Below are 56,143 nucleotides of genomic sequence, written 5' to 3'. Positions count from 1 at the left end.
CTGCGGGTGCTGCGCTATCCGCCGCTGACCGGCCAGGAGCCGGCCGGTTCGCTGCGGGCGGCAGCCCATGGCGATATCAACTTGCTGACGATTCTGCCGGCGGCGAATGAGCCGGGCCTGCAGGTGCAGGACAAGGACGGCGCATGGATCGATGTGCCATGCGACTTCGGCACGCTGGTGGTGAATATCGGCGACATGCTGCAAGAGGCTTCTGCCGGCTACTACCCCTCCACCCAGCACCGGGTGGTGAACCCGACTGGGGAAGGCGCGCGCAAGAGTCGCATCTCGCTGCCGCTGTTTCTGCATCCGCGCCCGGAGGTCGTGCTGTCTTCGCGTTATACGGCGCGGGCGTATCTGGCCGAGCGGCTGCGTGAGCTGGGTGTCAAAATCTGAGCGGTGTATCCCATTGGAGCCAAACATGCATGCCCAACCCGCACGCTGCCGCTGGTGCAGCACCGACCCGCTGTATCAGGCCTACCACGATCAGGAGTGGGGTCGTGCTCAACACGATGACCGTCATTTGTTCGAGATGCTGATTCTGGAGGGCGCGCAGGCCGGCTTGTCGTGGTTCACCATTCTCAAGCGGCGCGAAGGCTACCGGCGGGTGTTTCATGGCTTTGACCCGGCCAGGGTGGCGGCCATGAGCGATGAAGAGCTGGCCCTGGCGCTGCAGGACCCGGGCATCATCCGCAACCGGGCCAAGGTCAGCAGTACGCGTGACAATGCACGGGTGTTTCTGGCCCTGCAGCGCGAGCATGGTTCCTTTGACACCTGGCTGTGGAGCCATGTCGGCGGCCAGGTGCAAATCCAGCCGGCCGGACAGTTTCAGTCACTGGCCACCAGCCCGCTGTCGGACCAGATCAGCCGCGAACTCAAACGGGCCGGCATGCGCTTTGTCGGCTCGACCATCATCTATGCCTACCTTCAGGCCACCGGCGTGGTGAATGACCACGACCCGGGCTGTCAGCTCTACCCTCACCGCACCGACTGATAAACAAGGATAAAGGACGGGGTCAGGTCTTGTATTTTGCGCGGAATGCAAAATACAAGACCTGACCCCGTCCTATTGCGGCTTAGATCACCCCAGGATGCAGTATTCGCGGGCGATGGCGGCGCCGAGGCGGGCGTTGTTCAGTACCAGCTGGATGTTGGATGCCAGGCTGTTGCCGCCGGTCAGTTCGCACACGCGTGCCAGCAGGAACGGTGTGGATTCTTTGCCGCTGATGCCTTGCGTCTGTGCTTCGGCCAGCGCCTGTTCGATGGCGGCGTCGATCTTGTCGCTCGGCATGGCAAATTCATGCGGAATCGGGTTGGCGACCACCATGCCACCCTTGAGCTGCATGTCCCACTTGGCCTTCATGGCAGCAGCGATGTCACCCGGTGCATCCAGGCGATAGTCGACGCCGAAGGCGCTTTCACGGGTGAAGAAGGCTGGCAGTTTGTTGGTCTGATAGCCGATCACCGGCACACCATTGGTTTCCAGATATTCCAGCGTCAGGCCGAGGTCGAGGATGGACTTGGCTCCGGCGCAGACGACGGTGACCGGGGTTTGCGCCAGTTCCTGCAGGTCGGCCGAGATGTCGAAGCTCTGCTGGGCGCCGCGGTGCACGCCGCCGATGCCGCCGGTGGCAAAGACACGGATGCCGGCCATGGCGGCGACGATCATGGTCGAGGCCACGGTGGTGGCGCCGGTCTGGCGCGCGGCGACGATGAACGGAATGTCACGGCGGCTGACCTTGACCACTTCACGGCCGGATTTGCCCAGGTATTCGATTTCTTCCGGCGACAGGCCGGCCTTGAGGCGGCCGTCGATGATGGCGATGGTCGCCGGTACTGCACCGTGGGCGCGCACTTCAGCTTCGACGCGCAAGGCGGTTTCTACGTTCTGCGGGTACGGCATGCCGTGCGAGATGATGGTGGACTCGAGCGCCACCACCGGGCGATTGGCGGCCAGGGCAGCGGCAACTTCGGGATGGATGTCCAGGTAAGTGTGTTGCATGGTGTTTACTCCGTAGGCGTCAGGGTTCGGGACAGATGCTGGACGGCGGCCAGCGACAGGGTCGGGTTATTGGTGGCTGCGCAGCTCAGGGTCAGTGCGGCGCAGGCCTGGGCCAGTGGCAGGGTCTCGGCCAGTGTCAGTTCCTGCAGCCAGCCCCAGGCCAGACCGGCCATCAGGGCATCCCCGGCGCCGGTGGCGTTGACGATGTCGACGCTGGGCGCAGGGCTCCAGCCCTGCTGGCTGCCATTGCTGTAGTACACGCCCTCGCTGCCCATGCTGAGGATCAGCTGGCGTACCCCCTGGTCATGGAACCAGTGCGCCACAGCAGCTACGTCGGTGGCGCTGTCCAGCGGCAGGCCGGACAGGGTGGCGGCTTCCAGACGGTTGGGCTTGAGGGTATGGATCTGGCTCAGCCAGGGGCGGATGCGCTCGGCCTTGAAGGCAGAGACGGTATCGACGAAGACCGGAATGTCGCGCGCTTCGGCAAATAGCCAGGCCAGCGCCTCGGGGGTGAGGTTGGTATCGGCGACGATCAGCCCGGCATGGCGCACCAGTTCGCGCTGCGGCGCCAGGGTGGCGGCATCGAGGCGCTGCAGGATGTCCATATCGTTGATGGCGATGGACATGTCGCCGTCCGGGCCGTGGATCGACAGATAGGTCGAGGTGGCGGCATCGGGCAGCACCACGCACGGGCGCACGTCAACACCGGCGCGCTGAGTGGTTTCCAGCAGGGAGCGGCCATAGAGGTCGTCCCCTACGCAGCTGATCAGCCGGCAATCGGCGCCCAGACGGGCCAGGTTTTCGGCGATATTGCGCGCCACGCCCCCCGGGGAGCAGCTGACCTTGCCGGGATTGGAATCGGCCAGGCGCAGCGGTGCGGGGGTGCTGCCGCGGATGTCCATATTGGCGCCGCCGAGTAAAACGACGTAGCGCTGGCTGGACAGGATATATCCCTTGCCGAGGATATAGCCCTTCTGCATCAGGTTCATGATATGCCCCGCCACGGCGGAGCGACTGATACCCAGCTGGTCCGCCAGTTGCTGTTGCGGGATCAGCGGGTCTTGACGCAGCAGCGCCAGAATTTCCTGCTCTCGTTCGGTCATGGCAAACAATTGTCCGCTACTCAAACATTTGTTTGCATACTAAACAGCCAGCCCCCTGCGGTCAAGTCCCGGCACTGCGCTGGATCAAGAAACGTGATACTCAGGGCTCGATGATGTGCACCCCTGGCCAGCGCTGATCAAAGCGTTTGCTGGCCAGGCGGCGCCGGAAATCGGCCAGGCTGGCCCGGACCGGATTGTGGCGAATACGCAGGGCAAACAGATCCTCCAGGCCATGCGGGGCCAGCAGCTCGATATCATCCTGCGCAGTGAGGCGCACGGCGACGCAGGTGGCATACTCCGGCCAGCTGGCCACGGCCTCATGCATATTGCGCAGCGGCGGAACGGTCTTGCCGAAGGCTTGGGGATACCACAGATGCACCCTCGCCTGATTGCAGACTTCCCAGGGCAAGTCCGGGCAGAGTGTGCGCAGGCTGACCTGATAGCCGCGTTCAGTGTCGGCACTCAGGTCCCGCTCATCGAAATAGCAGACATCCATGTCGCCCGGCACGCGCCAGTCCGGCTGCCCGGTCAGCGCATCCCACACCAGCGAGCGCACGGCACCGGCCCCGATCCAGCCATCGGGCAGCGCCTGCTGGCGCAGCAGGGTCAGGGCCTGCATGAAGGTGGCGTTTTGGCGCACGATCGCGCGCAGTCGCTGGCAGTCTTCCATGGCGGATTCTCTGAAAAATGACTGAATCATATCAGACGCCGGACCGGCGCCGGCGCAGCCTGCGCCAGGCCAGCGCCAGCAATAACAGTTCGAGCAGAAACGACCAATGCAGCAGAAAGTTGAGCCACCAGGGCTGATAACGCGCGCTCACCGTGGCCAGGGCAAAGGGCCGGTCCAGCCAGGGTGCCAGCCACCAAATATCGCCCACCACGGAATCCAGCAGCAGGTGCAGCAGGCCGTTGAGGCTGAAAATCAGCAGCAGCATCGCGGCGACCGAGCGGCGCCAGTGCAGCCAGCGGCTGGCAAGGAGTAAAAGCAGCCCCCAACTCACCGGCCAGTGGCTGGGGTAGCGGTGATGGTGGACCCTGCCCTGATCGATCAGATAGCCGTACAGCAAATCCAGATCGGGGGCGATGGCACCAAACAGGCCGACACACAAAAAAAGTCGCCAGTTAAGCTGAGGACAGAGGTGGGCATACAGTCGAACAGTCAGCAGATAGCCAGCAGGCAAGTGGGCAATAAACATCGGCGCGGAACCTGAGCAGGAAAAGGCCGATTGTGGGTGGCCTCCCTGACACGGGGCAAGTCAGCGCGCCCGACATCATTTTTCCCGCTCTCCATGGCCCGACAGCAGACAGGCGAACAGCGCCGATTTCAGTTTGCACACGGAGATATCTCGTAACCATGCGGCAGTACGTCTTTCGTGTTTTCCACCCACTCCCCGAGCGCCGTTGTATCGGCGCTAATACTCTGGTAGAGCGCAGTCGACTGTTGCCCCGGCTCGTTCAGCTTGGCCTTGATGCTTTGAGCATCACCGCCGCAGCATGCCTGATACCGCTTGATCGCCAGTGCCTGCGCCATACACAGGCCAAGCGTACTGAACTCGTTTTGCGACAATGTATGTAACGCCACATCCTGACGATACGGTGTTTCCAGGGCTCCGTTCCTGCGGCAAAACTGTCGGATCGCTCGCATCGCCCGCAAATCCAGGCCATCAAAATCCACTGACTGGACAGCCTGCATCACTTTGGCCGGGCCGGCGACTTCCTTGCCGTCACTGGGTAAATTCGACTTGAATGTATGAATGGCCTGCTTGAAGGCGATCAGATGTTGCGCGACCACTTCCGGCTTGTGTCGCCCCAGTTGTTCTGCCAGAGCGCAGACATACCTGGGAATGTCTTGCGCCGTTTGAATGCCTTGTCGCTGGAGGTCATCCAGCAGGGCTTGGCTGTTTGGCGGGTCTGCCGGAGCAAGACAGGAAAACCATTTTTTCAGCGACGATTCAATGTGCATGGTAGATCGCTCAGACAGTCTTGATCGAAGCCATCAGTCTGATGGCTAACCGGATGACTTGCTGTGGCAAAACAACGGAAAGATATCGAAAAAAAACGCCGATCAGTGCTGATCGGCGTTTTTGTGTGACGCGAGCGGCGTCGTTCTGACTCAGGCAACCGGCACTTCCGCCAGGATGGCCTTGACCAGTTCCCAGCAGTAACCGACCGACTCGACTTCAACGCGTTCGCCCGGGGCGTGAGCGCCACGGATGTTCGGGCCGAAAGACACCATGTCCATTTGCGGGTACTTGGAACCGATGATGCCGCATTCCAGACCGGCGTGAATCACCTTGACGTTGGACTCGGCCTTGAAGTCACGTTTGTAGACTTCGCGGCACAGCGCCAGCAGCTTGGAGGACGGATTCGGCGCCCAGCCCGGATAGCCGCCTTCGGTGCTGATTTCAGCGTTGATCAACGAGAACAGGCTGATGATTTCGTTGGCCAGCATCATGGTGCCCGAGTTGTTCAGCGAGCGAACCATGAAGTTGGCGGTCATCTTGCCGTCATTGATGCGGATCACGCCAACGTTGTTGGAGGTTTCCACCACGCCGGTGACGCGGGCGCTCATGGCCTTGACGCCATGCGGCGAGGCATGCAGCGCGGACAGGATGGCCTTCTGGTCATCGGCGGCCAGCACGCTGTCGGCCTTGTCGTCGCTGCAACCCAGGGTCACGCCGTCGTCGATGCCGGCATATTCTTCACGCAGTACTTGCTGCATCGAATCCAGCAGGCCGGCAACCTTGCCCAGGTCGGCCTTGGGAACGGCCACGACGGCAAAGGCTTCGCGTGCCAGGGCGTTGCGGGCGGTACCGCCGGTGAAGCCGGCCAGGCACAGGTCGGTTTCACGACCCAGGTCGTTCATCACGCGCAGCAGGATCTTGTTGGCATTGCCGCGGCCGAGGTGAATGTCGGCACCGGAGTGGCCGCCGCGCAAGCCGGTCACGGCCAGACGCACAACCTGGTAGCCGGCCGGAACGGCGCGGGTGGCGTACTGACGTTCGACATTAACGTCGATGCCGCCGGCACACCCCATATAGAACTCACCCCATTCCTCGGTATCGAGGTTGAGCATGAACTTGCCCTTGAGCAGGCCGGTTTCCAGGCCAATGGCGCCGCCCATGCCTTGCTCTTCATCCAGGGTGAACAGGGCTTCGATCGGGCCGTGCTTGATGTCCTTGCTGACCAGGGCCGCCATGGCCAGTGCCACGCCGATGCCGTTGTCGGCGCCCAGGGTGGTGTTCTCAGCGATCAGCCAGCCATCCTTCAGTACCGGACGGATCGGATCCTTGAAGAAATCGTGTTCGGTGCCGGCATTGGCCTGACACACCATGTCCAGGTGGCCCTGCATGACCACGCCGACACGGTTTTCCATGCCCGGGGTAGCCGGCTTGCGGATGATCAGGTTACCCGCAGCGTCAATCACCGATTCCAGGCCATTGAGGTCAGCCCAGCCTTTGAGGTAATCGCGCAGTTGTTCTTCGTGCTTGGAAGGACGCGGAATGTCGCACAAGGTCTGGAAATGTTCCCAGACCGCTTTGGGTTCGAGTTCGGCAATAACCATTGCACTACTTCCTATGAGCTATTTGAGCGGATTGCAAATGGCGCCATGCTTGCAAGCAGTACGGTGAAAGCACTGCCGGGCGGTAAGGGACCAGCCAGCACGCGACGCATTCCCAGGGAGCGGGTCTCTCGCCACTCTCGTCGGGGAATGGCAGAACTTTACCACGATGGAATAGAAAATAATATAAAGCTTATTGACCCATCTCAACCGGCGACAAATCGTTGCGCTGTTCCTGCTGCAGGCGCCACATTTCTGCGTAGCGACCTGCTTTGGCCAGCAGTTCCCGATGGGTGCCCTGCTCGATCACTCGGCCGCCATCCAGCACCAGAATCTGGTCCGCATCGACGATGGTGGACAGTCGGTGGGCGATCATCAGCGTGGTGCGATTGGTGGCAATTTCCGTCAGCTCCTGCTGAATGGCCTTTTCGGTATGCGAGTCGAGCGCACTGGTGGCTTCGTCGAAAATCAGGATGGGCGGGTTTTTCAGCAGGGTGCGCGCAATGGCGACGCGCTGTTTTTCCCCGCCGGAGAGTTTGAGGCCGCGCTCACCGACCTGAGTGTCGTAGCCCTTGGGCAGGCTCATGACGAATTCGTGGATGCGGGCCGAACGCGCCGCCTCGATGACTTCTTCGCGGCTGGCGTCATGGCGGCCATAGGCGATGTTGTAGTAGATGCTGTCGTTAAACAGCACGGTGTCTTGCGGCACGATGCCGATGTGGGCACGCAGCGAATCCTGGGTCAGATCGCGGGTATCGACACCATTGAAGGTGATGCGTCCGGCAGTCGGGTCGTAGAAGCGGAACAGCAAACGCGCCAGAGTGGATTTGCCGGCGCCGCTGGCCCCGACGACCGCCAGCGTGTTGCCGGCGGGAATTTCGAAGCTGAGTTGATGCAGGATCTGCCGGTCGGCGTCATAACCGAAGTCGACCGCCTCGAAGCGCACGGCAATGTCACGTGAGGTCAGTACCCGGGCATCGGGCCGGTCGGTCACTTCGGCCTCGGAGGACAGAATGGTGAACATGCGTTCCATGTCCGCCAGCGAATGCTTCATTTCGCGATAGACGAAGCCGAGAAAATTCAGCGGCGCATACAACTGGGTGATGTAGGTGGCTACCAGCACCACGTCGCCGACGCTCATGGTGTGCTGCACGACGCCACGGGCCGCCATGCTCATCACCAGAGTGACACCGATGGCGATGATGGCGCCCTGCCCGGCATTGAGCAGGGACAGAGACACCTGGTTTTTGACGGCAGAAGCCTCCCAGTCGGCCAGGTTGCGGTCGTAGCGGCGCGATTCGTAGCCTTCGTTATTGAAGTATTTCACCGTCTCGAAATTGATCAGCGCGTCAATGGCCTTGGCATTGGCGCGCGAATCGAGGTCGTTCATGCTGCGGCGGAAAACGGTGCGCCACTCGGTCACCGACAGGGTAAAGACGATGTAGACGACGATGGTGCCGAGGGTGGCGACGGCAAACCAGCCCTGATAACGCGAGAGCAGAATGCCGGTCACCATGGCGATTTCCAGCAGGGTCGGCAGGATGTTGAACACCGTGAAATTGAGCAGGAAGCCGATGCCCCGGGTGCCGCGCTCGATGTCGCGGCTCATGCCGCCGGTCTGGCGCGACAGATGAAAGCGCAGCGACAGGCGGAACAGGTGTTCAAACACAGTGCGGGCGACCGTGCGTACCGTCCCCTGGATGACCTTGGCAAAGATGGCATCGCGCAGTTCCGCCAGCAGGCTGGACATCAGGCGGGCCAGACCATAGCCGGCCAGCGCCGCCACCGGCACGGCCAGCAGGGTGGCCGGCACCGACAGGGCATCGATGACATGCTTGAGGTACAGCGGGGTGGTGACGGTGGCCACCTTGGCCAGAATCAGGCAGGACAGTGCCAGCCCGAGGCGCCATTTGAACTGCAGCAGATAGGGAAACAGGGTACGCAGGGTCTGCCAGTCGTGCCGGTCGGTCGGCGCCGGGCCGCTATGTGTGAAACGCATGAAAAACCTTTGTTTCTGGATCAGTGCAAGACGCGATGGGCGACCAGTTGCATCTCCGGGACTTCCACCTCATGGCGCTGACCATCGTCACTCACCAGATGATAGCGGCCACGCATGCTGCCATAGGGCGTGCCGAGCGTGGTGCCGCTGCTGTATTCGTAGGTCTGGCCTGGTTCGATACGCGGCTGTTCGCCCACCACCCCCATGCCGCGCACCTCCTGCACCTGCTCGTTGGCATCGGTGATGATCCAGTGGCGGCTGATCAGCTGGGCGGCGACATTACCGGTATTGATGATGCGGATGTGGTAGCGGAACACATAGACATCGGTGGCCACATCCGACTGGTCTTCTGCGTAGACGGCTTCGGGCTGCACCTGAAATGCCAGTTGTTTGTCCGACATGGTCTCTCCTATTTTCTGATGCGGCATTTCGCCAGTTTACCCGCTATCCGGGGCAACCGGCATCGGCTTTACAGGGATTTCCTCATTATATTATGCGAACAAGGCGCATGCGGCGGGTTACAATAACGCCTTCCCGAACACTTTCTGCCCGAACGCCATGCAACCGACCTATCGCCTTGCACCCAGCCTGCTCTCCGCCGATTTCGCCCGTCTGGGCGAAGAAGTTCGTGACGTGATCGCCGCCGGCGCCGACATCATTCATTTTGACGTGATGGACAATCATTACGTCCCGAACCTGACCATGGGCCCGATGATCTGCGAGGCCATTCGACCGCACACGGAAGCGCCGATCGACGTACACCTGATGGTCAAGCCTGTCGATAGTCTGGTGCCGATGTTCGCCAAAGCCGGCGCCAACCTGATCACCTTCCATCCGGAAGCCTCCGAACATATCGACCGCACGCTGGGCATGATCCGTGACCAGGGCTGCAAGGCCGGCCTGGTATTCAACCCGGCCACCCCGCTGCACTATCTGGATCACGTCATGGACAAGATCGACATGGTGCTGATCATGTCGGTCAACCCGGGCTTTGGCGGTCAGTCCTTCATTCCGGAGAGCCTGAACAAGATCCGTGCCGCGCGTGCGCGCATCGATGCCTGGACCGCCGAGCACGGCGGCGAGATCTGGCTGGAAGTGGATGGCGGCGTCAAGGCCGACAATATTGCCCGCATCGCCCAGGCCGGGGCAGACACCTTTGTGGCCGGTTCGGCCATCTATAATGCGCCCGACTATCGTGCCGCCATCGATGCCATGCGTCGCGAACTGGCCGGAGTCGCCTGATGCGCGGCTATCTGCTCACCGGCTGCTCGCGCGGCCTCGGACTGGCGATGACCCGCCAGTTGCTGGCCGAGGGCGCGACGGTTGTCGGCATCGCCCGGCAGGCCCCGGCCGAGCCCCTGCCCGGCCATTTTGTCTTCGTGGCGGCGGATCTGAGCCAGCCGGACGAAGTGGCCGGCCTGATGCCGCGACTGCTGGCCGCGCTGGGCGACGGCCCGTTTTCCTCGCTCAGCCTGATCAACAATGCCGGCGTGGTCACCCCGATGGCCCTGGCCGGCCACTACCCGGCCCAGGCGGTGATTGATGCCTTCAACATCAACCTGCTGTCTGCGGTGTTGCTGACCAACGCCTTCCTGGCGTCGGCCGCGCGCCTGACCCAGGATCTGCGCGTACTGAACATCTCCTCCGGAGCGGCTGCGCACGCTTATCCGGGCTGGGGGATCTACGGTGCCAGCAAGGCGGGACTCGATCACTTCAGCCGCCATGCCGCACTGGAACAGGCGGCCCAGCCCAACGGGGCACGCGTGGTGTCGCTCTACCCCGGCGTGATCGATACCGAGATGCAGGCACGCATCCGCGCCAGCGACCCGCAGGATTTCCCGCAACGCGACCGTTTTGACGCCCTCAAGGCCGAGGGTGGCCTGAGCGGGCCGGCGCAGGCTGCTGCCCGCATCCTGCACTATCTGCATCATGCCGATTTCGGCCGCGAGCCGGTCATCGACATTCGTAACCTTTCTATCTCTGCTGACGCCTCATGAAACTTGAACACATCAAGGCCATTGCCTTCGATCTCGATGGCACCCTGGTCGACTCCCTGCCCGATCTGATCGCCGCCGCCAATGCCATGCGCGCCCATCTGGGCATGCCGGCCCTGCAGCATGACCGCATCCGCGAGCATGTGGGCGATGGTCTGGCCAGCCTGGTGCATCGGGCCATCACCGACGAACGCGATGCCCTGGCGCCGCACGAACAATGGGAAGAAGGCTTCCGCTTCTTTATCCAGTACTATCGCGCCCATCTGACGGTTGGCACCACCGTCTATCCCGGCGTCACCACCGGCCTGAGCCTGCTCAAGGCACTGCAGTTGCCGCTGGCCGTGGTCACCAACAAGTCGGAGCGCCTGGCTCAGCCGCTGCTGCAGGAACTCAGCCTGGCGGATGACTTCGCCCTGATCATCGGCGGTGATACGCTGCCGGAGAAAAAACCGTCCGCCCTGCCGCTGCTGCACACCAGCCAGTCTTTCGGCATTGCACCGGCAGAACTGCTCATGGTGGGCGATTCGGCCAATGACGTCCTGGCGGCGCGCAACGCCGGCTGCCCGGTGGCGCTGGTGCGCTACGGCTATGCCGACGCCGAAAAGCTCGGTGCCGACGTGGTGGTGGACTCACTGGAAGCGCTGTACGACATGATCAAGCCGGCCGTGCCGGCCATCTGACATGCCGTAACCGACGATTCGAACATCCGATCACCCGGCCCTCCCTGACGGAGGGCTTTTTCATACCCTCCCGGCACCATCATTCTGCGGCAGTTTTTGATCAGTTTTTTCCTCCACCGAGTCGGTAGATTATCCGACTGGCAAGCCTTTCACGCCTGCCAGTTCTAGGAACGATACCCTGTCGGCCTCATCCCGACAGCTCACTAACGATTCGGGAAATTCCATGCAATCATCTTTCGCCACCATCCGGAATGCCGGCAGAGCCATGGCTCTGCTGGCATTGGTCCAATGTGCCCCCAGCTGGGCAGGGAACGTTGTCGAAACCAGCGCCACCTGTCAGCTGAGCAGCATGCCGAGCTTCAGCAAGTCATTCAATATTCCGATGGCTTCGTACTATCCCTCCGAAGTTGACCTGGTGTTCCGTTACTACCAAAAGTGGGGGAATGGCAGCGAAACAGGCTGGGAGTCCCCCGCCAGGCTACCAACAGTCACCGTCGCCGGCCAAACCGTCCAGCCGGTCGTATTGAGCCTGTATGGCACCAAGGGCTGGGATCACGGCAACTATTACAACTTCAATCATGGCGCCTACCAGATGGGCTACGACCAGTTTGCCCAGTACTACATGGTCAGGCTCCCTGCAGGGTACGCCAACACGCCGGTCACCATCGCCGGCCCCTACGACCAGACGGCCTCGATCAGTCTGGTGATGTATGCCTGGTCGAACGACCAGCAAACGGAAATTTATGACAAGGATCTGGGGGGCGATTGCAACCCCTACCTGCCTGGCGCCGCATCGGTCTTTGCCTATCCGGAACCAACGGGCAACAACACCGCTCAGACAGCCGCACGAACCAGCGCCGAAACACCACACCAGCCAGAAGCGCGTCCTGCCGTACCCGTACCGGCAAAATCCACACGTGATGATTCGGATGGATTCATCCCGGTCTACCGTCCCGACCAGGACACTTCCAGCGCCGGCAACTTCCTGGATGAGCGCGCCCCGGACGGTTGCTCATCCAGCTATCTGATTGCCTATCCCAATGCGAATCCGTTCACCAATACGGTCAACCCGAACAACCAGGTGATGATCATGCGCATGAAGGTGCCAACCACCTTCATTGACAGCGATCACCCCGACACCGTATTCGGCAATTATCAGGCACGGTATTTCAGCGTTGGCGCCCATACCAACAACCCCAATCCGACCCTGCAGTACTGGACGGTTAACGCCAGAATGATGAATAAGTACAAGGACAAGGATGGCTATGCCTATGTGTTCTTTGCTCCGGACAGCACGACACAGCTGCTGGCGTCTTACGAACACACCGACCCTTCAGTGCCGCCGGTAGTGACCTGGGGCAAGTACAAGGGCTTCCTGCTGGGCAGCCCGGACTACGGCATCATCCTGCGTTACAAGGTTTCGGCCGCCAATTGGCAGGGCAACCCGGTGAATGCGACCTGCTACCGCTGGCCGTGGGATCAACAGCCGGTCAATGCGACTCAGTTGGGTGACTATCTGCCGGAAATCTATGGTGGCACGAGCGCCGATTTCGACAGCGGCCATCTGGGTGCAGTGAGCAATAACGCCGACTGGCCAACCCATTCCTAAGCAACCAGTCATCAAATCACCGCCAGAGAACCGACCTGCGGGTCGGCTCTCTGGCGATAAAATTTACTTAGTCGGAAAATTCGGCAAGAATGACCTGCACAACACAGCGGTCAGTGCGCAAGTCGCTGGCTGACAACAACAAGCAGGGACACAGCCAAACATGAAACAGAGCGAATTCGACGATCTGGCGCGACAGGGCTACAACCGGATTCCGGTGATGCTGGAGCTGTTCGCCGATCTGGACACGCCGCTGTCGGTGTATCTCAAGCTGGCCAATCAGCCTTTCTCCTATCTGCTGGAATCCGTGGTCGGCGGCGAGCGTTTCGGTCGCTACTCCTTCATTGGCCTCCCCTGCCGCACCTGCCTGCGGGTTCAAAACGGCAGCGTCCAGGTCGAACGTGACGGCGAAGTCATCGAACGCCATCAGGGCAATCCGCTCGACTTCATCCACCAATATCAGTCACGCTTCCGCGTCGCGCCGGCGCAGGGGTTGCCGCGCAACACCGGGGGTCTGGTCGGTTATTTCGGCTATGACACGGTGCGTTATATCGAAAAACGTCTGGCAGACAAACAGAAGCATGACCCGGTCGGGACGCCGGACATCCTGTTGCTGCTGTCGGAAGAGGTGGCGGTTTTCGACAATCTGTCGGGTAAGCTGTATCTGGTGGTGCATGCCGACCCGGAAGAGCCGAATGCCTATCTGGTGGCGCAGTCGCGCCTGGGGCAGTTGCGCGCACGGCTGCGCAATCCGGTCGACATCCCGCTGTCGCTGCCGGCCAAGGGCAGCCGCGCGGTATCGGAGTTTGGCGCCGAGGCGTTCATGAGCGCGGTCGAACAGAGCAAGCATTACATTCAGGACGGCGACATCATGCAGGTGGTGCTGGCCCAGCGCATGCAGATGCAATTCAGCGAGCCCCCCCTGACGCTGTATCGTGCATTGCGCAGCCTCAACCCCTCTCCCTATATGTTTTTCTACCATTTCGGCGATTTCCATCTGGTCGGTTCCTCGCCGGAAATACTGGTACGACGCAGCGATGGCATGGCCACGGTCCGCCCGCTGGCCGGCACCCGTCCGCGGGGGGCGACCCGCGAGGCGGACCTGGCTCTGGCCAACGAGTTGCTGGCCGATCCGAAAGAAATTGCCGAGCACGTGATGCTGATCGACCTGGGCCGCAATGACATCGGGCGTGTGGCGGAAACCGGCTCGGTACAGGTGACCGACAAGATGGTGATCGAGCGCTACTCTCACGTGATGCACATTGTTTCCAGTGTCGAAGGCCGCGTCAGTGCGCAGGTACCGAACATTGACGTGATTCGAGCCACCTTCCCGGCCGGCACGCTGTCGGGCGCACCGAAAATCCGCGCCATGGAAATCATCGACGAGCTGGAGCCGACCAAGCGCGGCATCTATGGCGGCGCGGTCGGCTATCTGGCCTTCAGTGGCGACATGGATCTGGCCATTACCATCCGTACCGGTGTCATCAAGGACAACATGCTTTATGTGCAATCCGGCGCCGGGATCGTGGCGGATTCGGTCCCTGAATCGGAGTGGCAGGAAACCCAGAACAAGGCGCGCGCCCTGATCCGGGCGGCGGAACTGGTGCAAAGCGGCCTGGATGCCTGAGGGGCCTCACCCCTCCCGAGCCGGGTCCTCGCTCGCCCGGCTGCTGGCGGCACGCTGTCGTGCCTGACGCAGACGCCGGTCGGCATCGACCAGGGCCAGCGCCACATCGAAGCCCGGCCGCGAGACGACCGCCGCGCCGGTGCTGACGTTGAGATGTTCACGCCCGGCGATGGCCAAGTGCCGATCCTGCACCGCCGTGCGCACCCGGCGCTGCACCCTTCCCAGCATGGGACGATCACAAGGCGACACCAGCAGGACGAAACACTCCGGCGCAAAACGCGCCACCGTCCCCACCCCCTGTACGACCCGCCGCAAACGGCTGGCGACCTCCGCCATCACCAGCTCATCCTGAATGCCGGTTGGCTCGACGGAGAGCAACAGCATGGCAAAAGGCAGATCGTGCTGGCGCGCATGCTCGACTTCGGCTTGCAGCAGCGCCTCGAAGCCGGCCCGGTTCCAGCAGCCCGTGACCGCATCGAGTAGCGACGCGCGCTGCGCGCTGGCCAGCAAACCGAATTCACTCGGCCGCGCCAGCGTCATGCGGTCCTGCTGTACGGTTTCTTCCACCACGCGTGCCAGGTCCAGCAGGATGGCCAGCTCCCCTTCGCTCAGGGTTCGCGGGCGGGTGTCCATCACGCACAGCGTGCCGATCTTGACACCATAGGCCAGCCTCAAGGGCACACCGGCATAGAAACGAATGGCCGGCGCATCACGCACCATGGGATTGTCATAGAAGCGCTCATCCAGCCGGGTATCAGGCACCACCAGCGGCTCGTCCAGCAGAATGGCATGGGCACAGAATGACCAGTCACGCGGGGTTTGGGCCTGCGTCAACCCCACACGCGACTTGAACCACTGTCGGTCACTGGCCACGAAGGTGATCAGCGCCATCGGCATCGACAGGGCGTGGGCAGCCACCCGCGTCAGCCGGTCGAAACGCTCTTCGGCAGGGGTATCGAGCAAGTCAAAGGAATCCAGCGCTGCTAGGCGCAGAGACTCGTTATCAGGAATGGGGGCAGGCAGCATAAAGTACCGTTTCAAAGCCGGGCTGGCCGGCAATCGACTCCGGAACGCGATCCGGCGGCATGACCTCCCCTGATGGCCATGGCTCAACATGTTCGCGACATTTATTCGGTATCGGCGATTCCGGCAGTGAAAGCAAGCATTGCCACCCGGCAAGCCCGCTGGCTCGTCCTGAAGCCGCGCCCCGCCGCATGTACATTCCATTACATATCAACACATTCCGCCAACAGACGATTGACAGCCCGTTTCCGATAATTCATTCAAATCAAAGCCGATTTTTGGCACAAGTGTTCCGAAGGAACACAAATCTAGAGAGATACTCCCGCAGACGCATGCCGTCAGCGGCGGAAACAACACAGGACCCGACCGTGAAAAGACTGATTACGGCGGCATTGCTGATTGTGCTGGGTGCGGCGCAAGCCATGCCCGTCCCCAAGCCTGGTGGCGCGCAAAATGCCAGTGCCCAGGTACAGAACCGCGCCAGCGGAAATTCGACCTACATCATGGATCTGGATGATGACGAGGCGGCGCCGCCCGTCCACATCCATCGTGCCGAATCTTCCGGCAAGAAGAGCAGCAAGAAGCAGGTTCAGCGCAAGACGGATGCCTCCGGCAACAAGACGGTTGTTCCGATCCGACGCGTCAAGCGCTTCCCCACGCCGGCCTCACAATAAACCTTATTTCCAATTGGAATGTAAAAATATTAATTTACCATTTCTTTGGAATATAAAATCTGGCTAGACTCTCAGACATCCCTACTGTCCGGAGAGTCGCATGCCCCGCAAATCCCCTGTTCTGGCCGGCGTATTGCTGGCCTTCAGCCTGGTGACGGCACAGGCCGCCACCACCCTGCTGAATGTTTCCTACGACCCGACCCGCGAGCTTTATCAAAGCTACGACAAGGCCTTTGCCGACTACTGGAAAAAGACCACCGGCCAGGATGTCACCGTCCGGCAATCGCACGGCGGCTCGGCCAAGCAGGCCCGCACCATTCTGGATGGCATCGGCGCGGACGTGGCGACCCTGGCCCTCGGTTACGACATCGACACGCTGGCTGACAACGGCCTGCTGGCCAAAAACTGGCAGGCCCGTCTGCCGAACAACAGCTCGCCCTACACCTCGACCATCGTCTTCCTGGTACGCAAGGGCAACCCGAAAAACATCCGCGACTGGAATGACCTGATCCGTCCTGGCGTTCAGGTCATCACGCCAAATCCGAAGACCTCCGGCGGCGCACGCTGGAACTACCTGGCCGCCTGGGGCTATGCCCTGCATCACAACAAGGGCAACGAGACTGCCGCGCGCAACTTCGTCAAGGCGCTGTACAAGAACGTACCGATCCTCGATACCGGCGCCCGTGGTGCCACCATTACCTTCGTCGAGCGCGGTCAGGGCGATGTACTGCTGGCCTGGGAAAACGAAGCACTGCTGTCCATCAAGGAACTCGGTCCGGACAAGGTTCAGATCGTGACCCCGTCGGAAAGTATCCTGGCGGAGCCACCGGTAGCGGTGGTAGACAAGAACGTTGACGCCCACGGTACCCGCAAAGTGGCGGAAGCCTATCTGAATTATCTGTACTCGCCGCAAGGCCAGACCCTGGTAGCCGCGCACTACTACCGTCCGCTGGACAAAGCCATCGCCGCGCGTTACGCCAACCAGTTCCCCAAACTGAAGCTGTTCACCTTCAAGAGCACCTTCGGTGACTGGCGCAGCACTCAGGCCAAACACTTCAACGACGGCGGCATCTTCGACCAGATCCAGGCGCAGTAAGGCCTACATGACCGGGAGCAGCATGATGAAAGCACTGATTGTCGGCGGCGATACCGTGGAAACCGTGAGGCGCCAGTTGGCCGCCCGCGGCTATGATCAGGTAGAACACTGGCAGGGGCGCAAGACCGGGGACTGCCGCCGCAGTTTCCCCCGTCAGGTCGACCTGATCGTCATCATGCTGGGTTATGTGAATCACAATCTGTGCAAGCGCGTACGACAGGAGGCCCAGCGGCAGGACTGGCCGCTGGAGTTCTGCGGCCGCAAGGCCGGGGCACAGTGGCAGAAAGCCGAGCCATGGACGAACGCCTGATGCATTTTGCCGAACGGGTACAAGCGCAGTACTTCAGCCATTTCCCCATTGTGGCGGACGGCCAGGGCGGCTACGCCGGCCTGTTTCTGAAACACCGCATTGAAAGTGAAATGCTGCCGCTGGGCGAGGACAGCTGGCTGGCCCGCACGCGCTATCGCGCCCCCGGCGGGCAGACGGTGCGTGAAGCCGATGTCATTGCCCTGTGCCGTGCCAGCGAGACGGCAGTGGTGCTCGATCGCTTTGCGCGCTCGATTCACCTGCTCAATCTGTCCGGCCGGGTCAACGCCCGGCAACTGGTCTACCTGCCGGTCAGCATGGCACTGATCGATGGCGTCCAGAGCGGCCATGGCACAGTCTTCCGCGACATTCTGACCCGGCTGGGGCTGCCCTGCCGCATTGGCATCCTGCTGCCGGACGAGCTGGGACAGCAACCGGACAGACTGGCTGCCATCAGCGCCAGCTACGAACAAAACGGTTTTGTCACCGCCCTGGCGAGCGAACGTCAGGCCGCCTGATCACCCCTGGCGCAGCGGATAGACAGTCAGCCAGTCGCCCTGCGCCACCGCTGTCTGCGGCGGCACCTCCACCAGACAATCGGCCTCGGCGCACGCCCGCAACATGGCGGATCCCTGACCATCCAGCAGGCTGACTTGCGGCTCACCCTCGGCATTCAGACTCAGGCGGGCGCGCAGGAATTCGCGCCGCGCTTCCTCACCCCGACTGGCAAACTGTGCCCGTGCCCGCGAGGATTCGGCGCGCAGGGCCGGCTGGCCGGACAGATAACCCAGGGCCGGCGCCACCAGTTGATGAAAGGTGACAAAGGTCGCCACCGGGTTGCCCGGCAGCATAAAGACATGGGCCTGACCCACCCGTCCCCAGGCAAAGGGCTTGCCGGGCTTGATGGCCAGACGCCAGGCATCCAGACGCCCGATCTGCATCAGGGCCGCCTTGAGATGATCCTCTTCGCCGACAGAAGCGCCACCACTGGTCAGGATGACATCCACCTCCTGCGCCACGGCCGCCAGCCGCAGCCGGGTTTGCGCCAGATCGTCGGGCAGGATGCCACCATCGACCACCGTCACCGGCATGGCGCGCAGCCAGGCCAGCAACTGGTAGCGGTTGGCGTCATAAATCTTGCCGGCCGTCAGCGTCGCGCCGGGCTCGCAGAGCTCGTTGCCACTGGAAAACACCGCCACGCGCAGCGGACGACTGACCGAGAGCCGGGCATTGCCCTGACTGGCTGCCAGCGCGATGGCGGCGGCACCCAGCGTGGTTCCTGCCGGCAGCAGTGTGGCCCCGGCGGCAAATTCTTCGGCCCGACGCCGAATGTGTCGCCCTGCTGGCAGCGGCGCAGACAGATGCAGTTGCTCCCCGTCGAGACGGGCATTCTCCTGCGCCACCACGGCGGTGGTCCCCGGGGGGACCGGCGCCCCGGTAAAGATGCGCCAGGCTTCGCCAGGCTGCAGGGCCGCGGCAGGTGCATCGCCTGCTGCCGTGCGCCCGCGCAGCACAAAACGGGTCAAGGTGCCTTGCGGGTCGGCCAGGGCGTAACCATCCATGGCGCTATTGTCAAACGCCGGCGTATCCAGCCGGGCCAGCAGGGGCTCGGCCAGCCGGCGGCCCCGGGCCTCGGTCAGCGGCACCGACTCCTGACCGTCAATCGGGGTCAACGCTTGTGCCAGGGCATCCAGTGCCTGGTAGTAATCCATCATGATGTCGTTCCTTGTCCGGCGGATTGCGCGCCGTTCAGTTGGCCGATGGCCTGCGTCAGCTGCTGCAGGCTGGCCGGGTCATTGGCGTTGGCGAAGGCATCCTGCTCGGCGAAGTACACCGTCCGTGCCGCACATTGCGTCAACCAGCCACGCAGGCTGCGACCGCCCTCGCGCAGATAATCGGGCAGACTGGCAAGCGCCTCGCGCCGCAGCAGCAGCATGAGCGGTTCCGGTCCGCGTTCGGTTTGTGGATAGCTGGCCAGGCAGGCGGGTTCGTCCAGCGCCGGCAGCAGGCGCCGGACCAGATCCAGGGGCAGCAAGGGGGTATCACAGGGCACCAGCTGAATCAGCCGGATCGTGTCGGGCAGACGGCTTGCCACCGTGGCCAGGCCGGCCAGTGGCCCCATGCCGGTCCATTGCGGATCATCGCCGAAGACCGGCGCGCCGAACTGGCGATAGCGCTCAAGACTGCGGTTGGCACTGATCCAGACCGCATCGACCTGTGGATGCAGCCGGGCATAGACGTGCTCGACCAAGGCCCGGCTGCCCAGCATCTGCCAGCCCTTGTCGCATCCGCCCATGCGGCGGCCGTCTCCGCCTGCCAGCACCACGCCGGCAAGCCGCGGGCGATCAAAGCCAGCGCTGACAGGCGTCGTCATCACTGACCTTGGCGGCCACCCAGTGACTGCTGCCGTCGGCAAAGCATTCGCGCTTCCAGAACGGGGCTTCGGTCTTGAGGTAGTCCATGAGGAATTCGGCGGCACTGAAGGCCGCCTGGCGATGACTGGAGGCCATCAGCACCAGCACGATGTTTTCCCCCGGGGCCAGATGGCCAACCCGGTGCACCACCCGGCAGGCCAGCACCGGCCAGCGCTGCGCCGCCGTCTCGGCGATCCGGGTGATTTCGCTTTCCGTGACCCCGGGATAATGCTCAAGGAACATCGAGCTCAGCGGCTGCGGTCCATCCAGGCCCCGCACCTTGCCAACAAAAGCCACGACAGCCCCGGCATCGCCTGCCAGTGCCGTCAGTGCTGCTTCTTCGGCCGCCAGGTCAAAGGGCGCCTCGCCCACGCGAATCGACAGCTGCATCTCAGCCCCCGGTGACCGGCGGCAGGATACCGACCTCGGCACCATCCGGAATGGCACCGTCCTCACGCACGATCACCTGGTTGACCACCAGACGAAACACCTTGCCCGGCGCCAGTGCCGCCTGCCAGTCCAGGCCGCGCGCGCGCAGCTGGCTGAGCAACTGCCGGCAGTCGCCGCCCGTCCAGTCCAGCTGTTCCTGTTCCAGGCCCAGCGTTTCTTTCAATACGCCAAAATAGCGGATGACGATCATGTTCAGTTCTTTCTGCTCCAGTCGGCGACAAAGTCTGCCACCGCCTCGATATCATTCAGATCCAGCACGGGAATGGGCGCGTCCAGAGCGGCATCGCTGGCCACCGCAATGATGCGGGGGTCTGCCGGATAACGCGGCGGCTTGCCGACGCCCGGCCGGTAGACTTCCAGCTTGGGCAAGGCCAGCTGCTTCTGCCCTTCCAGCAGCACCAGGTCAACCGGTGACAGGTGCGACAGCTGGGCTTCGAGCGTCGGCTCGGCAGAGACATCGGCGAACACTGCCCAGCCGCCGGCAGACAACACCATGACCTCGGCAGCACCGGCCTGTCGCAGCTGATAGCTGTCCTTGCCCGGTTCATCGAGCTGCAGGGAATGATGGGTATGCTTGATGACCGACACGCGCAGGCCACGCCGCTGCAGCGCCGGCAACAGCTGCCTGATCAGCGTGGTTTTGCCACTGCCTGACCAGCCGATCACGCCAAGGGTTTTTTGCATCTTGTCCATTTCGCCTTCGCCGCGCCACTTGTTGGCCGGGCGCGCAGGCGTTATGTTAGCCCAATTTTATATTCAACAGGCCCATTCATGTCTTCTCTCACCCATTTCGATCAAGCTGGCCAGGCGCATATGGTCGACGTCGGCGACAAGCCGGAAACCCGCCGCAGCGCAACCGCCACTGGCCATATCCGCATGCAGCCGGACACCCTGCGCCTGGTACTGGATGGCCGGGCCGGCAAAGGGGACGTCATCGGCGTGGCACGACTGGCTGCCATTCAGGGCAGCAAGCACACCGCCCACCTGATTCCGCTGTGCCACCCGCTGGCCCTGACCCATGTCAGTGCCGACTTCGGGATCGACGAGACCCTGTCCCGCGTCACACTGACCGTGACCACCGAAACCCTGGGGCGCACCGGGGTGGAGATGGAAGCACTGACCGCCGTGATGGCCGGCCTGCTGACGGTCTACGACATGCTCAAGGCCGTGGATCGCGGCATGCAGATCGATGGCGTCCGGCTGCTGGAGAAACAAGGCGGCAAAAGCGGGCACTGGCGTGCAGCGGCCCAGACACCGACATCATGACATGTGGTTTTTTTAACCAGTTACCCTGGCCACTATTGCAGTCTCGCCAAGGATACGTATAAATAAATAGTCAAATTGCATGACAACTCAAACCAATAACAAGCGGACGAGCCGGCCCTGGTCGCGCCCGTCCGGCACGACGCGGGCCGCCTGAGCGGCTGCCAACCACCGGCTGGCGCGCCCCGTTCGACAGGGAGTGCGCGCCATGACCATCATCCGCCAATTATCGCTGACCCTGCTGACAGCATTGAGCGCCCTGCTGCTGATCGGCGGCTATGGCGTCTGGCAGATCCATCAGGCGCAAGCCCGCTTCAACTATGTCGAGAACGATACCTTCCCCAGTCTCAAGGTGATGAACACCGCCGTGCGGGCCGCCAGCGAGATTCGCAGCGCCACCCTCAAGCATGTCATGGCCCAGGATGGCGGCACCAAATCGGAGCAGGATCAGGTCATCAGCGACAATGACAAAGTTTTCGATGCGGCCATGGCGGACTACCTGGCGCATGACGTGGCCAACGAGGAAGACCGCAAGATGCTGCTGGCCGACAAGGCCGCCATGGCGGATGTGCGCGAGCTGCGCGAGAAAATCCTGACCCAGTCGCGCGCCTATCACAGCGATGAGGCTCGCCCGCTGCTGATGGGCGCCTTCTCGGACAGCATCGCCAAGCTGATGAAAACCCTCGACAAGCACGCCAAGTTCAACTACGACCAGGCCGAGGCACTGGCCGCGCAAAACAATGTCGCCTATGCCACCGGCCTGGGCCTGGGACTGGTGGTGATCGTTGCCGGCTTCGTGCTGTCGAGCCTGCTGGCCGTCAACCTGTTCCGCACCATCCGCCGCGGCCTGGGCAGTATCGAAACCACACTGGCCGATGTCAGTCACAGCCTGGATTTCACGCGGCGGGCACAGGTTCTGCGCCGCGACGAAATCGGACTGACGGCCATGGCCTTCAACGGACTGCTGGACCGGCTGCAGCAGAATCTGCGCAGCCTGAGTGATGGCGCCCAGCAGGTGACCGTGGCCGCCCGCCGCCTGGCCGAGACCGCCGACCAGGTCTCAAGCACCTCGCAAACGCAGAGCGAAACCGCCGCCAGCATGGCCGCCACCGTCGAACAGGTCACCGTCAGCGTCAACCATGTTGCCGAACAGGCCCGTCTGGCACGCGAGGAGGTCAAGGCGGCCGCCTCACTGGTGGATGAGGGTTCCTCCATCATTGGCCACACCATTGACGACATCCGCAGTATCTCGAGGGCGGTCAAGACCTCGGCCGCCAGCATTGAAGAAATGGTCGGCTACAGCGCGCAGGTCAGCTCGGTGATTCAGGTCATTCGGGAGGTCGCGGATCAGACCAATCTGCTGGCCCTGAATGCGGCCATCGAGGCCGCACGCGCCGGCGAGCAGGGGCGCGGGTTTGCCGTGGTGGCCGACGAGGTGCGCAAACTGGCCGAACGCACCGCCATTTCCACCCAGGAAATCTCGCAGACCATTGCCACCATGGTGGAAAGCTCGCGCCACGCCACCGAGCAGATGCAAACGGCGGCTGAACTGGTGGAGTCCGGCGTCAGTCGTGCCGACCAGGCCGATCAGGCCATTCGCCGCATCGGCGAGAGTGCCAGCACGACCACGCGCAGCATGAGCGCCATTGCCGAAGCGATTCAGGAGCAAGGAGGGGCCAGCAACGTCATCGCCCAGCAGGTGGAACAGACTGCCCGTATGTCGGAAGCGGCCCATGCGGCGGCGGCCGTCACCCTGGACAGTGCGCGCGAGCTGGATCAGTTGGCGCAGAACCAGATGACCACGCTGGCGCAATACCGCTTCTGAGTCACGTACAATCATGATTCAATTCTGATTAAGATTGATCCGATTCTGATCCGCCTGTCAGCTCAATACGATGTCATGGTTACTGATACCATTGTATTGAGCTTTTCATGCCTGACTTGCGACGAATGCTGCCGCCGCGCCCGGATGCGACGGCGACAGCTTTTATCTGTGCGACCTTCCTGACCGGGATTGCCAGCGCACTGCAAACGCCGACCCTGAGTCTGTTTCTCTCCGGCACCCTGCATGCCGACGCCGCCATGGTCGGCCTGTTCTATGTCTTCAGCGCCCTGATCGGCATTGCCGTCAGCCAGGGACTGGCGGCTTATTCCGACCGCATCAGCCAACGCAACAGCCTGATTCTCAAGTGCTGCCTGATCGGTGCCGGCGGCTGTCTGATGTATGCCCTGGTGCGCAGCTACTTGGTCTTGCTGATTGCCGGCTCCATGCTGCTCAGTATGGGTTCAGCCGCCAACTCGCAGATCTTTGCCCTGGCGCGCGAGTATGCCGACCAGTCCGGCCGCGAGGCCGCCCTGTTCAATGCGCTGCTGCGCGCGCAGATCTCGCTGGCCTGGGTGGCGGGACCACCGCTGGCCTTCATGCTCGCCCTGGGGTTCGGTTTCAGGGTGATGTATGGTTGCGCGGCACTGGTATTCATTCTGTGCGGGACACTGACCTGGCATGCCCTGCCCAGGCTGCAGAAAGCGCCGCGCGCTCACCCTGCCCGGCGCGAAGCCGTCACGGCCCCGCGTCGGGCACCACAGCGCGACATCCTGCTACTCAGCCTGACCTTTGCCCTGCTGGGCACCAGCAACTGCCTGTATCTGATCAACATGCCCCTGTATCTGGCTCACGACCTGCACCAGCCGGCACGCTGGGCCGGCTGGCTGATGGGCTGTGCCGCCGGGCTGGAGATTCCCGTCATGCTGCTGGCCGGACTGTGGTCGCGCCGCGTCGGCAAACGTCGCCTGGTGCAGACGGCGCTGCTGGCCGGACTGCTGTTCTACCCGACATTGTTGCTGGCGCAGCATTTGTGGCAATTGCTGGCACTGCAATTGCTCAACGCCTTGTTCGTCGGCATCACCGCCGGCATCGGCATGCCCTATTTCCAGGACATGATGCCCGGCCGCGCCGGCAGCGCCACCACGCTGTACAGCAATGCCATGCGCTGCGGCTGGATCGTGGCCGGCGGCCTGACCAGCGTGCTGGCACAAACGATGGGCTATCGGACCGTCTTCGGTGCGGCCTTCCTGCTGGCACTGCTGAGTCTGTGCTGCCTGCAGTGCATCGGCAGACCGCTTCCTCTGTTTTACGGCAACCTGCGCCCGCGCCAGGCATGAGGCTGGCATTCCGGATACAGACGGCGTATCGTTATGTACATTGCTACATAACGATACGCCATGTCTGCTTCTGCCCTGCCCGTTTTTGATCGTCACCAGGCCATGCGCCTGTCTCTGCTGCGTGCCCTGGCGGCCTGCGGCTCGATCAGCGCTGCCGCCCGGCAGGTCGGTCTGAGCTACAAGGGCGCCTGGCAAATCCTGGAGAGCATGAACAACGCCAGCAGCGAACCGCTGCTGATCCGCAACAGTGGCGGCAGCGGTGGCGGCGGCACGCGCCTCACGGCGCGCGGTCAGGCGTTGCTGGCGGCCGGCGACTTGCTGACACGCATGGCCGAAACCCTCGGTGCCGCGCTCGAGGGCCAGCACCAGGGCACCCTGCTGGCACGACTCGGTCTGCAGACCTCGGCCCGCAACCAATTGATTGGCCACGTAGCCCGGGTGGATGTCGGAGCGGTCAATGATCTGGTCCATGTCACCCTGCCCAACCGCCATGAGCTGCAGGTCAGCATTACCCGGGAAAGCAGCCGGCACCTGCCGCTTGATCCCGGCAGCGAGGTGCTGCTGCTGTTCAAGGCCGGCGCCCTGCTGCTGACCCGGCCGCAGCATGCGGCCGGCATTGCCCTGCCCAACCGGCTGGATGGCCGCGTCAGCCAGATCCTGCCCGGCACGGTCAACAGCGAAGTGACGCTGACCCTCCCCCAGGGCGTCGAGCTGCACGCCATGCTCGACAGCGGCACGCTGGCCGAGCTGGCCCTTCAAACCGGACAAGAAGCCTCGGCCCTGATCAGCCCGGGCGACATCATTCTGGCCACGCTGGCCTGACCTCAAGGAAATACGCCATGAAAAAAACCCTGCTCTGCACGCTGATCGCCCTGTTGCCGCTGGCCGCCCAGGCGGCGCCGGTCAAGGTGGCGGTTGCTGCCAACATGCAGTACGCCTTCAGCGATATCGCCACCGCCTTTACCCGCGACACCGGTGTGGCGGTTCAGCCGTCCTACTCTTCCTCGGGCAAATTCGCCACCCAGGTCATGGCCGGCGCCCCCTTCGAGCTGTTCCTGTCCGCCGACAATACCTTTCCGCAAAAACTGCAGGGTGCCGGCTTCACGCTGAACGCACCGAAAACCTATGCCATCGGCACCCTGGTGCTGTGGTCGCTGGACAAACAGTTTGACGCCGAACACTGGCAGCAATGGCTCAAGAGCGCCGGCGGCAAGGTGGCGATTGCCAACCCGCAGACAGCACCTTATGGCACGGAAGCCGTCCACGCACTGAATTACTACCACCTGAGCGAGGCCGTGCAGCCGCGTCTGGTCACTGGCGACAGCATTGGTCAGACCGCGCAGTTTGTCTCCAGTGGCGCCGCTCAGGCCGGCTTTGTCGCCAAGTCACAGGTCGTTTCTGCCCAGATGCAGGGTCAGGGACGCTGGGTAGAGCTGCCGGCACAAAGCCATGACCCGATCATTCAGGACATGGTGCTGCTCAAGCCGGCGGCGGCCAATCCGGATGCCCGCAAGCTGTTCGACTATCTGCAAAGCCCGGCGGCGCGCGCCATCCTGCAACGTTACGGCTACCGTCTGCCATGAACCGTCTGAACGCCACGGTCACCGCCCTGCATCAGTCGGATGGCATTTTGCTGCTGGAGGCCATGACTGGCTCACAGCATTGCGCCGCCCTGGTACTGGGCGACAGCACGGCAGCCCGTTGGCAGCCGGGTCAGCCGGTCACCCTGGCGTTTCGTGAAATCGATGTAGCACTGGCCCGCGACCTGTCGGGCCAGTTGAGCATCCGCAACCGCTTGCCCTGTGATGTGCGCGCCGTCAGTCATGGTCAGTTGATGAGCAGCATCCTGCTGGATTTCGCCGGCCAATCGCTGCAGGCGGTGGTGACCCGCAGCGCGGCCGAGCGTCTGGCGCTGGCCCCCGGCATGGCAGTGCTCGCGCTGATCAAGGCCAACGACATGCAACTGGCCCTGGAAGTCGAAACGTGATACCCGATCTCGCCCCTCTCTGGCTGTCTGCCAGACTGGCCACGCTCACCACACTGATCCTGCTGTTGACCGGGGTGCCGCTGGCTGGCTGGCTGGCGCACCGGCGCTCGCGCCGCAAGGCGCTGATCGAGACGCTGATCTCGATGCCGCTGGTGCTGCCCCCCTCCGTCCTGGGCTTTTATCTCTTGCTGATCCTGTCCCCGACCGGTCACTTCGGCGGCTGGCTGCGCGAGCAATTTGGCCTGCAGCTGGTGTTTTCCTTTCCCGGCCTGGTGCTCGGCTCGGTGCTGTTCAGCCTGCCCTTCATGGTGCAGCCGGTTGCCGCAGCACTGGCGGCGCAGCCCGCCAGCCTGCGCGAAGCAGCCTGGACACTGGGTCGTTCCCGGCTCAACACCTTTCTCTGCGTGGAGTTGCCCTGCGTGCGTGCGGCGCTGACTGTCGGCGCCGTCATGAGCTTCGCCCACACCGTGGGGGAGTTTGGCCTGGTGCTGATGATCGGCGGCAACATTCCGGGCGTGACCCAGGTAGCCTCGATTGCGGTGTACCAGCAGGTCGAACAGATGAACTACCCGGCGGCCCATCTGTATGCCGCCATCCTGTGCGGCTTCGCGTTCTGTGTGGTGTTGTGCGTCAATCTGCTGCGCCGGCATGCCGAGCGAACGGGAGGGACGGTCTGATGCGCTTCGACCTGCATCATCACAGCCCGGACAAGCGTTTTTCGCTGCATGTCGAAGGGCATTGTCCGCTGGGCAAGACCACGGCGATTTTCGGGCCATCCGGCGCGGGCAAGACCACCTTGCTGCGTCTACTGGCCGGGCTGGAAACGCCGCTGGCTGACAGTTACCTCCATCATGGCGAAGAAATCTGGTTCGATCAGCGTCAGCATCTGCCGGTACAGCGGCGCGGCATCGGCATGGTTTTCCAGGATTTTGCCCTGTTCCCGCACCTGAGCGTGCGCGACAACCTGACATTTGGCGCCCGGCGCCAGGATCAGGCGCTGGTGGACTCGCTGCTGGACTGGACAGGTCTGGGCAGCCTGGCCGGACAGCGGCCGCAGGCCCTGTCGGGCGGGCAGCGGCAACGGGTGGCACTGGCGCGGGCGCTGGCCTGCCGCCCGCGACTGCTGTTGCTCGACGAACCACTTTCGGCACTGGATCAGACACTGCGACTGGAGCTGCGCCAGATGTTGCGTGACATGCAGCAGCAGCTGGGCTTCACCATGGTCCTGGTCAGCCACGACCTGGCCGAGGTGTTCAGTCTGGCCGATCATGTCCTCCACCTGTCACAGGGACGATTGCTGGCTCATGGCACCCCGGCGGCACTGTTTCTGCCCCACAGCGATGATCGCAGCCGCTGTCAGCTGCACGGGACGGTGTTGGCCATCCGGCCGGCAGATGTACTGTGGCGCATCAGCGTGCAGGTGGGGCAGGAAATCGTGGTGGTCCTGGTCAGCGCCGAAGAAGCCGGCAAGCTGGCCGTGGGTGACGGGGTAGTGCTGTCGGCCGGTGCCTTGAGCCTGTGGCCGGAAGCGCTGCCGGGCTGAGCCCGAATGGATACCCGTGAGGACAAGGGAGCGCTAGCCAGGTCGCATGGATTACGCTAGCTTTATATCAATAACCCTTTTCTCTGGTAAGTCATGGCCATGAAGCGACTCGGCGGCTTTTTCCTGATGTGTTTGCTGGCCGGATCACTGGCCGCGCAGCCACTGAAGGTGGCCGTGGCCAGCAATATTGCGCCAGCCTTTCGCGAGATCGCGAGCGACTTCACCCGGATCACCGGCACCCCGGTCGAAGCGGTCTACGATCAGGCCGGCAAGCTGACGGCGCAAATCATCAATGGCCATCCTTACCGCCTGTTTCTGTCTTCGGACGATACTTTTCCGCAGATTTTGCACGCTGACGGTCTGACCATTGGCCCGCCGCAGCCCTATGCCACCGGCACGATTGTCCTTTGGTCCATGCGCCCGGATTTCACCCCGGCCAACTGGCAGCGCTGGCTGCAGACCACCAGCGGCAGCATCGCCGTACCCAGCCCGCAATTCACCGCCTACGGTCAGATGGTGTTGCAGATCCTGGATTACTATCATCTGCGCGACGGCCTGAAGAAGCGGCAGATCAACGGTGCCAACGTGGCGCAAACCGCCCTGCTGGTGAACCAGAAAGTGGCTGATGCCGGCTTTGTTTCGCTGGCGGAAGTCATGTCGCCGGCCAATCGGGGACGCGGACGCTGGGTCATCATGCCCGCTGCCAGTCATCCGCCCATCATTCTGACCATGGTCTTGTTGCGCGGCGCCGAGTCGGATCCGGCTGCCAAACGTTTATTTCATTATCTGACCGGCCCGACGGCAGGCGAGGTACTGCGACGCTATGGCTATACCCCTCCCGTACTCAACTAAACGGCTTGGCGGCTGGCTGCTGCTGGCATGGCTGCTGACCCGCCTGGGCCACCCCGCCTGGGCGGAGCAGCTTGCGCCGGAAGTGCTGCTGGTCCTGACCGAGCAGCAGCCGCCCTACAGCTTCATGAGCGGCCAGGGCAATATTGACGGGATGGGTACACGCATGACCCGGGCCATTCTTGAGAAGGCCGGCTTGCGCGGACAATTCATGTTGTACCCATGGGCTCGCAGCCTGACCCTGTCGCGCACCAGACCGAACACCCTGATCTACGGGCTGGATCGCAGCCGGGAGCGGGAGAAATCCTTTATCTGGATCACCCCGCTGGCGACGCATGAACGCTGGATCTACCGTTTGCGCGGCACGGTGCCGGGATCGATCCGCACGCTGGCCCAGATCCGCCATCAGGGCATGGTCTGCGTCGTGAATGACGACATTGCCGAAGATGATCTGCGCCGCGAAGGGTTTGTCGAGGGGCGCAGTTATATCAGCACCAACAGCTACGCAGACTGTATCCGCCTGGTGGAAAGCGGCACGGTACCCTACCTGGTGGAATCCCCGGATTCACTGGCCTGGGAACTGAGTCTTGACTGGAAGCTGCGCAGCAAATTTGAAGCCGTTACCCCGCTGCCGGCGTCGCGGCACGAACCGATGTATCTGGCCGCCAGCCCCAACACCGATCCGGCCGTCATTGCCAGGCTGCGCGCCGCTGCTGCAGCCTTGAAGGCCAGCGGTCAGCTGGAGCAAATCCGCAAGGATTTTTCCCTGCGGCTGAACACCACCCCCAGCCAGTAACCGAACGGAGCGCCCTGGGTCGCCGAGACTTCGCGGCGCCCGACAGCCGCCCTCTCAGGCATCCTGTGGTATGATTGCTGACAGAACCAGCCGCGCCACGCGCGACTGTCTGCTGACAGAAAACTGCGCAAACCTCCGTCTTTGCTCCACAACCTCTTCATCCGGCCCGAACACGGCATCCATGCGTGCCGAAAAAGTTGCCGCCAGGGGCAAATGCAAAGACAATGTCGTTTGTCTGCAAAGGGTTCTACCCGCCTCTCTATCCAGCAAAGGCCAGCCACCGCACCATGCTCCTGATGATCGACAATTACGACTCCTTTACCTTCAACCTGGTGCAATACCTGGGCGAACTGGGTCAGGACGTGCGCGTCCATCGCAATGACGAAATCAGTGTGGCGCAGATCGAGGCCATGCAGCCGGACTATCTGATTATCTCGCCCGGACCGTGCACACCGAACGAAGCAGGCATCTCGCTCGAGGCCATCCGTCATTTTGCGGGCAAGCTGCCGATTCTGGGCGTGTGCCTGGGCCACCAGAGCATCGGGCAGGCCTTTGGCGGCCGCATCATCCATGCACAGACGCTGATGCACGGCAAGGTCTCTCCGGTCCGGCACCATGGCCAGGGGGTATTTGCCGATCTGCCCTCGCCGGTAAGCTGCACGCGTTATCACTCGCTGGTGATCGAACGCGCCACCCTGCCCGACTGCCTGGAAATCACCGCCTGGACGGATGATGGCGAGATCATGGGCGTACGGCACAAGACCCTGCCCATCGAGGGCGTGCAGTTCCATCCGGAATCGATTCTGACCGAGCATGGCCACGCCATGCTGAACAATTTTCTGCAAGCGCACGCCGGCTGGCCCCGTGCGCGTGAGGCACAGGCATGATCACACCGCAAGAAGCATTGAACCGGTTAATTGACCAGAACGAATTGTTTTACGACGAAATGCTGGATCTGATGCGCCAGATCATGCGTGGCGAGATCTCGCCGGCGCTGACGGCCGCCATCCTGATCGGGCTGCGTGTCAAGGTGGAAAGCGTGCTGGAGATTGCCGCGGCCGCCACGGTGATGCGCGAATTTTCCGAACGCGTGCCGGTCAGCCGGCGCGAACATCTGGTGGACACCTGCGGCACGGGTGGCGACAAGACACACAGCTTCAACATTTCCACGGCGGCCGCCTTTGTGGCCGCTGCCGCCGGCGCGCGCGTGGCCAAGCATGGCGGACGCTCGGTCTCCTCCAAATCCGGCAGTGCCGATGTCCTGGAGATCCTCGGCGTCAACATCAACCTGAATGCGGCAGCGGTCGGCGAATGCATCGACCGCATTGGCATCGGCTTCATGTTTGCCCCCAACCATCACAGCGCCATGCGCCATGTGGCCCCGATCCGGCGTGAGCTGGGCGTGCGCACGGTCTTCAACATTCTGGGGCCGCTGACCAATCCGGCCGGCGCCGACAACCAGGTCATGGGGGTCTTCCATCACGACCTGGTCGGCATCCAGGCGCGGGTACTGAAGGAACTGGGCAGCCGCCACGTGCTGATCGTGCACGGCATGGACGGGCTGGATGAAATCACCCTGAGCGACAACACCTGGATGGCCGAACTGAAAGACGGCGCCATCCATGAATCGATTCTCGATCCGCGCGATTATGGTTTTGCCCGCAGTGAACTGAGCGCCCTGCGCGCCGACTCTGCCGAAGCCTCGGCCGCCATGATCGAAAAGGTCCTGGCGGGACAGGCATCGGCAGCGCTGGACATTGTGCTGATCAATGCCGGCGCGGCGATTTACACCGCCGGCGTGGCCGACAGCCTGGCAGACGGCATCGAACGCGCCCGTGAAGCTGTCCGCAGCGGCGGAGCGCAGCAGAAACTGCACGAGCTGATTACCACGAGCCAGTCTCTGGCCGGCTAAACACATTCTGTCGGCCGGCCACGAGGTCGGCCGATGCCATTTACCTGATTGAAATTACCCGACAATCATGAACAAACTCTCCAAAGACATCTTCAAGGCTTACGATATTCGAGGCATCGTCGACAAGACGCTGACCGTGGAAACCACCCGCCTGATCGGCCAGGCCATTGGCTCGGAAGCGCGCGCCCGCAAGGTCAGCCAGGTCGTCATCGGCCGCGATGGCCGCCTGTCCGGCCCGGCACTGTCCGAGGCGCTGGCTGACGGTCTGCGCGCGGCGGGGATCGATGTCATCGATATCGGTCGCGTCGCCACGCCGATGCTGTATTTCGCCACCCACCATCTCGGCACGCAGTCCGGCGTCATGGTGACCGGCAGCCACAACCCGCCGGAGTACAACGGCCTGAAAATGGTCCTGGCCGGTGACACCCTGTCGGGCGAAGACATCCAGGCGCTGTACCAGCGTATCGTCGACGGCAATCTCGACAGCGGCGAAGGGCAACTCTCCAGCGCCGATATCAGCGAAGCCTACTTCGACCGCATTACTGGCGACATCAAGCTGGACCGCCCGATCAGCGTGGTCGTCGATTGCGGTAACGGGGTGGCCGGTGCCTTTGCCCCCATCCTGTTCCGCCGCCTGGGCTGCCGGGTACGCGAGCTGTTCTGCGATGTTGATGGCACTTTCCCCAACCACCACCCCGATCCGGCCAAACCGGAGAATCTGAAGGACGTGATCGAAGCCCTGGAAAAGACGGACGCGGAAATCGGTCTGGCTTTCGACGGCGACGGCGATCGTCTCGGCGTGGTGACCAAGGACGGCAACATCATCTGGCCGGATCGCCAGTTGATGCTGTATGCCGCCGACGTACTGGAACGCAACCCCAAGGCCAAGGTGATCTATGACGTCAAGTCGACGCGCCTGCTCAAGCCCTGGATCAAGGAAAACAAGGGCACGCCGGTGATGTGCCGTACCGGCCACAGCTTCATCAAGGCCAAGATCAAGGAAACCGGAGCCCTGCTGGCCGGCGAGATGAGTGGCCATGTGTTCTTCAAGGAGCGCTGGTACGGCTTTGACGACGGTATGTATACCGGTGCCCGCCTGCTGGAAATCCTGGCGCGGGTCGAAGATCCGAGCGAGCTGCTCAACGCCCTGCCCAACGCTGTTTCGACTCCCGAACTGAACCTGAAAACCAAGGAAGGCGAAAACCACAGCCTGATCGAGGCGCTGCAGACCAGCGCCCGCTTCGATGGCGCGGAAGAAGTCATCACCATGGACGGTCTGCGGGTTGAGTATGCCGACGGTTTCGGCCTGATGCGCGCCTCCAATACCACGCCGGTGATCGTGCTGCGTTTCGAGGCCGACAATCAGCCGGCACTGGAGCGCATCATGGCGGACTTCCGCCGTGAACTGGGCAAAGCCACCAGCGCCAAGCTGCCGTTCTGAGGATGAACATGGATAACAACACGCCTTACCGTCAGGCGGCAGAGACGCTGCACACCGTCCGCGATCTGTTGCGCTTTGCCGTCACCCGTTTCAACCAGGCAGAGCTGGCTTATGGCCACGGCACGACCAACGCCTTCGACGAAGCCGCCTATCTGGTGCTGGCCAGTCTGAACCTGCCGCTGGACCAGCTTGACCCCTACCTGGATGCACGACTGCTGCCGGATGAAATCCGTGATGTGGTAGAGCTGATCGAGCGACGAGTCGAAGAGCGTGTTCCGACGGCCTATCTGACGCACGAAGCCTGGCAGGGTGAGTTCAGTTTCTATGTCGATGAGCGGGTGATCGTGCCACGCTCGTTTGTCTACGAGCTGCTGGGCGAGCCCCTGGCCCCCTGGATCGAGTACCCGGAACTGGTGCACCGCGCCCTTGATCTGTGTACCGGTTCCGGCTGCCTGGCGATCCAGATGGCACATCATTATCCGGATGCCGAAATCGATGCCGTGGACATCTCGCTGGACGCGCTGGAAGTGGCCGCCATCAACGTCGAACAGTACGGGCTGGGTGAACAGATCAACCTGATTCATACCGACCTGTTCGAGGGCCTGGCCGACCGTTACGACCTGATCGTTTCCAATCCGCCCTATGTGGATGCCGAATCGGTCGATGCCCTGCCCGACGAGTATCTGCACGAGCCGGAGCTGGCCCTGGGCTCGGGCCAGGATGGCCTGGATGCCACCCGGGAAATCCTGCGTCGCGCACCGGAGTTTCTCAATGAGCGTGGCGTGCTGCTGGTCGAAATCGGCCACAACCGTGAAGCCCTGGAAGCGGCTTTCCCGCAGCTGCCGTTTGTCTGGCTGGAAACCAGCGGCGGCGACGGTTTCGTCTTTCTGCTCACCAGAGAGGACCTGGTCGCCGGCCTGCAATGACCCGACATGACAAATAAAAATGCCCACCTGTCTGGTGGGCATTTTTTTCGGTCAGTTTCAGGCCGATTTGAGTGACTCACCGGCTTCGCGCTCGGCAATCCACGCCATCAGGCCACTGGCCGACACGGGGGCCGATATGGCAAAGCCCTGTCCCGAGGTGCAGCCGATCTCCAGCAACCGATCCCAGATCGGCTGACTCTCTACGCCCTCTACCACCAGTTTGCGGCCGGTATAGTGGGCAAAGGAGATCATGCTGCGAATAATGGCCTCATTGCCCGGGGCCTTGAGCAGCTTGCGCACGAAGCGCTGATCGATCTTGATGGTATCGAAGGGCAGCTGCTGCAGATGCACCAGCGAGGACGCCCCGGTACCGAAGTCATCCAGGGCAATGGAAATACCGTAATCGCGGCAGCTTTCCAGCTTGTGGATGATTTCTTCAGCCTCTTTCTGCGAGACCGTTTCCAGCACTTCCAGCTCGAGATGTCCATCCGGAATCGGATGACGCATGATCAGCGCCTGGATGCGCGGCAGGAAGCTTTCGTGACGCAGCGTCATGGCAGACAGGTTGACACTGACCGGGATCAGCTTGCCCTGGGCCATCCAGACGCTGGAGTGGCGCAAAGCCTCGCTCATCACCCACCAGTCCAGCTCGCGCATCAGGTCGGTATGCTCAATGGCCGGGAAAAACTCGCCGGGCGACATATAGCCTTCCGGCCGGCGCCAGCGCACCAGCGCCTCAACACCACTGACCGAGTGGTCGACCAGATTGATCTTGGGCTGATAGAACAGCTCGAGCTCATCTTCGGCCAGCGCACGGGCAAAATCACCGCGCAGGGCATGCATGCGGCGGATCTCGACATCCATGCCCTCATCGTAGAAGCGGCAACGCCCGCCGCCCGCTTCACGCGCACGGATCAGTGCGAGATCCGAGCAGCGCATCAGCGCCGAGGCTTCGGCCGAAGCAATATATTCCTGTACCACGCCGATACTGCAGCGCAGGCTGACCTGTTCGCCCTGACACTGGATCGGCGCGCGCATGGCCTCCTGCAAATCAGCCACCAGCTGGTCCAGCGGCTGACTGATGTCGCTGACGGCCACGAATCGCGCCGCCCCGACCCGGCCGACCAGACCGTGCGGCAAGGCACGCTGACTCATGCGCAGGGCCACTTCGCGCAGCACCATGTCGCCCGAGGCGTGCCCCATGCGGGCATTCAGTTCGTGGAAGCCGTCAATGGCCAGCGTCACCACACCAATCTGTTTGTCGGGCACGCCGTGCTGAATCATCTGCCCGATGCGTTCCAGCATCAGTTGCCGGTTGGGCAGACCGGTGAGCGGATCGTGCTGAATCAGGTAGGCCAGATCGTGCTCGGCCTGCTGACTGCGGGCCATGGCATCGAGTCGTTCCAGTGCGTGGCTGATTTCCCCCGCCATGGCGCGCACCAGGCCGACCGTATCCTGATCAAAATAGTGACTTTGCCTTGCGTACAGCACCAGGGTCCCCACGGGCTGACCGTAGAGATGCAGCGGGATGGACAGCATGCTGCGCACGCCGCTGGCGAGAATGGCTTCGCGCCAGGGCTTCAGACTCTCTTCACGCGAGACCTCATCCACACACTGCACTTCACCGCTGGTGATGGCACGTGCCGATGGCGACTGGCAGGACAAGTCGATGCGAATCGCCGGGATGAAGGATTCGGCGCCGCTGCCGGCCATGGCAACCGGGACAATGTGCCGTTCGGTCAATTCGACCTGCCCGATCCAGGCATGCGCAAAGCCGCCGTGCTCGACGCACAGGCGGCAAATGTCTTCGAATAGTTGTTCACGACTCTGGGCATTGATCAATGCCAGGCTGACGCTGCTCAGGGTGGCATACAGACGTGCGGCAGAGGCGTTGGCATCGCGGCCACTCACCATCTGCAACTGCGCCATGAGGTCCAGCGCCATGCGTTTGCGCAACGCTTCTTCCAGCGCCTCGCGAATCAGTGATGGCTCGGTCAGCGCGGCAGCCTCATTGGCCAGATGTTCGGTCAGGCACTCCGCCAGCCCGCCCAGGGCCGCCAGGGGCACCCCCTGCTTCACGGCCTGAGCCATCACGCTGGCGGACTGATCCGGATCGCTGCAGCCGGTCAGCATGCGCTCCAGGGCCTGGATCAGTGTATCGACCTGGCGCGCAAGGACCACGTCCGGCCGCGCCCCTTGCGTATGTTTGAGCAAATACCAGAACAGCTGTTTGGCCAGCGCGTCCCGCCGGGCAAACAGCGCATGACTGTAGGCCGTCAATACGGCCACATGTTCGGCAGACAGCCCGACGATCCGGCCAAGCGCTTCGAGCATCGACCCCGCGCTTTTCTCCATGCCTGATGTGCCCATGATTGATATGGAATATTCCAATGTAATCTTCGAAGCCCCGCGCCTGCACGCTTTGGCGCTTCGTCCAACAACGGGCTTAAGCCTAACAGAGAATAATTATTTTTGCCACACGCAATAAACATTTTAAATATTCAATTACATACAACTCGGATGCTGGCAATGCGGCAGTTATGAGCATTGCAATCATCATCATGATTGACAGTTTTGATATGAAGAGAGATTATCCTCTCCCCACTCAAGTGCAGACGAGAGACCTTATGTCCAACAGCCAAATTAACTGGTCGGAACTGGAATCAGCCGCGCGCCAGGTTGCCGCCAATGCCTATGTGCCTTACAGCCACTTTGCCGTCGGTGCCGCCATCCTGACGGCTGACGGCCACATGTTCACCGGCTGCAATGTTGAAAATGCCTCTTTCGGGCTGACCAACTGCGCCGAACGCACAGCGGTGTTCGCTGCCCGCGCCCAGACCAATATGCGAGAAGTGATCGCAGTCTGCGTCTATACCCCGACCGATGTGCCTACACCACCGTGCGGCGGATGTCGTCAGGTACTCAACGAGTTCGGACCGACCATGCAGGTCCGCCTGATCTGCAATGGCAAGGATGTGATCAGCACCACGCTGGATCAGCTGCTGCCCGGCGCCTTCGGTCCGAAGAATCTCGACTGAACGACATCGTCACACACGAAAAAGGCCAGCGAACATCGCTGGCCTTTTTTTACACCTGCCGCGGCAGCCGGATCAGCCCACCCACTTGCGGGCAGAGGCAAACATGCGGTACCAGGCACCGTTTTCGCCCCAGTCCGCCGGGTGCCAGCTGTTCTGCACGGTACGGAACACGCGCTCCGGGTGCGGCATCATGATGGTAAAGCGTCCGTCTTCGGTGGTCAGACCGGTAATACCGGCCGGCGAGCCATTCGGGTTGAGCGGGTAGGTTTCCGTCGCGCGGCCATCGAGATCGATGTAACGCAGAGCGACATGCGCCTTGCCCTGCGCCCCGGCGGCAAATACCGCCCGGCCTTCACCGTGACTCACCACGACCGGCAACTGACTGCCCACCATGTCGCCAAGGAAGATCGACGGCGAATCAGCAACTTCGACCATGGCAAAACGCGCCTCGAACTGCTCGGAAGCATTGCGACGGAACACCGGCCAATGTTCGGCACCCGGGATCATGCCGGAGAGGTGCGACATCATCTGGCAACCGTTGCACACCCCCAGCGCGAACACATCCTGACGGGCGAAGAAGGCCTGGAACTGCTCTCGCGCCCGGGCATTGAACAGAATGCTCTTGGCCCAGCCTTCACCGGCACCCAGCACGTCTCCGTAGCTGAAGCCGCCACACGCCGCCAGACCATGGAAGTCAGCCAGCGAGAGGCGCCCGGAGAGGATGTCACTCATGTGCACATCCACGGCCGCAAACCCGGCGCGGTCAAAGGCAGCCGCCATTTCCACCTGGCCATTGACGCCCTGCTCGCGCAGGATTGCCACGCGCGGACGATGGCCGCTCTGGATGTACGGCGCCGCCGGATCTTGCTGAACATCGAAGGACAGGTTGGCAAACAGGCCGCGCGACTTGCTGTTGGACAACAGCAAGTGTTCGCTGTCGGCGCAGGCCGGATTGTCTCGCAGGCGTTGCAGACGGTAGCTGGTCTCCGACCAGGCGCGCTGCAAATCGGTGCGGCTCTCGTTGAACAGTTCCTGACCACGATGCTTGATGATCAGGCGATCCTTGTTGTTGATGCGCCCAAGGACAAACAACTCGCGACCGATACCCGCCTGCATGAAGCGCGAAATGACTTCGGCGGTATGCACCTTCTTGACCTGCAGCACAGCGCCCAGCTCTTCATTGAACAGCACGCGCATGACGCGGCCACGGGTGGCGGCTTCCGGCGTCGGCTGCACGAAGTCATCAATATAGCGCTGGGTCTTGCGGCGCTCGATCACCAGCTCCTGCAAATCGATCGACAGGCCGACATGGCCGGCAAACATCATTTCCGACAGCGTGGCGAACAGGCCGCCATCCGAGCGGTCGTGATAGGCCAGCAACATGTCGTCGCGAATCAGGCTTTGCAGCGTGTCAAAGAACGACTGCAGTTGCTGCGGGCTCTCCACATCCGGCGAACGGCCACGCAGGTGCTTCCAGACCTGGCCGTAGATCGAGCCGCCAAGACGGCAGCGGCCATAACCGAGGTCGATCAGGATCAGGTCGGTGTCTTTCTCGTCCTTCAGGTCAGGCGTGACCGTCTTGCGCACATCCTGAACCGGCGCGAAGGCCGACACGACCAGCGACAGCGGTGCTGTCACCGATTTTTGCGTCTCGCCCTCCTGCCAGACGGTCTTCATCGACAGGGAGTCCTTGCCAACCGGAATCGACAGCCCCATGTCGCAGGCCAGACTCGATACGCCCTCCACCGTCTGGTAAAGGTTGGCATCTTCACCCGGGTGACCGGCAGCCGCCATCCAGTTGGCCGACAGCTTGACGTTGGACAGACTGCCGACATAAGCCGCGGCAATATTGGTGAGTGCTTCGCCCACGGCCAGACGACCGGAAGCCGGCGCATTGAACAGGGCCGACGGCGCACGCTCGCCCATGGCCATGGCTTCGCCCAGATAGCTGTTGAAGCCCATGGCGGTCACGGCAACGTCGGCTACCGGTACCTGCCAGCGTCCGACCATCTGGTCGCGCGCGGTCAGACCGCCGACGGTGCGGTCACCGATCGTGATGAGGAAGGACTTGTCGGCCACCGTCGGGTGGCGCAGCACGCGGTAGGCGGTTTCGCGCAGGTCATATTGCGCGGCATCGAACACTTCGAAGGCGAACTCGCGGCTGCTGACGTCACGCGTCATGCGCGGCGGCTTGCCCAGCAACACCTCCATCGGCATGTCGACCGGGAGATTGTTGAAATGATCATCGCGCACCTGCAGACGACCGTCGTCGGTCGCCGTCCCCACCACGGCGAACGGGCAGCGTTCGCGCTCGGCCATGGCACGGAAACGCTCGAGATCCTGCGGCAGGATCGCCAGCACATAGCGCTCCTGCGACTCATTGGACCAGATCTGCATCGGCGTCATGCCAGCATCTTCGAGCTGAATCTCGCGCAGATTGAAAATGGCGCCACGCCCGGCATCATTGACCAGTTCCGGGAAGGCGTTTGACAGGCCACCCGCCCCGACATCGTGAATCGACACGATCGGATTGGCTTCGCCCAGCTGCCAGCAGCGGTCAATCACTTCCTGGCAGCGACGCTGAATTTCCGGGTTGCCACGCTGCACCGAATCGAAATCCAGGTCTTCGTGATTGGCCCCGGTATCCATGCTGGAGGCCGCACCGCCCCCCAGGCCAATGAGCAGGCCAGGACCGCCCAGCTGGATCAGCAAAGCGCCTTCCGGGATGCGATCCTTGCGGATCTGGCGCCCCTGAATATTGCCCAGACCGCCGGCAATCATGATCGGCTTGTGATAGCCGCGCATTTCGCCGTGGTACATCTCTTCGAAGGTACGGAAGTAACCGGTCAGGTTTGGCCGGCCGAATTCGTTGTTGAAGGCGGCCGCGCCGATCGGGCCTTCGATCATGATGTCGAGCGCCGAGGCGATGCGCGAAGGACGCCCGTATTGCGGCTGGTCCTTCAGATAGTGTTCCCAGGGCTGCACAAAGCCCGGGATATTCAGATTGGAGACCGAGAAACCACACAGGCCGGCCTTGGGACGCGAGCCGCGTCCGGTCGCACCTTCGTCACGGATCTCCCCGCCCGAACCGGTGGCGGCACCGGCAAAGGGGGAAATCGCTGTCGGGTGGTTGTGGGTTTCCACCTTCATCAGGATGTGGGTCGGCTCCTCGTGATAGGCATAGCCGGCATCCGATGCATTCGGGTAGAAACGGCCCACGGTGGCGCCTTCGATGACCGAGGCATTGTCGCTGTAAGCCACCAGGGTACCTTGCGGGTGCGCCTCATGGGTGTCGCGAATCATGCGGAACAGCGATTTGTCGCGCGCTTCGCCATCAATCACGAAGCTGGCATTGAAAATCTTGTGGCGGCAATGCTCCGAATTGGCCTGAGCAAACATCATCAGTTCCACATCGGTCGGATTGCGCTGCAGGCGCTGGAAGTTTTCCACCAGATAATCGATTTCGTCGGCCGACAGAGCCAGACCCAGCGTCAGATTGGCCTGCGCCAGCGCAGAACGGCCGCCCGACAGGATGTCGACACTGGTCAGCGGCTGTGGCGGCACATGCAGGAACAGACGCTCGACGGCGTCGAAATCGGCCAGAACGGTTTCGGTCATGCGATCGTGCAGCAGCGCGGCCAGCTGGCTGCGCTCGTCCTCGGTCAGTGCACGGTCGGCCGCGGCCCGATAGGCGGTGGCGCGCTCGACGCGGCGCAGGCCGGTCAGACCGCAGTGATGGACGATGTCCGTGGCCTTGGAGGCCCAGGGCGACAGCGTGCCGAGACGTGGCACCACCAGAAACAGCTCACCGGCCGGTTCCGCCGCCGGAGCAGGCTCGCCATAGGTCAGGACTCGGGCAAGCAATTCCTGGCCTGTGGCGTCGAGTGGCACATCGCTCTCGACAAGATGCCAATACTCGGCGGAAAGATTGATTTCAGGCAGACCGGCAGCCTGCGCTGCGGCGATGAGTTTTTCCAGACGGAACTGTGACAGGGCGACTCCACCCCGCAGCTTGATAATGTGAGCCATTCAGCACCCGCGACAAGTTTCAGGAAAGCGCGTCATAATACCAGTAAATATGCGGTCAGTTTAAGCAATCTGCCATTCACTGTCCGAGACTAAAACATTCACTCCGCATTTCTATAAATTTCGCCCTGGAGTCCCTTCACATGAAAAAAATTGAAGCCATCATCAAGCCATTCAAACTGGACGAGGTGCGTGAGGCACTGTCCGATCTGGGCGTCAACGGACTGACGGTCAGCGAAGTCAAGGGATTTGGCCGCCAAAAAGGCCATACCGAGCTTTACCGGGGCGCAGAATATGCCGTGGATTTTCTGCCCAAGGTAAAAATCGAAGTGGTTCTGCCGGATGATCTGGTCGACCGCGCCATCGACAGCATTGTCGCCACGGCACGCACCGGCAAAATCGGCGATGGCAAGATTTTCGTCACCCCGGTCGAGCAGGTGGTGCGCATTCGCACCGGCGAAACCAACGAAAGCGCCATTTAAGGCCCTCTGGCGCGAAAGCATGCGCCCGCCGGCCAGCCATGGCAACAACATCAATTTTTGCTAATAGACAAAAAACAACGCACACCCGAGGGTGTGCGTTGTTTTTTTACCTGCCGTGTCAGTTCCAGAACTTCCACCAGGCCATTTGCTGCTCATGCCATGGCTGGCTCAAATACTGACTCTTGGGATAATTAAGCGCCAGAACACGCCTGGCATCACCCTGCAGCGTGGTCATGCCCAGCCGGCCATAGCCCTCGACCATAATGGCCAGCGCCTCTTCCACATAGCGGGTATTACCGTATTCGCTGACGACGCTCTGAGCCCGGTTGACGGCTGCCACATAGGCACCGCGCTTCATGTAGTAGCGCGCCACGTGCATTTGATACCCGCCCAGCGCATCCACCAGCTGGTTCATTTTCTTCAGCGAGTCGGCGGCATATTTGCCATTCGGGAAACGGGTCACCACTTCATTGAAAGCAGCAAAGGCATTGGCCGAGGCTTTCGGGTCACGCTCGCTCATGTCCTGACCGCCCCACTTGGCGAACCAGCCATCGTCGTTATTCAGGTAGATCAGGCCCTTGAGGTAATAAACGTAATCGACATTCGGGTGCGAAGGATGCAACTTGATGAAGCGATCGCAAGCGGCCAGCGCCAATTCCGCCTCATGATCGCGGTAATAAGTGTATGCAATGTCGATTTGTGCCTGTTGCGCATATCGGCCATACGGATAACGCGCCTGCAAAGTTTCGTATAATTTCTCTGCACGGGTATAATTACCGGAATCCAGCTCGGAACGGGCCTCCGTATACAGCTTGTCCACAGTCCAGCCACGCGTTTCGTCATAGGTATCTGGCGTCGCACACGCGGACAATCCCAGCACAACCAACATAGCTGCAACGTATCTTTTCATGACCGATCCTTATTTTGATTCCGAGGATTATAGCGATAACTCGGAAAACGAGGTATCCACCTCGCAAGAATTCGTTGTACCCCAGGCCATGGCCGGCGAACGTCTTGATGCCGCCCTGGCAAAACTGCTGTCTGATTATTCCCGCAGCCGTCTGTCCCAGTGGATCAAGGACGGCGATGTCCTGCTGGACGGCAAGACTGCCACGCCGCGCACGCGCGTGCAAGGAGGAGAACAGATCCGGGTGGAAATCCGCCCTTCGGCAGAAGACCTGTCCTTCAAGCCCGAAGCCATGGATCTGCCGATTGTTTACCAGGACGAGCACATCATCGTCATCAACAAACCGGTCGGCATGGTCGTTCATCCGGCCGCCGGCAACTGGTCGGGCACCCTGCTTAACGGGCTGCTGCATCACGATCCTGCCCTGTCGCGCGTGCCGCGCGCCGGCATCGTGCACCGCCTCGACAAGGAAACCAGCGGCCTGATGGTCGTCGCCCGCACCATTCCGGCCCAGACCGAGCTGGTGCGCCAGTTGCAGGCCAGAACCGTCACCCGCCTCTATCGCGCCATTGCCGACGGCCAGGTGCCGTGCGACGGCAAGATCGACGCCCCCATCGGCCGCGACCCGCACAACCGCCAGCGCATGGCGGTGGTGAAATTCGGCGGCAAACCGGCAGTCACCCATATCCGTGTCCTGGAGCGCTACCCCAGCCACAGCTACATCGAGTGCAAGCTGGAAACCGGCCGCACCCACCAGATTCGCGTCCACATGCGCGAAGCACGCCACCCGCTGGCCGGCGACCCGCTGTATGGCAACCCGCGCCACAGCATGCCGGAAGAGGTGGCACTGGCGGTCAAGGCGCTGGGCCGCCAGGCATTGCACGCCTGCAAGCTGTCGCTGATCCACCCGGCGACCGGCGAAGAAATGAGCTGGACGGCACGCATTCCGGACGACATGCGCCACCTGCTGGCCACCCTGCGCGCCGAGCGTCCCGGCACCTTCCATGCCGGCAGCGACGACGAGCTGGAAGATGACGAGTGGGATGACGACGACGAAGACGGTGTCGAGGTGCTGTATGTCCGTGACTGAGTGGCTGCAGGCCGACTGGCCGGCACCTGCCCGGGTGCGCACGCTGATCACCACCCGCCGGGGAGGTGTCAGCCCGGCGCCGTTTGACAGCCTCAACCTGGGCGATCACGTCGGCGACGCGCCGGAAAATGTACAGGCCAATCGCGCACTGCTGCGCCAACAGCTGCCGGCCGAGCCGGCCTGGCTGGTCCAGACGCACAGCACCCTGGTCCGCCAGGCAGAGCAGCTGGGCGCCCCGGAGGAAGGGGATGCCAGCGTGGCCCATAGCGCCAACACCGTGTGCTGCGTGATGACCGCGGACTGCCTGCCGGTCTTGTTGTGCGACCAGCGCGGCCGTGTGGTTGCCGCCGCTCATGCCGGCTGGCGCGGGCTGTGCAACGGCATTCTCGAAGCCACCGTTGCCGGGATGCAATGCGAGCCCGCCTCCCTGCTGGCCTGGCTCGGACCAGCTATCGGCCCGGATGCCTTCGAGGTGGGCGGCGAAGTCCGCCGCGCCTTCATGGCGGCTGACCCGCAGGCCGCCGAGGCCTTTCATCAGATCGATGACGACAAGTTTTTGGCCGACATCTACCATCTGGCACGACAACGCCTGCAGCGATGCGGCGTGCAAGCCATCTACGGCGGTGATCATTGCACCGTGATCGAACGCGGACGGTTTTTCTCCTATCGCCGCGATGGCCGCACCGGCCGCATGGCCAGCCTGATCTGGCTGTCAGACGAACAAACAGGCTAAACCGGGACAGCCTACGGCACCTGGCCCTGCTCTGCGCAAGAAATAACTTGCACAGGGCGGGCTTAACTATTCATTACACCGCGCAAATAGAGTAAAATTCCGCCTTTTACGCTGCATCCGCCGACGACATGTCCACAGAATTGACCCAGCTCGCCGAACAAGTGGCGCGCCGCCGCACCTTCGCCATCATCTCCCACCCTGACGCCGGCAAGACGACCCTGACGGAAAAATTACTGCTGTTCTCAGGTGCCATTCAGCAGGCCGGCACGGTCAAGGGCAAGAAAACCGGCAAGTTCGCCACTTCCGACTGGATGGAGATCGAAAAGCAGCGCGGCATTTCCGTCGCCTCGTCGGTCATGCAGTTCGAGTACCGCGAGCATACCGTCAACCTGCTCGACACCCCCGGTCACCAGGACTTCTCGGAAGACACCTATCGGGTGCTGACCGCTGTCGACTCGGCCCTGATGGTGATCGACGCCGCCAAGGGCGTGGAAGAACAGACCATCAAGCTGCTGAACGTCTGCCGCCTGCGCAATACGCCGATCGTCACCTTCATGAACAAGTACGACCGTGAAGTGCGCGACTCGCTGGAGCTGCTCGACGAAGTCGAGAACATCCTGAAAATCCGCTGTGCGCCGGTGACCTGGCCAATCGGCATGGGCAAGACCTTCCGCGGGGTGTACAGCCTGCTGTCCGACGAAATCATCCTGTTCGAAGCCGGCAGCGAGAAGCTGCTGACCGAAGTGGAAATCATCAAGGGCATCGACAATCCGCGTCTGGATGAACTGTTCCCGCTGGAAATGGAACAGCTGCGCATGGAGATCGAGCTGGTCAAGGGCGCCTCGAACGAATTCGACCTGCAGGCATTCCTGGACGGCAGCCTGACGCCAGTGTTCTTCGGCTCGGCCATCAACAACTTCGGCGTACGCGAGATTCTGAACGCCCTGATCGACTGGGCCCCCGCCCCGAGCGAACGCGACGCCACCGTGCGCAGCGTGCAGCCGGACGAACAGCCCTTCTCGGGCTTCGTGTTCAAGATCCAGGCCAATATGGACCCGAAGCACCGCGACCGCATTGCCTTCCTGCGCGTCTGCTCCGGCCGCTTCGAGCGCGGCATGAAGATCAAGCACCTGCGCCTGAATCGTGACATCGCCGCCTCCAGCGTGGTCACCTTCATGGCCCATGCGCGTGAAACTGTGGAAGAGGCCTTTGCCGGCGACATTATCGGCATCCCCAACCATGGCAACATCCAGATCGGCGACAGCTTCTCCGAAGGCGAGGCGCTGCAATATACCGGCATCCCGTTCTTTGCCCCGGAGCTGTTCCGCACCGTCCGCATCAAGAACCCGCTCAAGCTCAAGCAATTGCACAAGGGCCTGCAGCAGCTGGGCGAGGAAGGGGCGGTCCAGGTCTTCAAGCCGCACAACGGCGGCGACCTGATCCTCGGCGCCGTGGGGGTGCTGCAGTTTGACGTGGTGGCGGCACGCCTGGCGGCCGAATACAGCGTGGATGCGGTATTCGAGTCGACCAGCATCTGGAGTGCCCGCTGGGTCAGCTGTCCGGACCGCAAGAAGCTGGAAGAATTCGAATCGGCACTGGTCAACCAGATGTCGATCGACGCCGGCGGCAATCTGGCCTTCCTGGCCACCAGCCGGGTCAACCTCAACCTGACCCAGGAGCGCTGGCCGGACATCGTTTTCCACGAAACCCGCGAACATGCCGTCAAACTGAACGACTGACGGCCTGTCAGGATGGAAGCCGTCAAAAACAGGCGGCTTCCATCTAGAGCAAGGGCTCCAAACGTGCGACAATAACCAAAATCAGACAAGCCTGAACGCCATGAGCCGAACCCGCATCAAAACCTACGACCGCATCATTCAGGAAAGCCTGAAGCTGTTCAACGAGCAGGGCGAGCGCAGCATCACCACCAACCACATCGCGGCCCACCTGGGCATCAGCCCGGGCAATCTGTATTACCACTTCCGCAACAAGGAAGAAATCGTCTACCAGATCTTCGTGCAGTATCGCGACTTCATTAACCAGCGACTGGCCGCGCCGAACAACCGCACCATGACGGTCGACGATCTGGTCAACTATCTGGATACAGCCTTCCAGGCCATGTGGCAGTTCCGCTTCATGTTCTACGACCTGCCGGGCCTGCTGGCGCGCAACCCGCAGCTGCAGACGGAGTACCACCAGTTCGTCAACACGGATCTGCAGGAGCTGCTGGCACGACACTTCGAGGAGTTCATCCGGCTGGGGCTGCTGCGAATGGAGAAGGAAGACATCGGCCCGGTGGGGACCAATATCTGGCTGGTGGTGAAGTTCTGGTTCGCTTTCGAGCAAACCTCGCGCCCCAAGGCGCCGATCACCGAGCTGTCCGGTTATCGCGGCGTGCGTCAGGTGCTGGCGCTGCTCAAGCCCTATGTGGCCCCGGACTTCGCCGGCGCCTACCAGATGCTGGCTGACCGCTACCCCTGCTAAGCAATCAGGGACCTCGTCAAAGATGGCGCCGCTTGCGGCGCCATCGTCGTTTCTAACCCTGACGCATCCTGCTAGCCAGCGCCTCGGCGGCGCGCAGCGAGAAGGCATAGACCGACAGCTGCGGATTGGCCCCAATGCTGGTCGGAAAAACCGAGCCATCCATCACGGTCAGATTGGCCAGCTGCCAGTGACGCCCATGGCCATCCACCACGCCTGAGCGGACATCCCCGGCCATCGGCGCACCGCCCATGACATGGGCGCTGACCACTCTGGCCAGGCCCACCTTGAGCGGCAGCCCGGCAATCATCTGCCGTGCCTCCGGCCAGCTGCGTGCCGGCTGAGCTGACTCATGCACCGGCAACACCGTGCTGGCTCCGGCGGCAAACTGCAACTCGGCCATGGTCAGCCAGCTGCGGCGCAAGGCCTCCCACAACACATCGTTGATCGGATAATCCAGCTGCGGCAGACCATCGCGATTCAACTGCACCACCCCACCCTGGCTGTCCGGATGAAAGCCGTCGCGCACCAGTGCCAGCATGACCTGCAAATGCGGCAGATCGCGCATCAGTGCAGCATGACCGGCGCCAAAACCGCTCATCGTCGCCCCCATGATCAACGGATGAACCGGCGGCACTTCCAGCTTGTAGCCCAGCGGGCCATCCAGTGGCTCGGTATGCATGAAGTGGTCGCTGTACAGCGTTTGCGGCGCACCATCAAAGGCATCGATACGCTCGGCAAAGCGCGCCCCCGACAAAGCCACCGGGTGCAGGAAGGTGCGACGCCCCAGCAGACCATGCGGATCGGGGGCCTGGCTGCGCAGCAAAATGGCCGGCGTACCAATGGCACCGGCGGCCAGCACCACCTCACGCGCCCGAATGGTTACGACCCGGCCCGTGGGGCGCAAGCCATCGGCGGCCAGCGGCAGGCAGCGCACCGACGTAACCCGCGTACCCGCCGCATCAAAGCTCAAGGCATCCACCCGCATGCGCGTCAGCAGCTGCGCACCATGACGCAAGGCCGAAGGAATGGTGGTCACCAGCATGGATTGCTTGGCATTGGTGGCACAACCCATGCCGCAATAGCCCAGATTCCAGCAGCCGCGCACATTGCGCCGGATCTGGCCATAGGGAATCCCCAACGCACGACAGCCACGCCCCAGGGCCTGGTTATTGGCATTGGGCTCCACCAGCCAGTCGGCCACCCCCAGCCGGGCCTCCGCGCGGGCAAACCACGGCGCCATTTCTGCCGTGGTCAGCGCCGTCAGGCCATAGCGCTCGCGCCACCACGCCAGGGTCGGCTCCGGCGTACGGAATGAGGAGGTCCAGTTGACCGTGGTACTGCCCCCCACCGTCCGCCCCTGCAGGATGGTGATCCCCCGATCTACCGTCTTGCGGGCAGCGGACTCCTGATACAGCGCCGGATAGGCCTCTCGCTCCAGCAGATGAAAATCGCGCGAGCTTTTCAGCCCGCCCTCTTCGATCAGGATCACCGAATACCCCTGCATGGCCAGCACCTCGGCGGCCATGCCGCCACCGGCGCCAGTGCCGATAATCGCCACATCCGCCTGCAGCGTCTGATCCTGATGTACGCTCGCGCCATCGGTCACGCGCCAGCCCTGACTCAGCCCCTGCTCCCACGGGTCCGGAATCGTCGCCTTGCCACTCATTGCAACACCCCCATGATGCGTGCTGGTCTTTGATAGCCGATGCCGGGCCAGCTTTCCTCATTGCCATACCAGGCCGCCGCAATCAGGGCATGCAAGGCCTGATACCCCGTGCGCAGCAAGGCCAGACGACTCAGCTGCCAGCGACGCAGAAAGGCCGCGACTTCGATGGCATCCGCCCGCGACCAAGGCGTGCTCAGGCCGGCCAGATAACGCCGCCCCCAGGGATTGCCCAGCAAGTCGAACAACTGGCGCAATTCGCGCTGCAAGGCCAGGGGCAAGGCGGCAATGGCCTGATCCACGCCCTGCACGACCCGCGCCACCTGCAGTGCCTCGACCGCCAGCATGGCTGGTGCGATGGCCCCCACCACCACGGCATCCTGCGGCGTCAGAAACTGAAAGGCCTTCGAACTGCCGGTTGGCGTTTCAGGCGCCGGCCGCGCCAGCCAGCCAGCCCCCAGCAGCACCACGCCACCCAGCACGCCCCCCTTGATCAGTTGTCGGCGTGTCAGCATCACTTGCGCACCATCAGCTTGAGCAAGCACCGCGCCAGGGCACCATAGGGAGGCAACAGCATCCAGCGCGTCTGCAGACGCCGCTGCTGCATCACCGGCTTGAGCTTGGACATCGTCAGGAAGCCCTCACGGCCATGGTAATGGCCCATGCCAGAGGGGCCGACACCGCCAAACGGCATATCCTCCTGAATCACATGCAGCATGGTTTCATTGATCACCACCCCGCCGGAAACCGTCTGCTGCAAGACGCGTTGCTGTACGGCAGGCTGGTCGCTGAACAGATAGAGCGCCAGCGGACGCGGTCGCTGGTTGATATAGTCGATGGCCTGCGGCAGATCGTCGTACTCGACCAGCGGCAATACCGGGCCGAAGATCTCTTCCTGCATCAACACGGCGTCCTCCGGGCATTGCCAGACCAGAGTCAGCGGCAGTTTGCGCACAGAGGCCGTGTCCTCCTGACGCGGATTGATCTGCTCAACCACGGCCCCGGCCGCCCGCGCCGCCTCGATCCAGCTGGCCAGACGCTGGTAATGGCGCTGGTTGATGATGGCGGTGTAATCAGGATTGTCTTTCAGCGCCGGATACAATTTGCGCGCAGCCGCAGACAGCGCCCTGACCCACTGTTCGCGCTGACCGCGCGGCAGCAGCACATAATCCGGCGCGACGCAGGTCTGCCCGGCATTGAGCATCTTGCCGGCAACGACCGCTTCGGCAGCACGCGCCATATCGGCATCGGCGGCCAGCAATACCGGCGATTTACCGCCCAGTTCGAGCGTCACCGGGGTCAGATTCGCCGCCGCCGCGCGCATCACCTCGCGCCCCACGGCCGTCGAGCCGGTAAACAGCAGATGATCGAACGGCAGGCTGCCGAAGCGCTGCGCCAGTTCAACCGGACCGTTGAACACCTGCACGACCTCGGGCCCCAGCGCCTGCGCCAGGAGATCGGCCAGCAAGGCGCCGGTTTGCGGGGTGAACTCGGACATCTTGATCATGGCGCGATTGCCGGCGGCCAGGGCGGCCACCAGCGGACCAATCGCCAGAAACAGCGGATAGTTCCAGGGCACCACAATGCCGACCACGCCCAGCGGCTGCGGCATCACCCGGTTGCGCGCCGGCTTGAACCAGAACGCCACCGAGCGGCGCTGCGGCCGCATCCAGCGGCGCAGATGGTGGCGCGCATGCCGAATTCCCTCCAGCGAGGGAAACAGCTCGGCCAGCCGGGTTTCTTCCGCACTGCGATGACCAAAATCGGCGCTGATGGCGGCAGCGATGGCGTCCTGATGCTGAAACAGCACATCGGCCAGCCGGGTCAGGCGCTGGCGTCGCAAAGCCAGATCCGGAAACGGCTCGCGCCGACTGGCGGCCTGCATGGCGGCAAAGGCGGCCTCCAGGGTTGATACTTGCTGCTCCGGCAGCAGGGTCGGGCTTCCCATCCTATCTCCTTAGACTTGCCTGGCTCACGTCACGAACGGACGTTTGGAGCCGTAACTCTAACCAGAATAGCACCGCCCTCGCCGGCATGTCATGGCAAAACCAGGCGTCCTAGCCGTTCTCAAAATAAAATGACCGCTGGTCGTATTATTTTTGCGACAGCATGATCCCGCAGAAGGGATAAAAAAACGGCACCCTCTGTCGAGGATGCCGCTTTGTCGAACGGGAAGCGGATGGCTTAGAGGATTTCCAGAATGCCTGCCGCGCCCATGCCGGTACCGATACACATGGTCACCATGCCATAGCCGCTCTGACCACGGTTACGCATGCCGTGCACCAGGGTGGCGGTACGGATGGCACCGGTCGCACCCAGCGGGTGACCGAGCGCGATGGCACCACCATGCGGGTTGACCAGGCTGGTATCCAGCTCCAGATCGCGAATCACGGCCAGGGCCTGAGCGGCAAACGCTTCATTCAGCTCGATCCACTTCAGGTCAGCCTGGCTGATGCCGGCCTGACGGCAAGCCAGCGGAATGGCTTCCTTCGGACCGATCCCCATGATGGCCGGCGGCACACCCTTGACCGAGAAGGTCACGTAGCGCGCCAGCGGGGTCAGGTTGAACTGCTTGAGGATCTTTTCCGACACCAGAACCACGGCACCGGCGCCATCGGACATCTGCGAGCTGTTACCGGCAGTGACCGTACCCTTGGCATCAAAGACCGTCTTCAGCTTGGCCAGACCTTCCAGCGAAGTGTCGGCACGCGGGCCTTCGTCGGTGTCGAGCAGTTTCTTGCTGATCTGCACTTCACCGGTCGCCAGATTCGGGCGACGATAAGTGGCTTCGAACGGGGTGATTTCCGACTTGAAGGCACCGGCCTCGATGGCCGCCAGTGCGCGACGATGCGATTCGACGGCGAAGGCATCCTGATCTTCGCGCGAAACGCCCCATTGCTGCGCCACCTTCTCGGCGGTCAGACCCATGCCATAGGCAATGGCGTAGTTCTCATCCCTGGCGAAGATTTCCGGGTTCAGGGCGATTTTGTTACCCATCATCGGCACCATCGACATCGACTCGGCACCACCGGCAATCACCACATCGGCCTCACCCAGACGGATACGGTCGGCGGCCATTTGCACGGCATTGATACCGGAAGAGCAGTAACGGTTGATGGTGACACCACCCACCGTATCCGGCAGGCCAGCCAGCAGCACGCCGATACGCGCCATGTTCAGACCCTGCTCGGCTTCCGGGAAGGCGCAACCGACCACGGCATCGGAAATCAGGCTGGTATCCAGCGACGGCACCTGGGCCAGCGCCCCCTTGATGACATGCGCCAGCAGGTCATCCGGACGAACGTGACGCAGCATGCCGCGCGGGGCTTTACCAACCGGACTGCGCGTCGCTGCAACGATATAGGCTTCTTGTACTTGCTTAACCATGATTGTTTTTCTCCCTCAATTACGCAGCGGCTTGCCGGTGGTCAGCATATTGGCAATGCGGTCCTGGGTCTTGCTGTTCTTCAGCAAGGTCATGAAGGCCTTGCGTTCCAGCTCCAGAATCCACTGCTCGTCGACCTCGGTGCCGGCCTCGACGTCGCCACCGGTCATCACATCTGCAATCAGACCGGAGATGAAGAAGTCGTGCTGGCTGATGAAACGCCCTTCGAGCATGTTCACCAGTTGGCCCTTGATCGATGCTGCACCGGTGCGGCCCGCAACCGGGAAAGACTTGACCTTGAGCGGCGGACGATAGCCGGATTCGGCCATGGCCAGTGCCTGCTGCTTGGCGACGTACAACAGCTCATAGGCGTTGAACACCACCACATCGGTCGGACGGAAGTAACCGATTTCCTGCGTTTCGATGGCGCTGGTGCCCACCTTGGCCATGGCCACGGCCAGGAAGTAATCCTTCAGCACCGACAGGATGTCGCCACCCTTGGCTTGCTGAGCGGCACGCAGTGCGAATTCCTTGCAACCACCACCGCCCGGCAGCAGACCGACACCCACTTCAACCAGACCGACGTAGGATTCGAGTGCGGCAACCACCTTGTCGACGTGCATGGTGAACTCGCAGCCACCACCGAAGACGTAACCCTGAGTGGCGGCCACGGTCGGGATCTGGCTGTAGCGCAGGCGCATCGAGGTATCCTGGAAGCGACGCACCATATTCTCGATGCTGTCCCAGTCCCCCATCATGAAGGCCGGCATCATCGACTGCAGATCGGCACCCACCGAGAACGGCTCTTCCGTCTGCCAGATCACCAGGGCCTTGAAACGGGCCTCGGCAATATCGAGCGCGGCATTGACGCCTTCGAGTACATCCGGACCAATGGCATGGGCCTTGCTCTTGAACGACACCACCAGCACATCGTCACCGGTCGTGAAGGCGCGCACGCCATCGTTCTCGTAAACGGTTTCGCCCAGCGGGGCATTCTTCTCGCCCAGCACCTTGGCCGGTGCCAGCTGACGGCGGTAGACATCCAGCGTGGAGCGACCCACCAGCTTGCCGCCTGCAGCATCGTAGGAACCGTCGGCGAAATGCACGCCGGCACGGTCGGCTTCCAGCACCCAGGCCGGCAGCGCGGCAGCAGACAGGGTCTTGCCGGCCTTGATGTCTTCATTCACCCAGCCGGCCACTTGCTGCCAGCCTGCCGATTGCCAGGTCTCGAACGGACCGAAGTTCCAGCCAAAACCCCAGCGAATGGCGAAGTCGACGTCACGCGCACTGTGAGCGATATCAGCCAGGTGGAAAGCGATGTAATGGAACACATCGCAGAAGCAGGCCCAGAGGAACTGCGCCTGCGGGTGGCTGCTTTCGCGCAGCGCCTTGAACTTGGCGGCAGGATCCGGATTCTTGAGGATTTCCTTGACCGCATCGTCGCCCTTCTCGCCCGAGCCGACATAATTGCCGCTGGCCGGGTCGAGCACGAACATCTGCTTACCTTCCTTCTTGTAGATGCCGACCTTGGTCTTGGCACCCAGTGCACCGGCAGCAATCAGTTTCTGCAGCCATTCAGGCGACTTGAACAGGCCATGCCACGGGTCGTTCGGCAGGGTGTCCTGCATGGTCTTGACCACATGCGAGAAGGTGTCCAGACCGACCACATCCGCCGTACGGAAGGTAGCCGACTTCGGACGGCCGAGGCGCGGGCCGGTCAGATCGTCGACCACATCGAAGCGGATGCCGAATTTTTCGGCATTGGCGATGGTCGCCAGCATGGAGAACACGCCGATGCGGTTGGCGACGAAGTTCGGGGTATCTTTGGCGCGGATCACGCCCTTGCCCAGCGTGGTCACCAGGAAGCGTTCCAGGTTGTCCAGCATCTCGGCACCCGAGCCACGGCACGGGATGATTTCCACCAGGTGCATATAGCGCGGCGGATTGAAGAAGTGCACGCCGCAGAAATGCGGCTTGAGGTTGTCCGGCAGGCTGTCGGCCAGGGTGTTGATCGACAGGCCGGAAGTATTGGTCACGAAGATCGTGTTTTCGCCCAGATGGGGCGCGACCTTGCGGTACAGGTCGGTCTTCCAGTCCATGCGTTCTGCGATGGCTTCGATCACCAGATCGCAGTCTTTCAGCAGGGACAGATGATCGTCATAGTTGGCAGCGGTGATGGCACTGATGGCATCCTTGCCGGCCAGCGGGGACGGTTTCTGTTTCTTCAGCGCGTCAATTGCCTTCAGCGCGATGGCATTCTTGTCGCCGGTCGTGGCCGGCAGGTCGAACAGCACGGTCGGTACCTTGGCATTGGCCAGATGGGCGGCAATCTGTGCCCCCATCACGCCGGCACCGAGTACCGCTACCTTACGCACGATAAACTTGGTTTGAGACATGGTTTCCTCGTTTATTGAATACACATGTTTAGTGCGGTTTGTCGCCGGTGTTGCAGCACACCGGTGCAACCGCCTCTCGGACGGGCCCCTCAACCCTTCCGTTACTGCCGACAGGCGGCGCCGGAAAGCACGCCGCCTGTCACCACGCCTCTAAACGGACTGCTGATTAGAAGCGATAGTTGTACGCCAGACCGATCATTTGCATATGGGTCTTGAACGAACCCGAAGTGGTTTCGCCGTTACCGGTACAAGTGGTCCCAGCCGGGTTGCAATTGTCAACATAATTGACATTGGCATTCTTGAACCAGATATAGCTGTAGGCGAAGTCCACCGACTGCTTCTTGTCGAACTTGTAATTGGCACCCAGCGACAACCAGGTACGGTCACTGTCCGGCAAAGCCACATGGCGCAGATTGTCATTCGGTACCGGACTTTGTTCGTAAGCCACACCGGTACGCAGCATCAGGGCATCGTTGACCTTGTAATTGGCGCCCAGGGCGTAGGTCCAGCTGTCCTTCCAGTTCTGGTTGATGGTCATCGGACCTTCATTGGCGCGATCAAAGTTCACGGTGATGTTCTGCATCGCCGAGTGGCCCCACCAGGTCACAGTGCTCATCACCGCCAGCTTGTCGGTCAGGTCGCGGTAGAAGCTGGCCGATGCCGACTGCGGCGTATCCACGGTGGTATTGGCCGAAGAGGTCAGGTGTGACCCGGAGTTAATGATCCCCAGAACAGCCGGTGACAACGCCCCGCCGCCGACATTGCTGTAATCCCAGTTGGCGGTGCCGGTCAACTTGGTGCGGATCTTGGAGCGATATGCCAGGCCGAAACGGGTGTGATCGTCCAGCTTGAACAGATAACCCAGGTTAAAGCCGAAGCCCCAGCCATCAGCATCCAACTTGACCTGACCGTCGCCCAGCCCCGGAGCAGCGGCCATCAGCATATTGCCGGTCACCCCGCCCAGCCCGGGAATGGCTGCGGCACCAAATCGGGCACCTAGACCGAAAATACCAGTACCCACATCCACGGCTTTTTGCAGCGAGGCCTTCATATACTGAGCCGACACACCAAAGCCAAAGCTATTGTGCTCGTCCAGCTTGAAAGAAATCGACGGATTAAAGTTCACCGACTGCAGGTTGATGCTTTCCAGTGCGTAGCGCGTCACGCTGTCGGTGCCATAATTCAGCTTGGCACCATAAGGCACGAACACCCCGAGACCGATGGTGAATCGATCATCGAGCTTGTGGCTCAGATAGAAGTTTGGCACCACCACCGAAGAGGGCACAAAAGAGCTGTTGGTCGCGCTGCCGCTGGTGCCAAGGCCAGTCGCACCACTGTTGAAGCGATGGGAACCGGAGTCGGTGTAGCTGGAGTCGGGCAGAACGGCCGTGACACCAAATTGCATCTGGGTGCCGTCAAGCTCGGACAGGCCAGCCGGGTTGTAATAAATCGTGGACGGATCCGCTGCTTCTGCAGCGTTAGCATGTGCCGTTCCCTGTGCGGACACGCTCTGCGAGCCAAAGTTA

54 protein-coding genes (2 of these 54 running past the window's edge) are annotated in these 56,143 nt (G+C 62.1%); 31 read left to right on the top strand and 23 right to left on the bottom strand.

What is annotated here, in order from left to right; genetic code table 11:
• Window positions 1-393: the final stretch of an isopenicillin N synthase family oxygenase gene (locus JNO51_RS07630; protein WP_215782416.1), read on the top strand. Its footprint begins 450 nt before the window's first position; 393 of the gene's 843 nt are visible here — the last part of the coding sequence; the start codon falls outside the window, past its left edge; its stop codon occupies window positions 391-393.
• Window positions 394-418: 25 nt separating this feature from the next.
• Window positions 419-991: a DNA-3-methyladenine glycosylase I gene (locus JNO51_RS07625; RefSeq protein ID WP_215782415.1), complete on the top strand. Its 573-nt coding sequence runs from the start codon at window positions 419-421 to the stop codon at window positions 989-991.
• 87 nt (window positions 992-1,078) lie between these two features.
• Here JNO51_RS07625 and JNO51_RS07620 read toward each other — a convergent pair whose 3' ends face one another.
• The 8 genes from JNO51_RS07620 to apaG form a co-directional block, all read right to left on the bottom strand.
• The gene (locus JNO51_RS07620; protein WP_215782414.1) at window positions 1,079-1,999 is read right to left on the bottom strand and encodes a pseudouridine-5'-phosphate glycosidase; all 921 of its coding nucleotides are present in this window, start codon (window positions 1,997-1,999) and stop codon (window positions 1,079-1,081) included.
• 5 nt (window positions 2,000-2,004) lie between these two features.
• A complete protein-coding gene (locus JNO51_RS07615) occupies window positions 2,005-3,102 on the bottom strand; it encodes a PfkB family carbohydrate kinase (RefSeq protein WP_215782413.1) in 1,098 nt (365 codons plus the stop codon).
• A gap of 100 nt (window positions 3,103-3,202) precedes the next feature.
• Window positions 3,203-3,772: a nucleotidyltransferase family protein gene (locus JNO51_RS07610; RefSeq protein ID WP_215782412.1), complete on the bottom strand. Its 570-nt coding sequence runs from the start codon at window positions 3,770-3,772 to the stop codon at window positions 3,203-3,205.
• A gap of 31 nt (window positions 3,773-3,803) precedes the next feature.
• Window positions 3,804-4,298 (bottom strand): metal-dependent hydrolase, encoded by a 495-nt coding sequence (locus tag JNO51_RS07605; RefSeq protein WP_215782411.1) that lies wholly within the window; start codon window positions 4,296-4,298, stop codon window positions 3,804-3,806.
• A 128-nt stretch (window positions 4,299-4,426) separates the two neighbouring features.
• Complete coding sequence (locus JNO51_RS07600; protein ID WP_215782410.1) at window positions 4,427-5,065, bottom strand: hypothetical protein; 639 nt, start codon at window positions 5,063-5,065, stop codon at window positions 4,427-4,429.
• A 150-nt stretch (window positions 5,066-5,215) separates the two neighbouring features.
• Window positions 5,216-6,667, bottom strand: coding sequence for an aminoacyl-histidine dipeptidase (locus tag JNO51_RS07595; protein WP_215782409.1), 1,452 nt, complete (start codon window positions 6,665-6,667; stop codon window positions 5,216-5,218).
• Window positions 6,668-6,857: 190 nt separating this feature from the next.
• On the bottom strand, window positions 6,858-8,663 hold the full coding sequence (locus JNO51_RS07590; RefSeq protein ID WP_215782408.1) for an ABC transporter ATP-binding protein/permease: 1,806 nt from the start codon (window positions 8,661-8,663) through the stop codon (window positions 6,858-6,860).
• Between the two features lie 20 nt (window positions 8,664-8,683).
• Window positions 8,684-9,064 carry a Co2+/Mg2+ efflux protein ApaG gene (gene apaG / locus JNO51_RS07585; protein WP_215782407.1) on the bottom strand — a complete coding sequence of 127 codons (381 nt, stop codon included), beginning with the start codon at window positions 9,062-9,064 and terminating at the stop codon, window positions 8,684-8,686.
• 157 nt (window positions 9,065-9,221) lie between these two features.
• On the opposite strand from apaG, the gene rpe reads away from it, so the two are divergent.
• The 5 genes from rpe (at window position 9,222) to trpE (ending at window position 14,570) form a co-directional block, all read left to right on the top strand.
• Window positions 9,222-9,905, top strand: coding sequence for a ribulose-phosphate 3-epimerase (rpe, locus tag JNO51_RS07580; protein ID WP_215782406.1), 684 nt, complete (start codon window positions 9,222-9,224; stop codon window positions 9,903-9,905).
• Window positions 9,905-10,660: an SDR family NAD(P)-dependent oxidoreductase gene (locus JNO51_RS07575; RefSeq protein ID WP_215782405.1), complete on the top strand. Its 756-nt coding sequence runs from the start codon at window positions 9,905-9,907 to the stop codon at window positions 10,658-10,660. The genes rpe and JNO51_RS07575 overlap by 1 nt, the downstream gene beginning before the upstream one ends.
• Window positions 10,657-11,337 carry a phosphoglycolate phosphatase gene (locus tag JNO51_RS07570; RefSeq protein WP_215782404.1) on the top strand — a complete coding sequence of 227 codons (681 nt, stop codon included), beginning with the start codon at window positions 10,657-10,659 and terminating at the stop codon, window positions 11,335-11,337. The genes JNO51_RS07575 and JNO51_RS07570 overlap by 4 nt, the downstream gene beginning before the upstream one ends.
• A 223-nt stretch (window positions 11,338-11,560) precedes the next feature.
• Window positions 11,561-12,946 carry a hypothetical protein gene (locus JNO51_RS07565; RefSeq protein ID WP_215782403.1) on the top strand — a complete coding sequence of 462 codons (1,386 nt, stop codon included), beginning with the start codon at window positions 11,561-11,563 and terminating at the stop codon, window positions 12,944-12,946.
• A gap of 160 nt (window positions 12,947-13,106) precedes the next feature.
• Window positions 13,107-14,570 (top strand): anthranilate synthase component I, encoded by a 1,464-nt coding sequence (gene trpE, locus JNO51_RS07560; RefSeq protein WP_215782402.1) that lies wholly within the window; start codon window positions 13,107-13,109, stop codon window positions 14,568-14,570.
• A gap of 6 nt (window positions 14,571-14,576) precedes the next feature.
• Here the strand turns inward: trpE and JNO51_RS07555 are convergent, their stop codons facing one another.
• Window positions 14,577-15,533: a GGDEF domain-containing protein gene (locus JNO51_RS07555; protein WP_252346209.1), complete on the bottom strand. Its 957-nt coding sequence runs from the start codon at window positions 15,531-15,533 to the stop codon at window positions 14,577-14,579.
• A gap of 428 nt (window positions 15,534-15,961) precedes the next feature.
• Between JNO51_RS07555 and JNO51_RS07550 the strand changes: the two genes are divergently transcribed.
• The 4 genes from JNO51_RS07550 (at window position 15,962) to JNO51_RS07535 (ending at window position 18,188) form a co-directional block, all read left to right on the top strand.
• Complete coding sequence (locus JNO51_RS07550) at window positions 15,962-16,267, top strand: hypothetical protein (protein ID WP_215782400.1); 306 nt, start codon at window positions 15,962-15,964, stop codon at window positions 16,265-16,267.
• Window positions 16,268-16,367: 100 nt separating this feature from the next.
• A complete protein-coding gene (locus tag JNO51_RS07545) occupies window positions 16,368-17,363 on the top strand; it encodes a sulfate ABC transporter substrate-binding protein (RefSeq protein WP_215782399.1) in 996 nt (331 codons plus the stop codon).
• Window positions 17,364-17,385: 22 nt separating this feature from the next.
• On the top strand, window positions 17,386-17,673 hold the full coding sequence (locus tag JNO51_RS07540; RefSeq protein ID WP_215782398.1) for a DUF2325 domain-containing protein: 288 nt from the start codon (window positions 17,386-17,388) through the stop codon (window positions 17,671-17,673).
• Window positions 17,658-18,188, top strand: coding sequence for a hypothetical protein (locus tag JNO51_RS07535; protein ID WP_215782397.1), 531 nt, complete (start codon window positions 17,658-17,660; stop codon window positions 18,186-18,188). Before JNO51_RS07540 ends, JNO51_RS07535 begins: the two co-directional genes overlap by 16 nt.
• Here JNO51_RS07535 and glp read toward each other — a convergent pair whose 3' ends face one another.
• From glp to mobB, 5 genes are read right to left on the bottom strand one after another with little or no spacing between them, the layout of a single operon-like run.
• On the bottom strand, window positions 18,189-19,385 hold the full coding sequence (gene glp, locus JNO51_RS07530; protein WP_215782396.1) for a gephyrin-like molybdotransferase Glp: 1,197 nt from the start codon (window positions 19,383-19,385) through the stop codon (window positions 18,189-18,191). It lies immediately after the preceding gene.
• On the bottom strand, window positions 19,382-20,044 hold the full coding sequence (gene mobA / locus JNO51_RS07525; RefSeq protein WP_215782395.1) for a molybdenum cofactor guanylyltransferase MobA: 663 nt from the start codon (window positions 20,042-20,044) through the stop codon (window positions 19,382-19,384). Before mobA ends, glp begins: the two co-directional genes overlap by 4 nt.
• Window positions 20,016-20,474, bottom strand: coding sequence for a molybdenum cofactor biosynthesis protein MoaE (locus JNO51_RS07520; RefSeq protein ID WP_215782394.1), 459 nt, complete (start codon window positions 20,472-20,474; stop codon window positions 20,016-20,018). The genes mobA and JNO51_RS07520 overlap by 29 nt, the downstream gene beginning before the upstream one ends.
• A gap of 1 nt (window position 20,475) precedes the next feature.
• Entirely contained in the window at window positions 20,476-20,724 is a 249-nt protein-coding gene (locus JNO51_RS07515; protein WP_215782393.1) for a MoaD/ThiS family protein, read from the bottom strand.
• A 2-nt stretch (window positions 20,725-20,726) separates the two neighbouring features.
• A complete protein-coding gene (gene mobB / locus JNO51_RS07510) occupies window positions 20,727-21,218 on the bottom strand; it encodes a molybdopterin-guanine dinucleotide biosynthesis protein B (RefSeq protein ID WP_215782392.1) in 492 nt (163 codons plus the stop codon).
• 87 nt (window positions 21,219-21,305) lie between these two features.
• Between mobB and moaC the strand changes: the two genes are divergently transcribed.
• From moaC to prmB, 14 genes are all read left to right on the top strand, one after another.
• On the top strand, window positions 21,306-21,800 hold the full coding sequence (moaC, locus tag JNO51_RS07505; RefSeq protein WP_215782391.1) for a cyclic pyranopterin monophosphate synthase MoaC: 495 nt from the start codon (window positions 21,306-21,308) through the stop codon (window positions 21,798-21,800).
• A gap of 205 nt (window positions 21,801-22,005) precedes the next feature.
• Complete coding sequence (locus tag JNO51_RS07500) at window positions 22,006-23,622, top strand: methyl-accepting chemotaxis protein (protein WP_215782390.1); 1,617 nt, start codon at window positions 22,006-22,008, stop codon at window positions 23,620-23,622.
• A 107-nt stretch (window positions 23,623-23,729) separates the two neighbouring features.
• On the top strand, window positions 23,730-24,959 hold the full coding sequence (locus tag JNO51_RS07495) for an MFS transporter (protein WP_215782389.1): 1,230 nt from the start codon (window positions 23,730-23,732) through the stop codon (window positions 24,957-24,959).
• 60 nt (window positions 24,960-25,019) lie between these two features.
• On the top strand, window positions 25,020-25,781 hold the full coding sequence (locus JNO51_RS07490; protein WP_215782388.1) for a TOBE domain-containing protein: 762 nt from the start codon (window positions 25,020-25,022) through the stop codon (window positions 25,779-25,781).
• Window positions 25,782-25,798: 17 nt separating this feature from the next.
• On the top strand, window positions 25,799-26,542 hold the full coding sequence (gene modA / locus JNO51_RS07485; RefSeq protein ID WP_215782387.1) for a molybdate ABC transporter substrate-binding protein: 744 nt from the start codon (window positions 25,799-25,801) through the stop codon (window positions 26,540-26,542).
• Window positions 26,539-26,946, top strand: coding sequence for a molybdopterin-binding protein (locus JNO51_RS07480; RefSeq protein WP_215782386.1), 408 nt, complete (start codon window positions 26,539-26,541; stop codon window positions 26,944-26,946). The genes modA (JNO51_RS07485) and JNO51_RS07480 overlap by 4 nt, the downstream gene beginning before the upstream one ends.
• A complete protein-coding gene (gene modB / locus JNO51_RS07475; RefSeq protein WP_215782385.1) occupies window positions 26,943-27,623 on the top strand; it encodes a molybdate ABC transporter permease subunit in 681 nt (226 codons plus the stop codon). Before JNO51_RS07480 ends, modB begins: the two co-directional genes overlap by 4 nt.
• Window positions 27,623-28,489: an ABC transporter ATP-binding protein gene (locus tag JNO51_RS07470; RefSeq protein ID WP_215782384.1), complete on the top strand. Its 867-nt coding sequence runs from the start codon at window positions 27,623-27,625 to the stop codon at window positions 28,487-28,489. The genes modB and JNO51_RS07470 overlap by 1 nt, the downstream gene beginning before the upstream one ends.
• Window positions 28,490-28,588: 99 nt before the next feature.
• A complete protein-coding gene (modA, locus tag JNO51_RS07465) occupies window positions 28,589-29,341 on the top strand; it encodes a molybdate ABC transporter substrate-binding protein (RefSeq protein ID WP_215782383.1) in 753 nt (250 codons plus the stop codon).
• Complete coding sequence (locus JNO51_RS07460; protein WP_215782382.1) at window positions 29,313-30,134, top strand: ABC transporter substrate-binding protein; 822 nt, start codon at window positions 29,313-29,315, stop codon at window positions 30,132-30,134. The genes modA (JNO51_RS07465) and JNO51_RS07460 overlap by 29 nt, the downstream gene beginning before the upstream one ends.
• A 287-nt stretch (window positions 30,135-30,421) precedes the next feature.
• Entirely contained in the window at window positions 30,422-31,021 is a 600-nt protein-coding gene (gene pabA / locus JNO51_RS07455) for an aminodeoxychorismate/anthranilate synthase component II (protein WP_215782381.1), read from the top strand.
• On the top strand, window positions 31,018-32,046 hold the full coding sequence (gene trpD / locus JNO51_RS07450) for an anthranilate phosphoribosyltransferase (RefSeq protein WP_215782380.1): 1,029 nt from the start codon (window positions 31,018-31,020) through the stop codon (window positions 32,044-32,046). The genes pabA and trpD overlap by 4 nt, the downstream gene beginning before the upstream one ends.
• Window positions 32,047-32,113: 67 nt before the next feature.
• Window positions 32,114-33,487: a phosphomannomutase/phosphoglucomutase gene (locus JNO51_RS07445; RefSeq protein WP_215782379.1), complete on the top strand. Its 1,374-nt coding sequence runs from the start codon at window positions 32,114-32,116 to the stop codon at window positions 33,485-33,487.
• Between the two features lie 8 nt (window positions 33,488-33,495).
• The gene (prmB, locus tag JNO51_RS07440) at window positions 33,496-34,413 is read left to right on the top strand and encodes a 50S ribosomal protein L3 N(5)-glutamine methyltransferase (RefSeq protein ID WP_371822928.1); all 918 of its coding nucleotides are present in this window, start codon (window positions 33,496-33,498) and stop codon (window positions 34,411-34,413) included.
• Between the two features lie 57 nt (window positions 34,414-34,470).
• Here the strand turns inward: prmB and JNO51_RS07435 are convergent, their stop codons facing one another.
• Window positions 34,471-36,768: a bifunctional diguanylate cyclase/phosphodiesterase gene (locus tag JNO51_RS07435; RefSeq protein WP_215782377.1), complete on the bottom strand. Its 2,298-nt coding sequence runs from the start codon at window positions 36,766-36,768 to the stop codon at window positions 34,471-34,473.
• A 272-nt stretch (window positions 36,769-37,040) separates the two neighbouring features.
• Here JNO51_RS07435 and JNO51_RS07430 point away from each other — a divergent pair, with 272 nt between their 5' ends.
• Entirely contained in the window at window positions 37,041-37,451 is a 411-nt protein-coding gene (locus tag JNO51_RS07430) for a cytidine deaminase (protein ID WP_215782376.1), read from the top strand.
• A gap of 72 nt (window positions 37,452-37,523) precedes the next feature.
• Here JNO51_RS07430 and purL read toward each other — a convergent pair whose 3' ends face one another.
• Entirely contained in the window at window positions 37,524-41,480 is a 3,957-nt protein-coding gene (gene purL / locus JNO51_RS07425) for a phosphoribosylformylglycinamidine synthase (protein WP_215782375.1), read from the bottom strand.
• Window positions 41,481-41,620: 140 nt separating this feature from the next.
• Between purL and JNO51_RS07420 the strand changes: the two genes are divergently transcribed.
• Window positions 41,621-41,959 (top strand): P-II family nitrogen regulator, encoded by a 339-nt coding sequence (locus tag JNO51_RS07420; protein ID WP_215782374.1) that lies wholly within the window; start codon window positions 41,621-41,623, stop codon window positions 41,957-41,959.
• 118 nt (window positions 41,960-42,077) lie between these two features.
• On the opposite strand, the gene JNO51_RS07415 is transcribed toward JNO51_RS07420, so the two are convergent.
• Window positions 42,078-42,869, bottom strand: a complete 792-nt coding sequence (locus JNO51_RS07415) for an outer membrane protein assembly factor BamD (protein ID WP_215782373.1) — start codon at window positions 42,867-42,869, stop codon at window positions 42,078-42,080.
• On the opposite strand from JNO51_RS07415, the gene rluD reads away from it, so the two are divergent.
• The 4 genes from rluD to JNO51_RS07395 all read left to right on the top strand — a co-directional run bounded on the left by rluD (window position 42,868) and on the right by JNO51_RS07395 (window position 47,173).
• Window positions 42,868-43,956, top strand: a complete 1,089-nt coding sequence (rluD, locus tag JNO51_RS07410; protein WP_215782372.1) for a 23S rRNA pseudouridine(1911/1915/1917) synthase RluD — start codon at window positions 42,868-42,870, stop codon at window positions 43,954-43,956. The genes JNO51_RS07415 and rluD overlap by 2 nt on opposite strands.
• Window positions 43,943-44,689 carry a peptidoglycan editing factor PgeF gene (gene pgeF / locus JNO51_RS07405; protein WP_215782371.1) on the top strand — a complete coding sequence of 249 codons (747 nt, stop codon included), beginning with the start codon at window positions 43,943-43,945 and terminating at the stop codon, window positions 44,687-44,689. The genes rluD and pgeF overlap by 14 nt, the downstream gene beginning before the upstream one ends.
• Before the next feature lie 128 nt (window positions 44,690-44,817).
• On the top strand, window positions 44,818-46,428 hold the full coding sequence (locus JNO51_RS07400) for a peptide chain release factor 3 (RefSeq protein WP_215782370.1): 1,611 nt from the start codon (window positions 44,818-44,820) through the stop codon (window positions 46,426-46,428).
• 100 nt (window positions 46,429-46,528) lie between these two features.
• The gene (locus JNO51_RS07395; RefSeq protein ID WP_215782369.1) at window positions 46,529-47,173 is read left to right on the top strand and encodes a TetR/AcrR family transcriptional regulator; all 645 of its coding nucleotides are present in this window, start codon (window positions 46,529-46,531) and stop codon (window positions 47,171-47,173) included.
• Between the two features lie 52 nt (window positions 47,174-47,225).
• Here JNO51_RS07395 and JNO51_RS07390 read toward each other — a convergent pair whose 3' ends face one another.
• The 6 genes from JNO51_RS07390 to JNO51_RS07365 all read right to left on the bottom strand — a co-directional run.
• Entirely contained in the window at window positions 47,226-48,839 is a 1,614-nt protein-coding gene (locus tag JNO51_RS07390) for a GMC family oxidoreductase (RefSeq protein WP_215782368.1), read from the bottom strand.
• The gene (locus JNO51_RS07385; protein WP_215782367.1) at window positions 48,836-49,351 is read right to left on the bottom strand and encodes a hypothetical protein; all 516 of its coding nucleotides are present in this window, start codon (window positions 49,349-49,351) and stop codon (window positions 48,836-48,838) included. Before JNO51_RS07385 ends, JNO51_RS07390 begins: the two co-directional genes overlap by 4 nt.
• Entirely contained in the window at window positions 49,351-50,784 is a 1,434-nt protein-coding gene (locus JNO51_RS07380) for a coniferyl aldehyde dehydrogenase (RefSeq protein WP_215782366.1), read from the bottom strand. Before JNO51_RS07380 ends, JNO51_RS07385 begins: the two co-directional genes overlap by 1 nt.
• Window positions 50,785-51,020: 236 nt before the next feature.
• Window positions 51,021-52,223 (bottom strand): acetyl-CoA C-acyltransferase, encoded by a 1,203-nt coding sequence (locus tag JNO51_RS07375; RefSeq protein WP_215782365.1) that lies wholly within the window; start codon window positions 52,221-52,223, stop codon window positions 51,021-51,023.
• Window positions 52,224-52,238: 15 nt separating this feature from the next.
• Window positions 52,239-54,617, bottom strand: a complete 2,379-nt coding sequence (locus JNO51_RS07370; RefSeq protein ID WP_215782364.1) for a 3-hydroxyacyl-CoA dehydrogenase/enoyl-CoA hydratase family protein — start codon at window positions 54,615-54,617, stop codon at window positions 52,239-52,241.
• 166 nt (window positions 54,618-54,783) lie between these two features.
• On the bottom strand, window positions 54,784-56,143 hold the 3' portion of the coding sequence (locus JNO51_RS07365) for an OmpP1/FadL family transporter (protein ID WP_215782363.1). 80 nt of this gene lie beyond the right edge of the window; only the last 1,360 of its 1,440 coding nucleotides appear in the window; its start codon lies beyond the right edge, outside the window — the gene reads right to left on this strand; its stop codon occupies window positions 54,784-54,786.

The sequence above is a fragment of the Paludibacterium sp. B53371 genome (assembly GCF_018802765.1).
Taxonomy (GTDB): Bacteria; Pseudomonadota; Gammaproteobacteria; order Burkholderiales; family Chromobacteriaceae; genus Paludibacterium.
The sequence above is the reverse complement of the archived record's forward strand: the minus strand, read 5'-3'. Positions and strand labels throughout refer to the sequence as shown.

What these genes read in the sequence shown, in the direction of transcription:
- JNO51_RS07600 (WP_215782410.1), bottom strand. Translation starts at nt 5,065, where the DNA reads ATGCACATTGAATCGTCGCTGAAAAAATGGTTTTCCTGTCTTGCTCCG.
- prmB (WP_371822928.1), top strand. Translation starts at nt 33,496, where the DNA reads ATGGATAACAACACGCCTTACCGTCAGGCGGCAGAGACGCTGCACACC.
- trpD (WP_215782380.1), top strand. Translation starts at nt 31,018, where the DNA reads ATGATCACACCGCAAGAAGCATTGAACCGGTTAATTGACCAGAACGAA.
- JNO51_RS07615 (WP_215782413.1), bottom strand. Translation starts at nt 3,102, where the DNA reads ATGACCGAACGAGAGCAGGAAATTCTGGCGCTGCTGCGTCAAGACCCG.
- apaG (WP_215782407.1), bottom strand. Translation starts at nt 9,064, where the DNA reads ATGTCGGACAAACAACTGGCATTTCAGGTGCAGCCCGAAGCCGTCTAC.
- JNO51_RS07435 (WP_215782377.1), bottom strand. Translation starts at nt 36,768, where the DNA reads ATGGAGAAAAGCGCGGGGTCGATGCTCGAAGCGCTTGGCCGGATCGTC.
- JNO51_RS07545 (WP_215782399.1), top strand. Translation starts at nt 16,368, where the DNA reads ATGCCCCGCAAATCCCCTGTTCTGGCCGGCGTATTGCTGGCCTTCAGC.
- JNO51_RS07495 (WP_215782389.1), top strand. Translation starts at nt 23,730, where the DNA reads ATGCCTGACTTGCGACGAATGCTGCCGCCGCGCCCGGATGCGACGGCG.
- JNO51_RS07370 (WP_215782364.1), bottom strand. Translation starts at nt 54,617, where the DNA reads ATGTCTCAAACCAAGTTTATCGTGCGTAAGGTAGCGGTACTCGGTGCC.
- JNO51_RS07480 (WP_215782386.1), top strand. Translation starts at nt 26,539, where the DNA reads ATGAACCGTCTGAACGCCACGGTCACCGCCCTGCATCAGTCGGATGGC.
- JNO51_RS07390 (WP_215782368.1), bottom strand. Translation starts at nt 48,839, where the DNA reads ATGAGTGGCAAGGCGACGATTCCGGACCCGTGGGAGCAGGGGCTGAGT.
- JNO51_RS07470 (WP_215782384.1), top strand. Translation starts at nt 27,623, where the DNA reads ATGCGCTTCGACCTGCATCATCACAGCCCGGACAAGCGTTTTTCGCTG.
- JNO51_RS07590 (WP_215782408.1), bottom strand. Translation starts at nt 8,663, where the DNA reads ATGCGTTTCACACATAGCGGCCCGGCGCCGACCGACCGGCACGACTGG.
- JNO51_RS07490 (WP_215782388.1), top strand. Translation starts at nt 25,020, where the DNA reads ATGTCTGCTTCTGCCCTGCCCGTTTTTGATCGTCACCAGGCCATGCGC.
- JNO51_RS07520 (WP_215782394.1), bottom strand. Translation starts at nt 20,474, where the DNA reads ATGCAGCTGTCGATTCGCGTGGGCGAGGCGCCCTTTGACCTGGCGGCC.
- JNO51_RS07395 (WP_215782369.1), top strand. Translation starts at nt 46,529, where the DNA reads ATGAGCCGAACCCGCATCAAAACCTACGACCGCATCATTCAGGAAAGC.
- modA (WP_215782387.1), top strand. Translation starts at nt 25,799, where the DNA reads ATGAAAAAAACCCTGCTCTGCACGCTGATCGCCCTGTTGCCGCTGGCC.
- JNO51_RS07610 (WP_215782412.1), bottom strand. Translation starts at nt 3,772, where the DNA reads ATGGAAGACTGCCAGCGACTGCGCGCGATCGTGCGCCAAAACGCCACC.
- modA (WP_215782383.1), top strand. Translation starts at nt 28,589, where the DNA reads ATGAAGCGACTCGGCGGCTTTTTCCTGATGTGTTTGCTGGCCGGATCA.
- JNO51_RS07565 (WP_215782403.1), top strand. Translation starts at nt 11,561, where the DNA reads ATGCAATCATCTTTCGCCACCATCCGGAATGCCGGCAGAGCCATGGCT.
- pgeF (WP_215782371.1), top strand. Translation starts at nt 43,943, where the DNA reads ATGTCCGTGACTGAGTGGCTGCAGGCCGACTGGCCGGCACCTGCCCGG.
- JNO51_RS07375 (WP_215782365.1), bottom strand. Translation starts at nt 52,223, where the DNA reads ATGGTTAAGCAAGTACAAGAAGCCTATATCGTTGCAGCGACGCGCAGT.
- JNO51_RS07575 (WP_215782405.1), top strand. Translation starts at nt 9,905, where the DNA reads ATGCGCGGCTATCTGCTCACCGGCTGCTCGCGCGGCCTCGGACTGGCG.
- JNO51_RS07445 (WP_215782379.1), top strand. Translation starts at nt 32,114, where the DNA reads ATGAACAAACTCTCCAAAGACATCTTCAAGGCTTACGATATTCGAGGC.
- JNO51_RS07595 (WP_215782409.1), bottom strand. Translation starts at nt 6,667, where the DNA reads ATGGTTATTGCCGAACTCGAACCCAAAGCGGTCTGGGAACATTTCCAG.
- glp (WP_215782396.1), bottom strand. Translation starts at nt 19,385, where the DNA reads ATGATGGATTACTACCAGGCACTGGATGCCCTGGCACAAGCGTTGACC.
- JNO51_RS07605 (WP_215782411.1), bottom strand. Translation starts at nt 4,298, where the DNA reads ATGTTTATTGCCCACTTGCCTGCTGGCTATCTGCTGACTGTTCGACTG.
- pabA (WP_215782381.1), top strand. Translation starts at nt 30,422, where the DNA reads ATGCTCCTGATGATCGACAATTACGACTCCTTTACCTTCAACCTGGTG.
- moaC (WP_215782391.1), top strand. Translation starts at nt 21,306, where the DNA reads ATGTCTTCTCTCACCCATTTCGATCAAGCTGGCCAGGCGCATATGGTC.
- mobB (WP_215782392.1), bottom strand. Translation starts at nt 21,218, where the DNA reads ATGCAAAAAACCCTTGGCGTGATCGGCTGGTCAGGCAGTGGCAAAACC.
- JNO51_RS07620 (WP_215782414.1), bottom strand. Translation starts at nt 1,999, where the DNA reads ATGCAACACACTTACCTGGACATCCATCCCGAAGTTGCCGCTGCCCTG.
- JNO51_RS07420 (WP_215782374.1), top strand. Translation starts at nt 41,621, where the DNA reads ATGAAAAAAATTGAAGCCATCATCAAGCCATTCAAACTGGACGAGGTG.
- rluD (WP_215782372.1), top strand. Translation starts at nt 42,868, where the DNA reads ATGACCGATCCTTATTTTGATTCCGAGGATTATAGCGATAACTCGGAA.
- JNO51_RS07380 (WP_215782366.1), bottom strand. Translation starts at nt 50,784, where the DNA reads ATGGGAAGCCCGACCCTGCTGCCGGAGCAGCAAGTATCAACCCTGGAG.
- JNO51_RS07460 (WP_215782382.1), top strand. Translation starts at nt 29,313, where the DNA reads ATGGCTATACCCCTCCCGTACTCAACTAAACGGCTTGGCGGCTGGCTG.
- JNO51_RS07500 (WP_215782390.1), top strand. Translation starts at nt 22,006, where the DNA reads ATGACCATCATCCGCCAATTATCGCTGACCCTGCTGACAGCATTGAGC.
- purL (WP_215782375.1), bottom strand. Translation starts at nt 41,480, where the DNA reads ATGGCTCACATTATCAAGCTGCGGGGTGGAGTCGCCCTGTCACAGTTC.
- JNO51_RS07625 (WP_215782415.1), top strand. Translation starts at nt 419, where the DNA reads ATGCATGCCCAACCCGCACGCTGCCGCTGGTGCAGCACCGACCCGCTG.
- JNO51_RS07385 (WP_215782367.1), bottom strand. Translation starts at nt 49,351, where the DNA reads ATGCTGACACGCCGACAACTGATCAAGGGGGGCGTGCTGGGTGGCGTG.
- trpE (WP_215782402.1), top strand. Translation starts at nt 13,107, where the DNA reads ATGAAACAGAGCGAATTCGACGATCTGGCGCGACAGGGCTACAACCGG.
- JNO51_RS07515 (WP_215782393.1), bottom strand. Translation starts at nt 20,724, where the DNA reads ATGATCGTCATCCGCTATTTTGGCGTATTGAAAGAAACGCTGGGCCTG.
- JNO51_RS07535 (WP_215782397.1), top strand. Translation starts at nt 17,658, where the DNA reads ATGGACGAACGCCTGATGCATTTTGCCGAACGGGTACAAGCGCAGTAC.
- JNO51_RS07430 (WP_215782376.1), top strand. Translation starts at nt 37,041, where the DNA reads ATGTCCAACAGCCAAATTAACTGGTCGGAACTGGAATCAGCCGCGCGC.
- JNO51_RS07415 (WP_215782373.1), bottom strand. Translation starts at nt 42,869, where the DNA reads ATGAAAAGATACGTTGCAGCTATGTTGGTTGTGCTGGGATTGTCCGCG.
- rpe (WP_215782406.1), top strand. Translation starts at nt 9,222, where the DNA reads ATGCAACCGACCTATCGCCTTGCACCCAGCCTGCTCTCCGCCGATTTC.
- JNO51_RS07570 (WP_215782404.1), top strand. Translation starts at nt 10,657, where the DNA reads ATGAAACTTGAACACATCAAGGCCATTGCCTTCGATCTCGATGGCACC.
- JNO51_RS07400 (WP_215782370.1), top strand. Translation starts at nt 44,818, where the DNA reads ATGTCCACAGAATTGACCCAGCTCGCCGAACAAGTGGCGCGCCGCCGC.
- JNO51_RS07540 (WP_215782398.1), top strand. Translation starts at nt 17,386, where the DNA reads ATGATGAAAGCACTGATTGTCGGCGGCGATACCGTGGAAACCGTGAGG.
- mobA (WP_215782395.1), bottom strand. Translation starts at nt 20,044, where the DNA reads ATGACGACGCCTGTCAGCGCTGGCTTTGATCGCCCGCGGCTTGCCGGC.